This window comes from Streptomyces monashensis (assembly GCF_001866665.1).
GTDB classification, from domain to species: domain Bacteria; phylum Actinomycetota; class Actinomycetes; order Streptomycetales; family Streptomycetaceae; genus Streptomyces; species Streptomyces monashensis.
Window position 1 is genome coordinate 1 of sequence record NZ_MLYO01000036.1, and the last position, 56116, is coordinate 56116.

The 56116-nt window shown below is 71.7% G+C and carries 52 protein-coding genes and 3 pseudogenes (1 of these 55 cut by a window edge); 26 read left to right on the forward strand and 29 right to left on the reverse strand.

What is annotated here, in order from left to right:
- Positions 1-220 precede the first annotated feature (220 nt).
- Positions 221-1333: a LacI family DNA-binding transcriptional regulator gene (locus BIV23_RS22265; RefSeq protein WP_071382694.1), complete on the forward strand. Its 1113-nt coding sequence runs from the start codon at positions 221-223 to the stop codon at positions 1331-1333.
- A complete protein-coding gene (locus tag BIV23_RS22270) occupies positions 1330-2241 on the forward strand; it encodes a carbohydrate kinase family protein (protein WP_071382695.1) in 912 nt (303 codons plus the stop codon). Before BIV23_RS22265 ends, BIV23_RS22270 begins: the two co-directional genes overlap by 4 nt.
- 173 nt (positions 2242-2414) lie before the next feature.
- On the opposite strand, the gene uvrA is transcribed toward BIV23_RS22270, so the two are convergent.
- Complete coding sequence (gene uvrA, locus BIV23_RS22275) at positions 2415-5450, reverse strand: excinuclease ABC subunit UvrA (RefSeq protein ID WP_071382696.1); 3036 nt, start codon at positions 5448-5450, stop codon at positions 2415-2417.
- A gap of 225 nt (positions 5451-5675) precedes the next feature.
- On the opposite strand from uvrA, the gene BIV23_RS22280 reads away from it, so the two are divergent.
- The 5 genes from BIV23_RS22280 (at position 5676) to BIV23_RS22300 (ending at position 10005) form a co-directional block, all read left to right on the forward strand.
- Entirely contained in the window at positions 5676-6362 is a 687-nt protein-coding gene (locus BIV23_RS22280) for a maleylpyruvate isomerase family mycothiol-dependent enzyme (protein ID WP_071382697.1), read from the forward strand.
- A gap of 45 nt (positions 6363-6407) precedes the next feature.
- On the forward strand, positions 6408-7064 hold the full coding sequence (locus tag BIV23_RS22285) for an MBL fold metallo-hydrolase (RefSeq protein ID WP_071382698.1): 657 nt from the start codon (positions 6408-6410) through the stop codon (positions 7062-7064).
- Between the two features lie 396 nt (positions 7065-7460).
- Positions 7461-8345: an ABC transporter substrate-binding protein gene (locus BIV23_RS22290; RefSeq protein ID WP_071382699.1), complete on the forward strand. Its 885-nt coding sequence runs from the start codon at positions 7461-7463 to the stop codon at positions 8343-8345.
- A gap of 50 nt (positions 8346-8395) precedes the next feature.
- A complete protein-coding gene (locus BIV23_RS22295) occupies positions 8396-9256 on the forward strand; it encodes an amino acid ABC transporter permease (protein WP_425443515.1) in 861 nt (286 codons plus the stop codon).
- Positions 9253-10005: an amino acid ABC transporter ATP-binding protein gene (locus BIV23_RS22300; protein WP_071382701.1), complete on the forward strand. Its 753-nt coding sequence runs from the start codon at positions 9253-9255 to the stop codon at positions 10003-10005. The genes BIV23_RS22295 and BIV23_RS22300 overlap by 4 nt, the downstream gene beginning before the upstream one ends.
- Before the next feature lie 47 nt (positions 10006-10052).
- Here BIV23_RS22300 and aroQ read toward each other — a convergent pair whose 3' ends face one another.
- Positions 10053-10526: a type II 3-dehydroquinate dehydratase gene (aroQ, locus tag BIV23_RS22305; protein WP_071382702.1), complete on the reverse strand. Its 474-nt coding sequence runs from the start codon at positions 10524-10526 to the stop codon at positions 10053-10055.
- A gap of 209 nt (positions 10527-10735) precedes the next feature.
- Here aroQ and BIV23_RS22310 point away from each other — a divergent pair, with 209 nt between their 5' ends.
- Positions 10736-12007, forward strand: coding sequence for an MFS transporter (locus BIV23_RS22310; RefSeq protein WP_071382703.1), 1272 nt, complete (start codon positions 10736-10738; stop codon positions 12005-12007).
- On the opposite strand, the gene BIV23_RS22315 is transcribed toward BIV23_RS22310, so the two are convergent.
- The 6 genes from BIV23_RS22315 to BIV23_RS22340 all read right to left on the reverse strand — a co-directional run bounded on the left by BIV23_RS22315 (position 11997) and on the right by BIV23_RS22340 (position 20292).
- A complete protein-coding gene (locus BIV23_RS22315) occupies positions 11997-13097 on the reverse strand; it encodes a calcium:cation antiporter (RefSeq protein ID WP_071382704.1) in 1101 nt (366 codons plus the stop codon). The two genes, BIV23_RS22310 and BIV23_RS22315, sit on opposite strands and share 11 nt — an antisense overlap.
- A 165-nt stretch (positions 13098-13262) precedes the next feature.
- Positions 13263-14264: a TerC/Alx family metal homeostasis membrane protein gene (locus BIV23_RS22320; RefSeq protein ID WP_071382705.1), complete on the reverse strand. Its 1002-nt coding sequence runs from the start codon at positions 14262-14264 to the stop codon at positions 13263-13265.
- A gap of 222 nt (positions 14265-14486) precedes the next feature.
- Positions 14487-16463: a TerD family protein gene (locus BIV23_RS22325; protein ID WP_071382706.1), complete on the reverse strand. Its 1977-nt coding sequence runs from the start codon at positions 16461-16463 to the stop codon at positions 14487-14489.
- 46 nt (positions 16464-16509) lie between these two features.
- Positions 16510-17088 carry a TerD family protein gene (locus tag BIV23_RS22330; protein WP_071370829.1) on the reverse strand — a complete coding sequence of 193 codons (579 nt, stop codon included), beginning with the start codon at positions 17086-17088 and terminating at the stop codon, positions 16510-16512.
- Positions 17089-17246: 158 nt separating this feature from the next.
- Complete coding sequence (gene uvrB / locus BIV23_RS22335) at positions 17247-19385, reverse strand: excinuclease ABC subunit UvrB (protein ID WP_071382707.1); 2139 nt, start codon at positions 19383-19385, stop codon at positions 17247-17249.
- Positions 19386-19434: 49 nt separating this feature from the next.
- Positions 19435-20292, reverse strand: a complete 858-nt coding sequence (locus BIV23_RS22340) for an MHYT domain-containing protein (protein ID WP_071382708.1) — start codon at positions 20290-20292, stop codon at positions 19435-19437.
- A 280-nt stretch (positions 20293-20572) separates the two neighbouring features.
- Here BIV23_RS22340 and BIV23_RS22345 point away from each other — a divergent pair, with 280 nt between their 5' ends.
- Together BIV23_RS22345 and BIV23_RS22350 are read left to right on the forward strand one after the other, a co-directional pair.
- Positions 20573-21448 carry a glycerophosphodiester phosphodiesterase gene (locus BIV23_RS22345; RefSeq protein WP_071382709.1) on the forward strand — a complete coding sequence of 292 codons (876 nt, stop codon included), beginning with the start codon at positions 20573-20575 and terminating at the stop codon, positions 21446-21448.
- Between the two features lie 41 nt (positions 21449-21489).
- Positions 21490-22044 (forward strand): methylated-DNA--[protein]-cysteine S-methyltransferase, encoded by a 555-nt coding sequence (locus BIV23_RS22350; protein WP_071382710.1) that lies wholly within the window; start codon positions 21490-21492, stop codon positions 22042-22044.
- 36 nt (positions 22045-22080) lie between these two features.
- On the opposite strand, the gene BIV23_RS22355 is transcribed toward BIV23_RS22350, so the two are convergent.
- Positions 22081-22512, reverse strand: a complete 432-nt coding sequence (locus BIV23_RS22355) for a VOC family protein (protein WP_071382898.1) — start codon at positions 22510-22512, stop codon at positions 22081-22083.
- A gap of 108 nt (positions 22513-22620) precedes the next feature.
- Between BIV23_RS22355 and BIV23_RS22360 the strand changes: the two genes are divergently transcribed.
- Both BIV23_RS22360 and BIV23_RS22365 read left to right on the forward strand, forming a co-directional pair.
- A complete protein-coding gene (locus BIV23_RS22360) occupies positions 22621-23526 on the forward strand; it encodes a pseudouridine-5'-phosphate glycosidase (protein ID WP_071382899.1) in 906 nt (301 codons plus the stop codon).
- The gene (locus BIV23_RS22365) at positions 23523-24446 is read left to right on the forward strand and encodes a carbohydrate kinase family protein (RefSeq protein ID WP_245790601.1); all 924 of its coding nucleotides are present in this window, start codon (positions 23523-23525) and stop codon (positions 24444-24446) included. Before BIV23_RS22360 ends, BIV23_RS22365 begins: the two co-directional genes overlap by 4 nt.
- Positions 24447-24973: 527 nt before the next feature.
- Here the strand turns inward: BIV23_RS22365 and BIV23_RS22370 are convergent.
- On the reverse strand, positions 24974-25768 hold the full coding sequence (locus BIV23_RS22370) for a methyltransferase domain-containing protein (RefSeq protein ID WP_071382711.1): 795 nt from the start codon (positions 25766-25768) through the stop codon (positions 24974-24976).
- A gap of 204 nt (positions 25769-25972) precedes the next feature.
- Here BIV23_RS22370 and corA point away from each other — a divergent pair, with 204 nt between their 5' ends.
- Positions 25973-27100 carry a magnesium/cobalt transporter CorA gene (corA, locus tag BIV23_RS22375; RefSeq protein WP_071382712.1) on the forward strand — a complete coding sequence of 376 codons (1128 nt, stop codon included), beginning with the start codon at positions 25973-25975 and terminating at the stop codon, positions 27098-27100.
- A gap of 48 nt (positions 27101-27148) precedes the next feature.
- Here the strand turns inward: corA and BIV23_RS22380 are convergent, their stop codons facing one another.
- The gene (locus BIV23_RS22380) at positions 27149-27790 is read right to left on the reverse strand and encodes a nucleoside/nucleotide kinase family protein (RefSeq protein ID WP_177239995.1); all 642 of its coding nucleotides are present in this window, start codon (positions 27788-27790) and stop codon (positions 27149-27151) included.
- Positions 27791-27939: 149 nt separating this feature from the next.
- The gene (locus tag BIV23_RS22385) at positions 27940-28305 is read right to left on the reverse strand and encodes a winged helix-turn-helix transcriptional regulator (RefSeq protein WP_071382902.1); all 366 of its coding nucleotides are present in this window, start codon (positions 28303-28305) and stop codon (positions 27940-27942) included.
- Between the two features lie 320 nt (positions 28306-28625).
- On the opposite strand from BIV23_RS22385, the gene BIV23_RS22390 reads away from it, so the two are divergent.
- The 4 genes and pseudogenes from BIV23_RS22390 (at position 28626) to BIV23_RS22405 (ending at position 32445) form a co-directional block, all read left to right on the forward strand.
- A complete protein-coding gene (locus tag BIV23_RS22390; RefSeq protein ID WP_071382713.1) occupies positions 28626-29354 on the forward strand; it encodes an NAD(P)-dependent oxidoreductase in 729 nt (242 codons plus the stop codon).
- A 57-nt stretch (positions 29355-29411) separates the two neighbouring features.
- Positions 29412-30113 (forward strand): DUF2293 domain-containing protein, encoded by a 702-nt coding sequence (locus tag BIV23_RS22395; RefSeq protein ID WP_079173294.1) that lies wholly within the window; start codon positions 29412-29414, stop codon positions 30111-30113.
- Between the two features lie 160 nt (positions 30114-30273).
- Positions 30274-30753: pseudogene (locus BIV23_RS22400) on the forward strand (anthrone oxygenase family protein).
- Positions 30754-30957: 204 nt separating this feature from the next.
- Positions 30958-32445, forward strand: a complete 1488-nt coding sequence (locus BIV23_RS22405) for a glutamate synthase subunit beta (protein WP_071382904.1) — start codon at positions 30958-30960, stop codon at positions 32443-32445.
- Positions 32446-32559: 114 nt separating this feature from the next.
- Here BIV23_RS22405 and BIV23_RS22410 read toward each other — a convergent pair whose 3' ends face one another.
- Positions 32560-33078, reverse strand: coding sequence for a carboxymuconolactone decarboxylase family protein (locus tag BIV23_RS22410; RefSeq protein ID WP_071382714.1), 519 nt, complete (start codon positions 33076-33078; stop codon positions 32560-32562).
- Between the two features lie 46 nt (positions 33079-33124).
- Here BIV23_RS22410 and pdxR point away from each other — a divergent pair, with 46 nt between their 5' ends.
- Entirely contained in the window at positions 33125-34546 is a 1422-nt protein-coding gene (pdxR, locus tag BIV23_RS22415; RefSeq protein ID WP_071382715.1) for a MocR-like pyridoxine biosynthesis transcription factor PdxR, read from the forward strand.
- 284 nt (positions 34547-34830) lie between these two features.
- Here pdxR and BIV23_RS22420 read toward each other — a convergent pair whose 3' ends face one another.
- Complete coding sequence (locus tag BIV23_RS22420; RefSeq protein ID WP_071382716.1) at positions 34831-35085, reverse strand: DUF397 domain-containing protein; 255 nt, start codon at positions 35083-35085, stop codon at positions 34831-34833.
- Positions 35086-35946 (reverse strand): helix-turn-helix domain-containing protein, encoded by an 861-nt coding sequence (locus tag BIV23_RS22425; protein ID WP_071382717.1) that lies wholly within the window; start codon positions 35944-35946, stop codon positions 35086-35088.
- A 202-nt stretch (positions 35947-36148) separates the two neighbouring features.
- On the opposite strand from BIV23_RS22425, the gene BIV23_RS53970 reads away from it, so the two are divergent.
- Positions 36149-37069 (forward strand): ATP-binding protein, encoded by a 921-nt coding sequence (locus tag BIV23_RS53970; protein ID WP_425443509.1) that lies wholly within the window; start codon positions 36149-36151, stop codon positions 37067-37069.
- Between the two features lie 17 nt (positions 37070-37086).
- On the forward strand, positions 37087-37545 hold the full coding sequence (locus BIV23_RS22435; RefSeq protein ID WP_071382905.1) for a hypothetical protein: 459 nt from the start codon (positions 37087-37089) through the stop codon (positions 37543-37545).
- 27 nt (positions 37546-37572) lie between these two features.
- Here the strand turns inward: BIV23_RS22435 and BIV23_RS50445 are convergent, their stop codons facing one another.
- From BIV23_RS50445 to BIV23_RS46525, 6 genes are all read right to left on the reverse strand, one after another.
- The gene (locus BIV23_RS50445) at positions 37573-37749 is read right to left on the reverse strand and encodes a hypothetical protein (RefSeq protein WP_177239996.1); all 177 of its coding nucleotides are present in this window, start codon (positions 37747-37749) and stop codon (positions 37573-37575) included.
- 175 nt (positions 37750-37924) lie between these two features.
- Positions 37925-38575 (reverse strand): DUF899 domain-containing protein, encoded by a 651-nt coding sequence (locus BIV23_RS22440; RefSeq protein WP_071382718.1) that lies wholly within the window; start codon positions 38573-38575, stop codon positions 37925-37927.
- A 128-nt stretch (positions 38576-38703) separates the two neighbouring features.
- Positions 38704-39870: a cytochrome P450 family protein gene (locus BIV23_RS22445; protein ID WP_071382719.1), complete on the reverse strand. Its 1167-nt coding sequence runs from the start codon at positions 39868-39870 to the stop codon at positions 38704-38706.
- 353 nt (positions 39871-40223) lie between these two features.
- Entirely contained in the window at positions 40224-42176 is a 1953-nt protein-coding gene (locus BIV23_RS22450) for an FUSC family protein (protein WP_177239997.1), read from the reverse strand.
- 249 nt (positions 42177-42425) lie between these two features.
- Complete coding sequence (locus tag BIV23_RS22455) at positions 42426-43247, reverse strand: nucleotidyltransferase domain-containing protein (RefSeq protein WP_071382720.1); 822 nt, start codon at positions 43245-43247, stop codon at positions 42426-42428.
- A 4-nt stretch (positions 43248-43251) separates the two neighbouring features.
- Positions 43252-45201, reverse strand: a complete 1950-nt coding sequence (locus BIV23_RS46525) for a toll/interleukin-1 receptor domain-containing protein (protein WP_079173296.1) — start codon at positions 45199-45201, stop codon at positions 43252-43254.
- 38 nt (positions 45202-45239) lie between these two features.
- On the opposite strand from BIV23_RS46525, the gene BIV23_RS22465 reads away from it, so the two are divergent.
- The 3 genes from BIV23_RS22465 to BIV23_RS22475 all read left to right on the forward strand — a co-directional run bounded on the left by BIV23_RS22465 (position 45240) and on the right by BIV23_RS22475 (position 46961).
- The gene (locus BIV23_RS22465) at positions 45240-45845 is read left to right on the forward strand and encodes a hypothetical protein (RefSeq protein WP_071382721.1); all 606 of its coding nucleotides are present in this window, start codon (positions 45240-45242) and stop codon (positions 45843-45845) included.
- A 241-nt stretch (positions 45846-46086) separates the two neighbouring features.
- Positions 46087-46503: a RidA family protein gene (locus tag BIV23_RS22470; RefSeq protein ID WP_071382722.1), complete on the forward strand. Its 417-nt coding sequence runs from the start codon at positions 46087-46089 to the stop codon at positions 46501-46503.
- Positions 46500-46961 (forward strand): GNAT family N-acetyltransferase, encoded by a 462-nt coding sequence (locus tag BIV23_RS22475; RefSeq protein WP_071382723.1) that lies wholly within the window; start codon positions 46500-46502, stop codon positions 46959-46961. The genes BIV23_RS22470 and BIV23_RS22475 overlap by 4 nt, the downstream gene beginning before the upstream one ends.
- A 3-nt stretch (positions 46962-46964) precedes the next feature.
- On the opposite strand, the gene BIV23_RS22480 is transcribed toward BIV23_RS22475, so the two are convergent.
- Positions 46965-47693 (reverse strand): aspartate/glutamate racemase family protein, encoded by a 729-nt coding sequence (locus BIV23_RS22480; protein ID WP_071382724.1) that lies wholly within the window; start codon positions 47691-47693, stop codon positions 46965-46967.
- Positions 47694-47698: 5 nt separating this feature from the next.
- Entirely contained in the window at positions 47699-49159 is a 1461-nt protein-coding gene (locus BIV23_RS22485; RefSeq protein ID WP_071382725.1) for an NCS1 family nucleobase:cation symporter-1, read from the reverse strand.
- A gap of 145 nt (positions 49160-49304) precedes the next feature.
- Between BIV23_RS22485 and BIV23_RS22490 the strand changes: the two genes are divergently transcribed.
- The gene (locus BIV23_RS22490; RefSeq protein WP_071382726.1) at positions 49305-49982 is read left to right on the forward strand and encodes a GntR family transcriptional regulator; all 678 of its coding nucleotides are present in this window, start codon (positions 49305-49307) and stop codon (positions 49980-49982) included.
- 71 nt (positions 49983-50053) lie between these two features.
- On the opposite strand, the gene BIV23_RS22495 is transcribed toward BIV23_RS22490, so the two are convergent.
- Positions 50054-50749: a uracil-DNA glycosylase gene (locus BIV23_RS22495; RefSeq protein WP_071382908.1), complete on the reverse strand. Its 696-nt coding sequence runs from the start codon at positions 50747-50749 to the stop codon at positions 50054-50056.
- Between the two features lie 681 nt (positions 50750-51430).
- Here BIV23_RS22495 and BIV23_RS46535 point away from each other — a divergent pair.
- A pseudogene (locus BIV23_RS46535) lies at positions 51431-52174 on the forward strand (RNA-binding S4 domain-containing protein); the annotation flags it as partial.
- A 267-nt stretch (positions 52175-52441) separates the two neighbouring features.
- Here BIV23_RS46535 and BIV23_RS22505 read toward each other — a convergent pair.
- The 3 genes from BIV23_RS22505 to BIV23_RS22515 all read right to left on the reverse strand — a co-directional run bounded on the left by BIV23_RS22505 (position 52442) and on the right by BIV23_RS22515 (position 54748).
- A complete protein-coding gene (locus BIV23_RS22505) occupies positions 52442-52891 on the reverse strand; it encodes a DoxX family protein (protein WP_071382728.1) in 450 nt (149 codons plus the stop codon).
- A 149-nt stretch (positions 52892-53040) separates the two neighbouring features.
- Positions 53041-53724, reverse strand: coding sequence for a class I SAM-dependent methyltransferase (locus BIV23_RS22510; protein WP_071382729.1), 684 nt, complete (start codon positions 53722-53724; stop codon positions 53041-53043).
- Positions 53725-53824: 100 nt separating this feature from the next.
- Positions 53825-54748 (reverse strand): acyltransferase domain-containing protein, encoded by a 924-nt coding sequence (locus BIV23_RS22515; protein WP_071382730.1) that lies wholly within the window; start codon positions 54746-54748, stop codon positions 53825-53827.
- Between the two features lie 110 nt (positions 54749-54858).
- On the opposite strand from BIV23_RS22515, the pseudogene BIV23_RS22520 reads away from it, so the two are divergent.
- Positions 54859-55110: pseudogene (locus BIV23_RS22520) on the forward strand (DUF6343 family protein); the annotation flags it as partial.
- Positions 55111-55223: 113 nt separating this feature from the next.
- On the opposite strand, the gene BIV23_RS22525 reads toward BIV23_RS22520, so the two are convergent.
- Positions 55224-55604 (reverse strand): tetratricopeptide repeat protein, encoded by a 381-nt coding sequence (locus BIV23_RS22525; RefSeq protein ID WP_071382731.1) that lies wholly within the window; start codon positions 55602-55604, stop codon positions 55224-55226.
- Between the two features lie 50 nt (positions 55605-55654).
- Positions 55655-56116, reverse strand: the 3' portion of a protein-coding gene (coaE, locus tag BIV23_RS22530; protein ID WP_071382732.1) for a dephospho-CoA kinase. 150 nt of this gene lie beyond the right edge of the window; the window shows 462 of its 612 coding nt (coding positions 151-612); its start codon lies off the right edge, out of view; it ends in the stop codon at positions 55655-55657.

The window sequence follows — 56116 nt, forward strand, 5'->3', positions numbered from 1 at the left end:
GGCAAGGGGCGCGCGGGTGGGCGGCCTGCTGAGTGGGTGGGGACCGGGCGGGCCGGTGGACAGGGGGCCGTGGCGGGCGAGGGGCAGGGGCTGCCCGGGCGGACGTAAACGCTCGCGCAAGCGTTTACGCGGAGCCGGTCGATGGGGTACGTTCCCGGCCGGAGCCCCCGCAGCAGGGGCCGGGAACGACTGGCCGCGTCGGTTCAGGGAGGAAAAGTCGATGGCCACCATGGCGGACGTCGCCCGTAGCGCCGGTGTCTCCGTGGCGACCGTCTCTCACGTCCTCAACGGCACGCGCCCGGTGCTGCCGCACACCCGCCAGGCCGTGCTGGACGCCATCGACAGCCTCGGTTATACGCCCAACACTCTGGCCCGCTCCCTGGTGACCTCCCGTACCCGCTCCATCGGGCTCGCCGTGTCGGCGATCAGCAATCCCTACTTCACGGAGATCCTCCAGGGCGTCGAGGCGGCCGCCCTGGAGGCGGGGTACAGCCTGCTCATCGCCGACCCGCACGACGATCCCGAGCACGAACGCAAGGTCGCCCAGCTGCTCCATGAGCGCCGCGTGGACGGCATGATCGTCGCTCCCTCCGCACGACCCCACGACCTCGTCGGCTACCTCCGCCGCCACGCCGTCCCTACGGTGTTCCTCGACCGGGTGATCGACACGCCGGCCGGCGGTGACGAGGGTGCGACCCCCGACGGGGGCACGTCGTGGTACGACCAGGTCTGTGCCGAGAGCACCGCTCCGACCGCCCGCCTCGTCACCCATCTCGCCGCCCTGGGCCACCGGCGGATCGGCATGGTGGCGGGTATGCCCGGGCTGAGCACCACCGAAGAACGCGTCGCCGGCTATCGGGACGGACTCGTCGCCGCCGCTCTGGCGCACGACGAGCGGCTCCTCGTGTCCGGCGACTCGGAGTCCGCCAGTGCCGAGCAGGCGACGACGGCCCTGCTCGCGCTGCCCGATCCACCCACGGCCCTGGTCACCGGCAACAACGCGATGACCATCGGGGCACTGCGTGCACTACGCCGGCTGGGGCGATCCGTCCCGGACGACCTCGCCCTGTGCTGTTTCGACGACTTCGCCTGGGCCGATCTGTTCTCGCCCCGGCTCACCGCCGTAGCCCAGCCCAGCAGGGAACTGGGCGCCCAAGCCGTACGGGTGCTCCTGGACCGGCTGGGCGAGCCCCGGCGTCCGGCCCGGACGGTGCGGCTGGCGTGCACGTTCGCGCATCGCACGTCCTGCGGCTGCCCGGAACAGCCCGGCGCGGCCGGGAGACCCGAGCACCTCGAACCATCCACGCTGTCCGAGAAGGGAACCGTCTCGTGATCGTCGTCGCCGGTGAGGCACTGATCGACCTGGTACCGCAGGGCCCCGGTGCCCTTGCGGACCTGAAGCCGGCGCTCGGCGGCGGCCCGTACAACACCGCCGTGGCGTTGGGCCGACTCGGCTCTCGCACCGCGTTCTGCTCGCGGACCTCGCACGACGCCTTCGGTGAGGCGCTGCTCGACGGGCTACGGCGGGCGGATGTCGAGGTCTCGGCCGTCCAGCGCGGGCCGGAGCCGACGACTCTCGCGGTGGCCACGCTCGACGCCGCCGGCTCCGCCGCGTACTCCTTCTATGTCGACGGCACCGCGGACCGTCTGTTCACCACGCCCGCCGCACTGCCTGCCGGCACGCGCGCGGTGTCGTTCGGCACCTGCTCGCTCGTCCTGGAACCGGGGGCGAGCGCCTACGAGGAGCTGATGCGCGCGGCGTCCGGGCAGAGGCTGTTCACGGCGCTCGATCCCAACATCCGGGCGGGACTGATCCCGGACGCGGACGCCTACCGGGCGCGTTTCAAGAGCTGGCTGCCCTCGGTGACGCTGCTGAAGCTGTCCGCGGAGGACGCGGCGTGGCTGGGCGGCACGCCGCGCGAGTGGCTGACCTCGGGACCGTCGGCCGTCGTGGTGACCCGGGGCGGGGAGGGTCTGACCGTGTTCACCCGGGACGGCGGGGAGTACTCCGTGCCGGGTGAGAAGGTCGCTGTGGTGGACACCATCGGCGCCGGTGACACGGTGAACGCGGCCTTGTTGCACGGGCTTTCCGCCCAGGACGCGCTGTCCGCGGAAGCGCTCGCCGCCCTGGGGGCGCAGGGCTGGACACGGCTGTTGCGCTTCGCGGCACGGGCGGCGGCGATCACCTGCTCGCGGGCCGGGGCCGAGCCGCCTTGTGCGGCCGAGCTGGGTGAGTGGTGAACGCCTTTTCTTCTCTGTGCTGTTGCCAAGGTGCGGCCGGGACTGTGGTGCACGGGGCCCTTGCTGCACCGCGGAACCGGGCTGGCTGATGGATGAACGAACGGCGCCCCGCGGGGAGTTCCCGCGGGGCGCCGTTTTTTTGATATTACGTCAGCCCATGACGTGATGTGGTGTCAGGCCTTGCGAGCTCGCGTCGTCTTCTTCGCCGGGTTCGCCGCGGTGGTCTTCTTCGTGGCCCCGGCGGCCTTCTTGGTCGCCGTGTTGTTGGCCTTGGCCGTCACCGTCTTCTTGGCCGTCGACTTGGCCGCGGCCGTCTTGCGGGCTGGGGTGCTCCGGGGTGCCTTGACCGGCTCCGCGTCGCTGATGCGGTCGGCACCGAGGATCTCCCGCAGGAACTTGCCGGTGTGGCTGGCCGGTACCCCGGCCACCTCCTCGGGCGTACCCTCGGCGACCACGAGGCCACCGCCGGCGCCGCCCTCCGGGCCCATGTCCACGATCCAGTCGGCGGTCTTGATCACGTCGAGGTTGTGCTCGATGACGATGACCGTGTTGCCCTTGTCGACCAGGCCGCCGAGCACCTTCAGCAGCTTGCTGATGTCCTCGAAGTGCAGACCGGTGGTGGGCTCGTCGAGGACGTAGACCGTGCGTCCGGTGGAGCGCTTCTGCAACTCGCTGGCCAGCTTCACCCGCTGGGCCTCACCGCCGGAGAGGGTCGTGGCGGACTGGCCGAGACGGACATAGCCGAGGCCGACGTCCTTCAGCGTCCTCAGGTGCCGGGAGATCGCCGGGACCGCCTCGAAGAAGTCGGTGGCCTCCTCGATCGGCATGTTCAGCACGTCGGCGATGGACTTGCCCTTGTAGTGGACTTCCAGGGTCTCCCGGTTGTATCGGGCGCCGTGGCAGACCTCGCACGGGACGTAGACGTCCGGGAGGAAGTTCATCTCGATCTTGATCGTGCCGTCGCCCGCGCAGTTCTCGCAGCGGCCGCCCTTGACGTTGAAGGAGAACCGGCCGGGCTGGTAGCCACGGACCTTCGCCTCGGTGGTCTCGGCGAACAGCTTGCGGACGTGGTCGAAGACACCGGTGTACGTCGCCGGGTTGGACCGCGGGGTGCGGCCGATCGGCGACTGGTCGACGTGCACGACCTTGTCGACGAGGTCGTCGCCGTCCACGCGCGTGTGCCGTCCCGGGACGTTCCTGGCGCCGTTCAGCTCGCGGGCCAGGTGCGTGTAGAGGATGTCGTTGACCAGCGTCGACTTGCCAGAGCCGGACACGCCCGTGACAGCCGTGAAGACGCCCAGCGGGAAGGACACGTCGATGTCCTGGAGGTTGTTCTCGCGGGCGCCGTGCACGGTGAGCCGGCGGGACGGGTCGCGGGGACGGCGGATGTCGGGCAGCGGGATCGCCTTGCGACCCGAGAGGTACGCGCCGGTCTGCGACTCGGTGTTGGCGAGCAACTCCTTCAGAGAGCCGCTGTGCACGACCTTGCCGCCGTGCTCACCGGCGCCGGGGCCGATGTCCACGACCCAGTCGGCGACCTTGATGGTGTCCTCGTCGTGCTCCACGACGATGAGCGTGTTGCCCATGTCGCGCAGCCGGACCAGGGTCTCGATCAGCCGGTGGTTGTCCCGCTGGTGCAGACCGATGGACGGTTCGTCGAGGACGTAGAGCACGCCCACGAGGCCGGAGCCGATCTGGGTGGCCAGGCGGATGCGCTGGGCCTCGCCGCCGGAGAGGGTGCCGGAGGCGCGGTTGAGCGAGAGGTAGTCGAGGCCGACGTCGACCAGGAAGCGCAGCCGCTCGTTGACCTCCTTCAGCACCCGCTCGGCGATCTTCTTGTCGCGGGCGTTCAGCGTCAGCCGGCCCAGGAAGTCCGCGCAGTCGCTGATCGACATCGCGGAGACTTCCGCGATCGACTTGTCCATGATCGTGACCGCGAGGACGATCGGCTTCAGGCGCGTGCCCTCGCAGGTGGGGCAGGGCACCTCGCGCATGTAGCCCTCGAAGCGCTCGCGGCTGGCGTCGCTCTCGGCCTCACTGTGCCGGCGCTTGACGAACGGCACCGCGCCCTCGAAGGGAGTGGTGTACACGCGCTCACGGCCGTACCTGTTGCGGTACCGCACCTCGATCTGGGTCTTGTGGCCGTGGAGCAGGGCCTTCTTGGCGCGCTGGGGCAGGCCGGCGAAGGGGATGTCCGTGCGGAAGCCGAGCGCTTCGGCAAGGGCGCCGATCAGCCGGCCGAAATAGTCCTTGGTGTGCCCGTGCGACCAGGGGTGGATGGCGCCCTCGTCCAGGGACTTGTCCGGGTCCGGGACGAGCAGCTCCGGGTCGACCTCCATGCGCGTGCCGATGCCGGTGCACTCGGGGCAGGCGCCGAAGGGCGAGTTGAAGGAGAAGGAGCGGGGCTCCAGCTCCTCGAAGGACAGGTCGTCGTACGGGCAGTACAGGTGCTCCGAGTACATGCGCTCGCGCTCGGGGTCGTCCTCGGGGAGGTCGACGAAGTCGAGCACGATCATGCCGCCGGACAGCCCGAGGGCGGTCTCCACGGAGTCGGTGAGGCGGCGCTTGGCGGAGTCCTTGACCGTGAGGCGGTCGACGACCACCTCGATGGTGTGCTTCTCCTGCTTCTTCAGCGCGGGCGGATCGGAGAGCTGGATCGTCTCGCCGTCCACGCGCGCGCGGGAGTAGCCCTTGGCCTGGAGGTCGGCGAAGAGGTCGACGAACTCGCCCTTGCGCTCGCGCACGAGCGGCGAGAGCACCTGGAAGCGGCTCCCCTCCGGCAGCTCCAGGACCCTGTCCACGATGGCCTGGGGCGACTGCCGCGAGATCGGGCGGCCGCACTCGGGACAGTGCGGCTTGCCGATGCGCGCGAAGAGCAGACGCAGGTAGTCGTAGACCTCGGTGATGGTGCCGACCGTCGAGCGCGGGTTGCGCGAGGTCGACTTCTGGTCGATGGAGACCGCCGGGGACAGGCCCTCGATGAAGTCGACGTCCGGCTTGTCCATCTGGCCGAGGAACTGCCGGGCGTACGAGGAGAGCGACTCCACGTAGCGGCGCTGGCCCTCCGCGAAGATCGTGTCGAAGGCCAGGGAGGACTTGCCCGACCCGGACAGGCCCGTGAAGACGATGAGCGAGTCACGAGGCAGGTCGAGCGAGACATTCTTGAGGTTGTGCTCGCGCGCGCCACGGACGATGAGACGGTCGGCCACGCCGGTCCGCACCTTTCTTGAGAGAAGTGACAGGGGCGGGGCCCCCGTGCTTCTTCAGACTAGGGGGAGCCACTGACAACGTCGGTCGGATTGCCCGGTTGCATAACAACCCCCGGCCATCCAGCATGCCCGACGCCGCTCTCGACGATATAGCACGTGCTTTCGATTTGCGGACGAGCTTCACCACCTTCACCCAAAGGTGTGGCGGGGGCTAGGGTCAGGTTCATGACCGATCACGCTCATGACCTGGCATGTGTACGTGAAGCGACCGAACGGCTCCTCACCGCGGTCGTCGAACTGGACAACGCTTCGCTCGCCGAGCCGTCACGGCTTTCGGGCTGGAGCCGCGGGCACGTCCTCGCCCACCTCGCCCGCAACGCGGACGCGCTCGTGAATGTTCTGGAAGGCCGGCCGATGTACGCGAGTGCCGAGGTACGCGACGCAGACATCGAACGCGACGCCCCGCGCCCCCTCGACGTCCAGCTCGCCGACCTGCGCGAGAGCGCGGCCCGCCTCCAGGCGCTGGGGGACGCGCCGGCGGACTGGTCGCGCACCGTCGAGCTGCGCAACGGGGTCACCGACTCCGCGTCCCGGGTGCCGTTCCGCCGGTGGGCCGAGGTGGACCTGCACCACGTGGACCTCGGGATCGGGTACGAGCTGGAGGATCTCCCGGCCGAGTTCACCGAGCGGGAGATCGACTTTTTGGCGCAGCGCTTCGCCGGGCACAAGGACGTCCCGCCGACCGGCCTGTCCGCCGGGGACGGCCGGAACTGGACCACGGGCGGCGGCGGCGACGGCGCACCGGTCACGGCCGCGGGCACGCCCGCCGACCTGCTGGGCTGGCTCGCCGGGCGGCGCGACGGCTCCGGCCTGACCACGGACGGCACGCTGCCGAAGCTGCCTCCGCTGTAGACCGACGGCGGTCCGCAAGCCCCGCCCCGCTATAGGCTGATCACCATGACGTACACGGGAGAGGTCAAGGTCGGCGGACCGGCGGACGTGCACGAGCTGAAAGACCTGATGATCACGAAGATCGCGGTCGGCCCGATGGACAACAACGCCTATCTGCTGCGCTGCCGCGCCACCGACGAGCAGCTTCTGGTCGACGCCGCCAACGAGGCGGAGGCACTCCTCGGCATGATCGGTGACGACGGCATCGCGTCCGTCGTCACCACCCATCGGCACGGCGATCACTGGCAGGCGCTGGCCGCGGTCGTCGCGGCCACGGGCGCGCGTACGTACGCGGGCCGCGAGGACGCTCCCGGCATTCCGGTGCCCACCGACGTGCTCGTGGACGACGGCGATGTCATCAGGGTGGGCAACGTGGAACTGATCGCGCGGCACCTGGTCGGGCACACCCCGGGTTCGATCGCTCTGGTCTACGACGACCCGCACGGCCACCCGCACGTCTTCACCGGCGACTGCCTCTTCCCTGGCGGCGTCGGCAACACGCACAAGGATCCGGGGGCCTTCGCCAGCCTCATCCACGACGTGGAGACGAAAATCTTCGACGTGCTGCCCGACGAGACCTGGGTGTATCCCGGGCACGGCAAGGACACCACGCTGGGCGCGGAGCGGCCGCAGTTGCCGGAGTGGCACGCGCGCGGGTGGTGAAGCGCGGCATCCTGGAGACCGAGCGCGCCACGGTCCATCGCGCGCTCCATGGCACGGAGTTCGCACGCCGGGCGCGCACATCTCTCGCATGCGCCCGGCGCGCTTTCTCTTGCGCGCGCCCCGTGTGAACGCTTCACACGCGCCGGATCCCTACGCACGCTCCCGGGCGATGCCGCCATGCGGTCAACTGGTGGCAGTACCGCGCAGGCCGACGGCTCCTGTGCGGAAGGGCCGCCGGTCTTCCCACCCCGCCCCTTGACCGGCGGCCCAGGCCTGTGACACTCGCATGGCAAGATGCGCGGGAGATGTTCACACAGCCGCAACACCCGTTCCCACCATGCGGACAGTTACCGCTGTGACCTGGACAAACGCCGGGTTCGCTGCCAATCTCCGGCCATGCATCCTGCCCCTCGCACCCTGCGCCACGCGGTGGTCGCCGCCACCGTAGCCCTGCTCGCCACCGCTGTCGGCTGTGCTCCGCAACCCGACGGGAAGGCGTCGGCCCCTGCGTCCGGATCGGCCGCGAAGAGCTGTGCCCCGGGCAAGTTGGCCACCAGAACGTCCGGAAAGCTCACGATCGCGACGGACGAACCGGCTTACGAGCCCTGGTTCCAGGACGACAAGCCCGCCGACGGCAAGGGCTTCGAGTCGTCGATCGCCTATGCCGTGGCCAAGCAGCTCGGATACGGCAAGAACGCGGTCGTGTGGCAGAGCGTGCCGTTCAACAAGGCGTTCGCGCCCGGCGTGAAGACCTTCGACTTCGACATCAACCAGGTGTCGATCAGCGACGAGCGCAAGAAGGCCGTGGACTTCTCCTCCGGCTACTACGACGTGCGCCAGGCGGTGATCGCCCTGAAGGGCAGCAAGGCGGCCAAGGCGTCGAGCATCGCGGATCTGAAGGGCCTCAAGCTGGGCGCCCAGGTGGGCACCACGAGCCTGGACTACATCACCGACGTGGTGAAGCCGAAGCAGGAGGCCGCCGCGTTCGCCAAGAACGACCAGGCCAAGTCCGCGCTGAAGAACGGCCAGGTGGACGCCATCGTGGTCGATCTGCCCACCGCGTTCTACATCACCTCGGCCGAGGTGACGGACGCGAAGATCGTCGGCCAGTTCGAGAACCGGGGCGGCACACCCGAGCAGTTCGGGCTGGTGCTGGACAAGGGCAGCGCGCTGACCCCGTGCGTGAGCGGCGCCGTCGACGCCCTGCGCAAGGACGGCACACTGGCCCGGCTCGAGAAGCAGTGGCTCTCGGACGCCGTCGACGCCCCAGTGCTCAAGTGACGGTCACCAAGGGCGGGTCGGCCCCGGAAGGAGCCGACGGCAAGGGAGACATGACCGGCGACGACAACTACGTGCTCTCCGAACGGCGTTTGGAGCGCGAACGGCACAAACGCGCGCGTGCGCGGCGCGCCACGGCCGTCGCATCGCTCTCGACGCTCGTCACCGCTGTCGTGCTCTACCTCGTCGTCGTGAACGCACCGGGCTGGCCGCGCACCAAGGAGACGTTCTTCAGCGCGCAGTACGCGCGCGAGGCGCTGCCCAAAGTCCTCGAAGGGCTGTGGCTGAACGTCCGTCTGCTGGTGATCTGCGGCGCCGCCGTCCTGGTCCTCGGCATGGTGATCGCCATCGCGCGCACCCTGCGCGGCCCGGTGTTCTTCCCGCTGCGCGTGCTGGCGGCGGCGTACACCGACTTCTTCCGCGGCCTTCCGCTGATCATCAACCTGATGATCGTGGTCCTGGGCGTACCGGCGCTGCGTCTTCAGGGCGTGACGGTCGATCCGGTGCTGCTCGGCGGTACCGCGCTGACGCTCACGTACTCGGCGTACGTGGCGGAGGTGTTCCGCGCCGGCATCGAGTCCGTGCACCCCTCTCAGCTCGCCGCGGCCCGCTCTCTGGGCCTGACCAACCGGCAGGCGCTGCGCCACGTCGTGCTGCCGCAAGCGGTGCGCCGTCAGGTCCCGCCGCTGCTCAACGACCTGGTGTCGCTCCAGAAGGACACCGGTCTGGTGTCGATCGGCGGCGCGGTGGACGCCGTCCGGGCGGCCGACATCATCGTGGGCCGCAGTCTGAACTACACGCCGTACATCGTCGCCGGGCTGGTGTTCGTGGCGCTGACCATTCCGATGACCCGCTTCACGGACTGGGTGACGGCCCGGATGGACCGGCGGCGGGCCCAGGGAGGATCCCTATGAGCGACGCTCCCGTGCTGCGCATGGAGTCCGTCCGCAAGACCTTCGCCGGCTCCGTCGTCCTGCGCGATGTCGGCCTGGAGGTCGCCCCGCACACGGTGACCGCCCTGATCGGCGCCTCCGGTTCGGGCAAGTCGACGCTGCTGCGCTGCGCCAATCTCCTGGAGGAGATCGACGACGGCGCGATCTGGCTGGACGGCGAGGAGATCACCGATCCGCGCGTCGACCAGGACGCGGTGCGGCGCAGGATCGGCGTCGTCTTCCAGGCGTACAACCTCTTCCCGCACATGACCGTGCTGGACAACGTGACGCTGGCGCCGCGTCGGGTGCACGGCGTCCCCCGCGAGGAGGCCGAGGAACGCGCCAGAGGGCTGCTGGAGCGCCTCGGACTGGGCGACAAGGCAACGGCCTACCCCGACCGGCTCAGCGGCGGTCAGCAACAGCGCGTGGCGATCGTGCGGGCCCTCGCCGTGCGGCCCCGGCTGTTGCTGCTGGACGAGATCACGGCGGCACTCGACCCCGAACTCGTCGGCGAGGTACTCGAGGTGGTCCGCGGCCTCAAGGACGACGGCATGACCATGGTCCTGGCGACGCACGAGATGGGTTTCGCGCGGGACGTCGCCGACCAGGTCTGTTTTCTGGACGGCGGTGTCGTGCTGGAGCGCGGCACCGCCGAAGAGGTCTTCGGCGATCCGCAGCAGGAGCGCACGCGGCGCTTTCTGCGGCGCGTCGTGGAGGCCGGGCGCCTGTGAGGACGTAGCACGACGACCGGCGGGCGGCCACCACGCGCGCGTGGCCGCTACGCCTCGTCCTGCGCGGCCCCCAGCAGGGCCGCGACCCGCTCGACGCCGAAGGCGTAGCCCTGGACGCCGCAGCCCGCGATCACGCCGTCGGCGCGCAGCGAGACGTAGGAGTGATGCCGGAACGACTCGCGCTGGTGGATGTTGGAGATGTGCACCTCCAGGACTGGCAGGCCGTCGCAGGTGTTGAGTGCGTCCAGAATCGCGACCGACGTGTGGGAGTAGGCGGCGGGGTTGATGACAATCCCGCAGTGGTTCAGGCGTGCCTCGTGGATCCAGTCGACCAGTTCGCCCTCGTGGTTGGACTGCCGGAAGTCCACCGTGCCCCCGTGCGCGGCCGCCGCCTTGGCGCACAGCGCCTCCACGTCGGCCAGCGTGTCCTTGCCGTAGATCTCGGGCTGGCGCTGGCCGAGCAGGTTGAGGTTGGGCCCGTTGAGGATCATGATCGGGGCGTTGGCCAGGGTGCGGGGCACGGTTCCTCCGGTCCGTTCGGGGCGGTGCGTCGACGACCGCCGCTCGCACCCGGTCTATCACGGTGGCCACGGCGGACGACGCACCGTGTGCGCCGTCGCCTCGGCGCTCACTCCGGCGACTTGAGCACCCCCATGCGCCCCCGTAACCCCTGATCATCGGGGGTAGTTGACGCAGCATGGAGCCAGTACGCACCGTAAGGACACCGTCGATGCCGCGGCTCGCCGCCGCCTCCCTCGCGGGGACCGCGATCGAGTTCTACGACTTCTTCGTCTACGGCACAGCTGCGGCCCTGGTCCTGGGACCGTTGTTCTTCCCGACGTTCTCACCGCTCACCGGGACGCTGGCGGCGTTCGGGACATTCGGGGTGGGGTTCCTGGCCCGGCCGCTCGGCTCGGTGCTGTTCGGGCACCTCGGTGACCGGCGCGGACGGCGGCCGGTGCTGGTCCTGTCACTGCTGCTCACGGGTGCCTCGACGGTCGCGGTGGGCTGTGTGCCGTCGTACGGGTCGATCGGCGTCGCCGCGCCGGTGATGCTGCTCGTCCTGCGCTTCTTCCAGGGTCTGGGGCTCGGCGGGGAGTGGGGCGGAGCGGTGCTGCTGACCGCCGAGCACGCGCCGCCCGGACGTCGCGCCCTGTGGTCGAGCTTTCCGCAGGTGGGCCCGGCGATCGGGTTCGTGCTCGCCAACGGGGTGGTGCTCGCGCTGTCGGCGACGCTGTCCGACGCGGAGTTCGCCCGCTGGGGCTGGCGGGTGCCGTTCTGGGCAGCCGGGGCGCTGGCACTGGGCGGGCTCTTGTTGCGCTGGTCGATCGTGGAGAGCCCCCGGTTCCTGGAGATCGACGACCACGCGCGCGTGCCGTTCGTCGAGGTCGTACGGCATCACGGGCGGCTGGTGCTGCTGACGGCCGGGGCGCTGTCCGCCGGGTACGCGGTCTTCTACACGGTGACGACCTGGTCGCTCACGTTCGCGACGGAGCGGCTCGGGGTGAGCCGGACGGTGATGCTGACCTGTGTCATGGCCGCGGTGGTGGTGAAGGCGTCCCTCACGCCGTTCATGGCGCTGCTCGCCGACCGCTTCGGGCGTCGGCCGATGTGCCTCACCGGATGCGCGGCCTGCGGTCTGTGGATGCTGCCGATGATCGCGTTGCTGGGCACCGGCCAGCCGCTGCTGATGTTCCTCGGCATCCTGGGCGCGCTGGTCTCCTTCATCACCATGTTCGCGGTGATCGCCGCGTATCTGCCGGAGCTGTACGAGGCACGGGTGCGCTGCACGGGCGCCGCGGTGGGCTACAACCTCGGCGGAGTCCTCGGCGGCGCTCTGACCCCGATCGTGGCCACGGCGCTCGCGGAGCACAGCGGGCGGGTCCCCTGGGGCGTGGGCGCCTATCTGACGGGCGTCGCGCTGCTCAGCCTCGCCTGCTTCGCCCTGCTGCCCGAGACCCGCCCGGTACCGGTGCCGGCGGTGGAGCCGGTCACGGGTTGATCGCCAGCTCCAGATAGGCCGCGAAGAGCACCAGGTGGACACCGCCCTGCAGGGGGGTGGCCCGGCCCGGCACGACCGTCAGGGAGCTGACGACCACGGTCAGGGCAAGCAGCAGCATGTGGGTCGAGCCGAGGCCGAGGACGAGCGGGCCGGACAGCCAGACGGAGGCGAGGGCGACGGCGGGGATGGTCAGGCCGATACTGGCCATGGCCGAGCCGAGCGCGAGGTTGAGGCTGGTCTGGACCCGGTCGCGGCGGGCGGATCGCAGCGCGGCGATCGTCTCGGGGAGCAGTACGAGCAGGGCGATGATCACGCCGACGACCGCGTGGTGCAGACCGGCGGCGGCCACGCCCGACTCGATGGCGGGCGACACGCCCTTGGCCAGACCGACGACACCGACGAGGGCCAGCCCGAGGAGACCGAGGCTGGTCCAGGCAGCACGCAGGGACGGCGGCTGGGCGTGCTCGTCGGCGGTGATGACCTCGCCCTGCCGGGTGATCGGCAGGAAGTAGTCACGGTGGCGCACGGTCTGTGTGGCCACGAACAGGCCGTACAGGATCAGCGAGGACAACGCGGCGAACGTCAGCTGCATCGAGGAGAACTCGGGCCCGGGCTTGCTGGTGGTGAACGTCGGCAGGACCAGGCTGAGCGTGGCCAGCGTCGCCACGGTCGCCAGGGCGGCGCCGGTGCCCTCGGGGTTGAAGACCGCGGTGCCGTGCCGCAGTGAGGCGACGAGCAGGCAGATCCCGACGACGCCGTTGCAGGTGATCATCACGGCGGCGAAGACGGTGTCCCGCGCCAGGGTGGAACTCTTGTCGCCGCCGTCGGCCATGAGGGTGACGATCAACGCCACCTCGATGATCGTGACGGCGATGGCCAGAACGAGGGAGCCGAAGGGTTCGCCGACGCGGTGGGCGACGACCTCGGCATGGTGCACCGCCGCGAGAACGGACCCGGCGAGCACGAGGGTGACCAAGGCGACCACCGCGCCCGGCAGGCCACGGCCCCAGGTGAAGACCAGGAGGACGATCGCGAGCACCGGCACGAGCGTCGTCCATTGCCGGGTGAGCGGCCGCAGCCTACTGATCATGCGGCGATCGTCGCAGAGCCGTACAGGATTCGCATTCTGCTCTTTTCGGATACCTCTCATCCTTCCGTTGTCCTCACCGCACCGACGGGAGCGGGAACCGCATGGCACGGCCCTACTCCTGCCGGCGGGTGCTTCTGCCGGTGGCCGCTTCTGCCGCCGATCGGATCAGGCGTCGACGCTGTCCTTCACGGCGCCTTCGCCGCAGCCGTCTGTCGCCTCGGCGGCCGCCTGCTTCTTGCCGGCCATCAGGCTGGTGATCGTGGTGACGATCAGGACGGCGCAGATCACGCCGAGCGAGACCGGGATGCTGATCTCGGGCACGTGGACACCGGTCTCGTGCAGGGCGTGCAGCACCAGCTTGACGCCGATGAAGCCGAGGATGACCGACAGGCCGTACGAGAGGTGGACCAGCTTCCGCAGCAGGCCGCCGATGAGGAAGTACAGCTGCCGCAGACCCATCAGGGCAAAGGCGTTGGCGGTGAAGACGATGTACGGGTCCTGGGTCAGGCCGAAGATCGCGGGTATGGAGTCCAGGGCGAACAGGACGTCCGTGGTGCCGATGGCGAGCATCACGACCAGCATCGGGGTCATGATCCGCTTGCCGTTCTCCTGGATCCACAGCTTGGTGCCGTGGTAGCGGTCCGCCACACCGAACCTGCGCTCCGCGGCCTTGAGCAGCTTGTTCTCCTTGAACTCCTCGTCCTCCTCGTCCGCGCGGGCCTCCTGGATGAGCTTCCAGGCCGTCCAGATCAGGAAGGCGCCGAAGAGGTAGAACACCCAGGAGAAGCTGGCGAGGATGGCGGCTCCCGCGGCGATGAAGATCGCCCGCAGCACCAGGGCTATGAGCACGCCGACGAGCAGGACACGCTGCTGGTACCGGGTCGGCACCGCGAACTTCGCCATGATCAGGACGAAGACGAAGAGGTTGTCGACACTGAGCGATTTCTCGGTGATGAAGCCGGCGAAGAACTCGCCGGCCGGCTGTCCGCCGCCGAAGAGGAACAGGCCGAGGCCGAAGAGTCCGGCCAGGGCGATCCAGACGACGGTCCAGATACCGGCTTCCTTGATCGACACCTCATGCGGCTTGCGGCCGATGAAGAAGTCGACCGCGATCAGCGCGGCCAGGCCCGCGACGGTCAGGACCCACAGGGTCACGGAAACGTCCACTGCACCTCCGGCATTACGTAACGGCGAACACTTTCAGCGCTGTCGCTGCCGGAGGTCTCTTCCACCCGCTCGGGGCCGACGCCCCGGGACCGGAACCGGTCCGTACTGACGGGTGCGTCGCAGTCAGGGAGTACTCCCCTCCGTACGGAAGACCCTACCCAATCACCAAGGAAAGGTAAAGTGAAAGGCAAAATAAAACCAAGTTGGCTGGTCAGGATGACTTTACCTGTACTTGCCCCTGGCCTCGGCCGCCTCGGCGAGCACGTGCTGCACGATCTGGCTTCCGGCCGGCACCAGCGAGGGCTCGTAGGTCCAGGAGTGCCCGACCCACGGGTCGGCGAGATGGTCGTCGGCCACGGGCGTGAGTCGCATGAGCGAACGCCACAGCGGATCGAGCAACGGGCCGTAGGCGGCGGCGTCCCCACGGTCCGCCACCAGCAACAGGTGCACGCCGACGGCGGGCCCCTCGTCGGCGAGGTAGCGCAGCCGGGTCACCGCACGCTCGTCGAAGCCGTGCGGGAAGTCGTTGACGATCAGCAGTTGCTGCGCGGTGTCGATGTCGGGCGGCAGTGACTCGGGCGTGCCACCGCGCACCGCCATCTGCACCAGGTCCACCCGATGGGTGAGCCTCTCCAGCACCTCCGTGACACCCGCAGCCCCGGTCGCGGGCGGCACGGCCAGCGCCCCGGTCCGGGTCAGCACGCCGAGCGCCGCTGCCCCGGCGCCGGCCGGGTCGATGACCTGGAGGGCGAAGCCCCCCGGCGGATGCACGGCGAGCAGTCGCGCGGCGAGTGCGACCGCCGCCTCCATGGCCAGGTGCCGCAGTTGGACGGAGTCCGGGAAGCCGCCGACGTTCGCCGGACCGCTGTCGAGCCACAGGCCGCGCTCCAGCGGCAGTCTGACCAGCATGGGAATGCGCAGCGGCGCGCTCTCCGGCAGGTGGAGATCGCCCAGCCGCAGGGCCATCGGTGGCTCGTCGGGCACCGTGTACCCGTGCCAGACGGGGTTGTCCCAGCGGGCGTACGCGGGCGGAAGCGCGGGCTCGACCACATCGGACTCGGCGGAGAGCTGGGCGAGGTCGCGGTCGAGGACCGCGCGGGCCTGGTCGATCAGCTGCGTCCGGCGGGCGTGGGCCGCCGCACGCGCGGTGTCGCCCGCCGCGCCCAGCCGACTGCCGGGGTCGGCCAGCACCTGGTCCAGTTCCTTCTCCAGGCGGGAGTCGGCGAACTCGACGGCACTGCGGTAGGCGGCCGTGGTGCGGGCCAGGTCCTCGAACATGCCCCAGACCTGGTTGTACAGCCGCTCCTCCATCGACCAGCCCACGGCGTCTCCAGCGACCGGCTGCGCGGGTCGGTCGTCGGTGGCGGCACTCGCCGGGGACACCGGCGGCTGCGGGGTGCCGGGCGGGCGGCGGCGCAGGTGCGTGTAGTCCACCGGGGTGCCGGGCGCTCGCGGAGCTTCGGGGCCCGCCGGCGCGGCGCCGGGTGCCTGAGCGACGTACTGGTCCTGTGCCTCGTACGAGCTGTGTGCTTGGTACGGGCTCTGTGCGTCGTACGACGGTGCGGGCTCCGGGAGTTGGGGCGCGTACGAACGTGTCGGCGTCCCCTGGCCGGGGGTGGGGGTGGGTGCCGGCAGGGGTGGGACCGGGGCGGGCGGCGCCGTCGTCCGCTGGATGGCGGCCACCAGGTCCGCGGACTCCGGCAGGCCCTGGTCGGCCAGGAGTGCGGGAAGGCCGGCCGCGTAGCCCTGGCCCATCGCGCGGACCTTCCAGGCGCCCTGTCTGCGGTACAGCTCCAGGGCGACCACGGCTGCCTCGGTGTCCAGGCCGGTCAGGGTGTAGCTGACGAGTTCGGTGCCGTCGGGGCCGTAGACCGTGGTGTGCGGGGCGGCGACGGCACCGAACCGGAGCGGGCCGGCGGGCCCGTCGGGCAGCGCGAGGAACACACCGACGCGGTGCACGCCCTCGGGCAGGGCGCCCAGGTCGACGGCCAGCCGGTGTTCGGCGGCAGTCTGCCGGGGCACCTCGACGCCGGGCAGGGCGGGGGCGCCAGGATGGACCACCCACTGGGAGCCGGGCACCGTGCCGTTCTCGTCGCCGAGCGTGGCTCCGGCCAGGACCGGCACCCCGGCCGAGATCCGGACCGTCAGCCGGATCTGGGACAGCGGGTGGTTCTGTCCCCGCACCAGCTCGGCCGTCATCCCCGTGCCCCCTGTGTCGTTGTGTCGTGCGCGTTGCCGGTCGGGCCTACAGGTGCGGCAGGATCGACGGCATCAGGTCCTGGAAGGTGCGGCCGTTGGCCGGGGAACCCAGGGCGGTCATCGTCCAGCCCGGGCCCGCACGGTGCACCTTCGCCATGATCTGAGCGGTGTAGTCGCCGCCGCCGTCCAGCGTGTACCGGGCCAGTTCCTGGCCGTTGGTCTCGTCCACGAGGCGGCAGAACGCGTTCTGCACTTCCTGGAAGGTCTGGCCCGTGAAGGAGTTCACGGTGAAGACGATCTGGTCGATGTGGACCGGAACGCGCTGGAGGTCCACCAGGATCGACTCGTCGTCCCCGCCCTGGCCGGCACCGCCGACCAGGTTGTCGCCGGTGTGGCGGACGGAGCCGTCGTCACTCACCAGGTGACGGAAGAAGACGACGTCGACCGGCTGCTTCTCGGCGAAGAGGACCGCCGAGGCGTCGAGGTCGATCTCCCGGGTACGGGAGCCGAAGAGACCGCGCCGCTTCGCCGCCTGCCAGCCGAGCCCCATGCGGACCGCGGTCAGGGTGGCCCCGTCCTTCTTCTCCAGGCTGATGGCCTGACCCTTGCTCAAGTTGACGGACACCGCTGATTTCCCCTCTCGATGGTCCCCTGTTGCCGCGCAAAGCGCGGTTGACCAAAACCCTACGCAGGCGCACCGACAGTGCCGAACCCCGGCTCGCGCTTTGTGTCGGTGTTGCAACACTTGGCGCGTATGCCGAGGTCCGGCAGGGTGTCGGGGGCTCAGGCGAGCCCGGCCTCCCGCATCTGGCGCAGTTCCTTCTTCATTTCCGAGACCTCGTCGCGCAGCCGGGCCGCGATCTCGAACTGGAGCTCCGCGGCGGCGGCGCGCATCCGCTCGGTCATCTCCTCGATCTGCTCTGCGAGTTCGGCCGCCGGACGGTCCGTGGGCACCGCCTGGCCCTTGGCCGCCTTGCCAGCCTTCGCCCCCTTGGCCGCCTTGTCGCCCAGTGACGGGACGGGTGCCTTGGCGCCCTTGCCGTCCTTGGACTTGCGGTAACCGCTGCCGAGGAGCTGCTCGGTGTCGACCTCCTCGCGGGCGATCTGCGCGACGATGTCGTTGATCTTCTTGCGCAGCGGCTGCGGGTCGATGCCGTTCGCCTTGTTGTAGGCGATCTGCTTGTCCCGGCGGCGGTTGGTCTCCTCGATGGCCTTCTCCATCGCCGGGGTGATCTTGTCGGCGTACATGTGCACCTGGCCGGAGACGTTGCGCGCCGCGCGGCCGATGGTCTGGATCAGCGAGGTACCGGAGCGCAGGAAGCCCTCCTTGTCGGCGTCCAGGATCGCCACCAGGGACACCTCCGGCAGGTCGAGACCCTCGCGCAGCAGGTTGATGCCGACCAGGACGTCGAACTCACCGGCGCGCAGCTCGCGCAGCAGCTCGACGCGGCGCAGCGTGTCGACGTCGCTGTGCAGATAGCGGACCTGGATGCCCAGTTCGAGGAAGTAGTCGGTGAGGTCCTCGGCCATCTTCTTGGTGAGGGTGGTGACGAGGACGCGCTCGTCCTTCTCGGTGCGCTTGCGGATCTCGTGCACCAGGTCGTCGATCTGGCCCTCGGTGGGCTTGACGACGACCTCCGGGTCGACGAGGCCCGTGGGGCGGATGATCTGTTCGACCGCACCGTCGGAACGGGACAGCTCGTACGCGCCCGGGGTGGCCGACAGGTAGACGGTCTGGCCGATGCGCTCCTGGAACTCCTCCCACTTCAGGGGGCGGTTGTCCAGCGCGGAGGGCAGACGGAAGCCGTGGTCCACCAGGGTGCGCTTGCGGGAGGCGTCGCCCTCGTACATGGCGCCGATCTGCGGAACGGTGACGTGCGACTCGTCGATGACGAGGAGGAAGTCGTCCGGGAAGTAGTCGAGCAGGGTGTTCGGCGGGGAGCCCGGCAGGCGGCCGTCGAAGTGCATCGAGTAGTTCTCCACGCCGGAGCAGGTGCCGATCTGGCGGAGCATCTCGATGTCGTACGTCGTACGCATCCGCAGGCGCTGGGCCTCCAGGAGCTTGCCCTGCTTCTCCAGCTCGGCGAGGCGCTCCCCCAGCTCCTTCTCGATGTCGTTGACGGCCCGCTCCATGCGCTCGGGGCCGGCGACGTAGTGGGAGGCGGGGAAGACGTACAGCTGCTGGTCGTCGCTGATGATCTCGCCGGTCAGCGGGTGCAGCGTGGACAGCGCCTCGATCTCGTCGCCGAACATCTCGATCCGGACGGCCAGCTCCTCGTAGACCGGGAAGATCTCGATGGTGTCGCCACGGACCCGGAAGGTGCCGCGGCTGAAGGCCATGTCGTTGCGCGTGTACTGGATGTCGACGAAGCGGCGCAGCAGCTCGTCCCTGTCGATCTCGTCGCCGACCCGGAGGGGGACCATCCGGTCCACGTACTCCTGCGGCGTACCGAGGCCGTAGATGCAGGAGACCGAGGCGACCACGATGACGTCGCGCCGCGTGAGCAGCGAGTTCGTGGCCGAGTGGCGCAGGCGCTCGACCTCCTCGTTGATCGAGGAGTCCTTCTCGATGTAGGTGTCCGACTGCGGGACGTAGGCCTCGGGCTGGTAGTAGTCGTAGTACGAGACGAAGTATTCGACCGCGTTGTTCGGCAGAAGTTCGCGGAACTCGTTGGCCAGCTGGGCGGCCAGGGTCTTGTTCGGCGCCATCACGAGTGTGGGGCGCTGGAGCTTCTCGATCATCCACGCAGTGGTGGCGGACTTGCCGGTGCCGGTCGCGCCCAGCAGGACGACGTCCTTCTCACCTGCCTCGATGCGCTTGGCCAGGTCGGCGATGGCCGTCGGCTGGTCGCCGCTGGGCTGGTAGGGGCTGACGACCTCGAAGGGCGCCACCGTGCGTTCGATGTGGGAAACGGGCCGCATGCCATCCACCGTACGACCCCGCACTGACAACGGGTCCCGATCAGTGGTTCTACCGCGTCCGGGAGCCGTGGTGCTCGGGCCGGCGTCCCTCGTGGAGCGCGGGCCGGCGGTCCAGGTGGGAGGCGACGGCGGCAGCCGGGACGCCCGGTTTGTGCTCGACGGGCATACGGATGGGCCGGCCCATGACCATCATCGGGTCGAAGACCACGACCACGGCCGCGAGGAGCAGGAACGCGAGCGGGCCGATCAGCATGGGTGCGAGCACGGACGGCTCCGGCGCGCCGCCGACGGCGTGGGAGTGGCCGTCGAGGTGGACCCCCAGGGCTGCCATGCCCATGTAGTGCATGCCGCTGACCGCGAGCCCCATGACGAGGCTCGCTCCCACGCTCCACAGGAAGCCACGCACGCGTCCGGCGGCCCACAGGGCGGCGGTGGCGGCCACGACCGCTATGGCGACGGAGGCCGCGACCGTGACGGTGTTGTACGTGAACCGGCCGTGGAAACGGACGCCGGCCATGCCCAGGTAGTGCATGGAGGCGACGCCCAGACCGGTGATCGTGCCGCCGGTGAACAGTGCGGCTCCGGTGGCTCCGCGGTAGCCGACGATGAAGATGCCGACGCCGACCATAACGATGGCGAGGCCGAGGCTCGCGTAGGTCGTCGGCTTGTCGTAGTGGATCGGGGACTCTTTGATGGCGAAGCCCATCATGGCGACGAAGTGCATGGTCCATATGCCGGAGCCGATCGCGGCGGAGCCGAGGGCCAGCCAGGCGGGTCGCCGGGAGTGCGAGACCAGCAGCGCGCGCGTGGTGCAGCGCAGGCCGAGGGCACCGCCCAGGCAGGCCATCAGATAGGCCACCAACGGGGTGACGGCCCCGTAGCTGAATCCGTCGACCGTGCCTTGCATCCGCGGCTGCCCTTCCGCCCTCTTGCGTCCTGGAATACCTGAAACGTTCCCCCGGCCCCAGGACCGCGTGGGCGGCCAGGGTTGTCGCAGAGAGTATGACCCCCACCGGAATGGTCGAACGATTATCCGGCAAAGAAACACGGCGTTGCCGCACTTGTGCGGTACTCGTGAGCGGACTTGGACGTTTGTCCGCGTCGTGCGCTTCTCGTGCGCCCGGTGCCATCGGTCGTCTGCTGTCACTCTTGTGGCAGTCGGTATCAATTCGACGCGAGGAGTCTGTATGCACGCGCGCGTAGTGGCCACCACCACCGCCGCCACGGTCCTGGGGATCGCGACGGTCCTGCTGATCACCACCCCCGATGCCCGGGCCGGCGGTTCCGGCGAGCCGACGGTGATCGGGCACCGGGGCGCCGCCGCCTACGCACCCGAGAACACGCTCCCCTCGATCGACAAGGCCGCGAAGCTGGGCGTCACCTGGGTCGAGAACGACGTCCAGCGCACCAAGGACGGTGAGCTGGTCGTCATCCACGACGACAGCCTGAAGCGCACGACCGACGTCGAGCGGGTCTTCCCCGGGCGGGCGCCATGGAAGGTAAAGGACTTCACCGCGGCCGAGATCGCCCGGCTGGACGCGGGCAGCTGGTACTCCCCCGCCTACGCGGGCACACGCGTGCCGACACTCGCGCAGTACATGCGCCGGATCGAGCACAACCACGAGAAACTCCTCCTGGAGATCAAGAACCCCGAGCTGTACCCGGGCATCGAGCGGCAGACGCTGAAGCTCCTCGGCAAGGAGGGCTGGCTGGACGGGAGCCATCTGAAGCGGCTGATCGTGCAGAGCTTCAGCGCCGACAGCATCCGGACCGTCCACGAGCTGAAGCCCGCGGTCACGACGGCCCTGCTCGGCTCGCCCAAAGTGAGGCAGCTGTACCAGGACGCGTGCTTCGCCGATCTCATCAATCCCTCGTACGGGTCACTCTCGCGCGGCTACGTCGCAGCCGTGCACACGTTCAAGGGGCCGCACGGCAAGAAGCTCGGGGTGTTGGCCTGGACGGTGGACGACGCGGCCGACGCCCGCACGGCCGCGGAGTACGGCGTCGACGGGATCATCACCAACAAGATCGACGTGGTGCGCGCGGCGCTGGGCTCGCACTGAGCCGGGCGGGCGTTGTCAGTGGCGGGCCGTACGGTGGTCGCATGGACAGCGAACGGCAGGATGAGCAGCGCGTCGTATGGGCCGTCGTCGGCAGCGACATCGGCCCGCTGATGCTGGCCGCGACCCGTGACGGCCTGGTCAACGTCGTCTTCCACGCCACGGACGCGGTGCGCGACCGGGCGCTGGAGCGGCTGGCGTCCCGGTTCGGTGCCGCCCCCGTCGAGGACCCGGACGCGCCGCCGCTCACCGAGGCCATACGCCAGTTGCGCGCGTACTTCGCGGGCGAGCGGCACGACTTCGACCTGCCGCTGGACTGGTCGCTGATCTCCGGCTTCAACCGCCAGGTACTGCGCGAGCTGGCCTCCGGGGTGCCGTACGGCACGGTGGTGGGGTACGGCGATCTCGCGGGGCGGGTCGGACAGCCGGGCGGGGCGCAGGCGGTCGGCGCGGCCATGGGCGCCAATCCGCTGCCGGTGGTCGTGCCGTGCCACCGGGTGGTGGAGCGCGACGGCGGTATCGGAGGCTTCGGGGGCGGGCTGGAGACCAAGCGGAAGCTGCTCGCCCTGGAGGGCGTGCTGCCCGAGCCGCTGTTCTGACCGCTCCCGGGACTGCGCACCGTTTGCTCGGCGCCACTATGCGTCGTAATGCCGGGCCTCGAAGACATTGCCGTCGGGGTCCCGGAAGTAGAACGAGCGCGGGGCACTGCCGCGGGCGCCGAAGGAGTCGTGGCCGATGTCGGACAGGGGGACGCCGTAGCGCTCCAGCCGGGCGCGCAGGGCCTCGAAGGCGTCGGCCGGCAGGGACAGGCAGACGTGGTTGACCGGATGGCCCGCGCTGTCGGCCGCGCCGGGCAGCATCCTCATGCGGTCCGCGAAGGTGTGCGGGGCGAGGTCAAAAATGGTCTCCTCGTTGACGCGCACCGAGGGGAACGGCACCTTGCCCTCGACGAACTCGGTGAGTCTGACGGGCTCCAGACCGACGGCCTCGGTGTAGAAGCGGGCCGCGGCCACCGGGTCGGCCACCCACAGGACGACATGGTCCAGACGCATGCTGTTCTTCGTCATGTGCTCCAGGCTGGTGGCGTCTCCCACAGGCCGCAAGCGTTTAGGCGCTCCCGGCGCCCGCCAGAGATCCAGGTACGAACAGCCGACGGACAGGAGGCGATGCGCGTGGTGCTCGTGGTGTCGGAAGAGGTCCGGGAAGCGATCGACGCGCGGCGGCCGGTGGTGGCCCTGGAGTCCACGATCATCGCGCACGGCCTGCCCCGTCCACGCAATCTGCATGTGGCGCGAGAGCTGGAGGACGCGGTGCGGCGAGAGGGTGCCGTACCGGCGACGATCGCCGTCCTGGACGGACGCCCGCGTATCGGGCTGGACAAGGAGCAGTTGGAGCGCGTCGCGAACGAGGACGGCATCCGCAAGCTGGGCCACCGCGACCTGCCACTCGCGGTGGCCTCGCGGGTGAGCGGGGCGACCACGGTGTCGGCCACGGCGCAGCTGGCCGCGCTCGCGGGCATCCGGGTGTTCGCCACGGGCGGGCTGGGCGGTGTGCACCGGGAGTGGACGGTGACACAGGACGAATCGGCCGACCTGGGGCTGCTGGCACGGACGAGGATCACGGTGGTCTGCGCGGGTGTGAAGTCGATCCTGGACGTGCCGGCGACGCTCCAGCGGCTGGAGACCCTCGGCGTGGCCGTGGCGGGTTACGGCACGGACCGCTTCCCCGGCTTCTACCTCTGCGACTCAGGGCATCCCGTCGACTGGACCCTGAGCAGTCCGGACGAGGTCGCCGAGGTCATGCGGGCCCAGGACGCGATGGGTGCCGTGGAGTCGGCGCTGATCGTCGCCAACCCCGTCCCGGAGGCGGAACAGCTCGATCCCGAGCTGCACGCGCGCGTGCTCGCCGACGCGCTGCGGGCCTGCACGGAGCAGGGCGTCAGCGGGCAGGCGGTGACACCGTTCCTGCTGGACTACCTGGTCCGGCACACGGACGGCGCGTCCCTGAGCGCCAATCTGGCGGCCGTGCGTGGCAACGTACGGCTGGCGGCGCGGATCGCCACGGCCTGGACCAGGGAGTGACCACGCGCCGGGACGGGGCCCTGCTGGTCGTCGGGGACGTGATCACGGACGTGGTCGCCCGGCACCGGGGGCCGCTCGCGGCCGGCACCGACACGGTCGCCTCGATCCGCACGCTGCCCGGCGGGGCGGGCGCGAACGTGGCCTGCTGGGCCGCCCACGCGGGCTGTGCGGACGTACGGCTGCTGGGACGGGTGGGCGCGGACACTGCCGCGTGGCACGAGCGGGAGCTGCTCTCGGCCGGTGTACGGCCCCGGCTCGTGGTCGATCCGGAGGCGGCGAGCGGGACGGTGATCTGCCTCGTCGACACAGGGGCGGCGGCCGAGCGCACGTTTCTCACGGACAGCGGGGCTTCCCTGCGGCTCGAACCCGACGACTGGTCCGACGCGCTGCTCGACGGGGTCGCCCGGCTGCACCTGTCGGGCTATCTGCTGTTCACGGAGCCGAGCCGGGCCCTGGCACGTACCGCACTCACGGCCGCACGCGCGCGTGGAGTGCCCGTCAGTCTGGATCCGGCCTCCGCCGGCTTCCTGACACGGCTGGGCGTGGACCGGTTCCTCGCGTTCGCCGAGGGGCTGGACGTGCTGCTGCCCAGCCGTGACGAGGCATGTCTGCTGACCGGCCTGCCGGATCCGGCGGACGCGGCGGCCAAGCTGAGCCGTCTGGTGCCGCTGGTGGTGGCCAAGGCGGGCGCGGACGGGGCCCTGGTGGCCCGTTCCGGCACCGTGCCGACGCGTATCCCTGCGACACCGTCGGTTCCCCGGGACACCACGGGAGCGGGCGACGCCTTCACCGGCGCGTTCCTCGCCGCCCTGCTCGCGGGCGCGGATCCGCAGGAGGCGGCGGCCCAGGGCTGTCGGGCGGGCGCGCAGGCGGTGGGCCGGGTGGGGGCCAGACCGCCGATTCCGGGGAGCGGCGCGTAGACGTCGGACAGTCGGCGGGATACGGCGGGGGTACGGCGGCGGCCCGTCTGCAGGGGCCACCGGCCACAGCGCATGTTCGGTCGGCTGTGCCGGAAGCTGCGCTCTGCGCACTCCCGGGCCACTGCGGCAGGTACGGAGGGCGGGTCCGTAAGGGCGGTGCATGCCGGTCGGCTGGGGCGAGATGCCGGGCGGCGTGCATGACCGCGCGACGCGCACGGCCGGGCGGCGTGGCGGAGCGCCGCGGACAGCTCAGCCGGTGTGCGCCTGGCCGGTGCACGAAGGCTCGGACGGCGACGGGCGCGCTACGCCGGTGTCATGCGCGCTCGGCAGGACCTCGATGCCGCGAACGCCCGGTAAGCGCCGGCGGACGCCGGCTGCGGGGCCTGCGGACGGCTCGGGGCCTGATCGATCGCCCGCCGTGGCCGTTCGGCGGACGGCCGAGGCTCTGCCCGCCCGGCCGCGGTGGTCGTGGCGGCTCGGGCCGTGCGGTCGGCTGCGTAGGCTACGTCTTCCCTCGCCACCGTCCCCTACGCCTTCCTCCCCCACACCGAGATCATCGGTGCGGTGGCCAGGTCCATGCAGCCGGTCTCGACATGGGCCAGGTGCTGGTCGATCTCCTCGTCGGTGGCGAGTCCGGCGGCGACGAGGCGGCCGCGGATCTGACGGACCGTCGCGGCCTCCAGCGCGGTGCAGGCGGGCGAGGTCATCGGGAAGTAGGCGTCGGCCGTCACATCGCTGAGCCCTGCCTCGCGGAGCAGGCGCGGAAGCTTGCGGCCGTACGAGAGGTCGGCGCCCCGTTCGGCGAGAAGCTTGCGGAAGCCCTGGCGCAGCCGGTTGGCGAGCCGCTGTTCGGGGCCGTACTCGTCGGGGCAGATCAGGGGCTGGAGGGCAGGGTCCGCGTCTTCGACCAGCAGCAGGCCGCCGGGGCGCAGGGCCTGGATCATGGATCGCAACGCCCGTTCCCGGTCCGGGACATGCACGAGCACGAGCCGGGCGTGGACCAGGTCGAAGCCTTCGGCCGGCGGTGCCTCGGTGCCCACGTCGTGGACGCGGACCTCGACCGGCGGGTGGGCCGCGGCGGCGATCAGCGAGGTGTCGATGTCGGTGGCGACGACCTTGCCGGTCGGGCCGACCTTCTCGGCGAGCCAGGACACCACGGAGGTGCCGCCGGCCCCGACTTCCCAGCAGCGCCATCCCGGTCCGACACCCAGACGCTCGATGTGCCGGATGGTCGTGGGGTCGAAGAGCGTGGCGAAGGCGTCGAAGCGCTGTCCCGCCTCGTTCTGCCGGTTGTCCAGAAGGTACCCGTCGGATCGCGTCATGTCGGGATCATCCCACCCGGCTTGTCCGGATCCGCCTGCGCTCCGAGCGCGGGAGACCGGCGGAACCGGCCCTTTGTCCACAGGCGGGAACCAAGCGGAACCTTGTGTTCCCACAGGCTTGCCCGCGTTTTGCCCTCGCCTGGCAAACTGCTCGAGCAAGGCGCGAAAAGCGTTACGTGAGGAGATCCGAGCGAGGAGACCCAGATGTCCATGGCAGGGAATCTGCGCAAGGTCACGGGACTGGGCAAAGCCGCCGGCCTGCGCAAGGTGGCGCGGCTGGCCCGGCGGCAGCCGCGCGTGGACCTGAGCCATCCCGCCAGATCACCGCTGGGGTCCTCGGTGGTCAACTGCGTGACGTATCAGGACGGCGTGCGGGTGCCCACCTGTCACGACCTCGTGGACGCCGTGAAGATGGTGCGCAAGACCGGCGAGGGCTTCGTCTGGCTGGGGCTGCACGAGCCGACGGACCGTGAGTTCGCCGGGATCGCGGAGCTGTTCGACCTGCATCCCCTGGCGGTGGAGGACGCGGTCGAGGCCCATCAGCGCCCGAAGCTTGAGCATTACGGCAACACGCTCTTCGCGGTCTTCAAGACCGTCTGCTACGTCGAGCACGAACGGCTGACGGCGACCAGCGAAGTGGTGAACACCGGCGAGATCATGGTGTTCGTCGGCGAGGACTTCGTCATCACGGTGCGGCACGGCCGGCACGGCTCACTGGGTCCGCTGCGCGAGGAGCTGGAGGCTCATCCGCACCAGCTGTCGAAGGGACCGGCGGCGGTGCTGCACGCCATCGCCGACCTTGTCGTGGACGACTATCTGAGCGTCACGGACGCGGTGCAGGCCGATATCGACCAGGTCGAGACGGATGTGTTCTCGGAGAACGGCGCTCGGCTCGACCCCGGCCGCATCTATCAGATGAAGCGCGAACTGCTGGAGCTGAAGCGGGCGGTGGTGCCGCTGAGCCGCCCTGTGGAGGACCTGGCCACCCGGCCCATACGGGTCGTCCCGCCGGAGATACAGGCCTACTTCCGCGATGTGCTCGACCACCTGATCCGGGCCAAGGACCAGATCGCCGCCTTCGACGAGCTGCTCAACTCCATCCTCCAGGCGCACCTCGCGCAGGTGACCGTCGCGCAGAACGAGGACATGCGGAAGATCACCGCCTGGGCCGCGATCATCGCCGTTCCGACGATGGTGTGTGGTGTGTACGGCATGAACTTCGACCACATGCCCGAGTTGCACTGGCAGTTCGGATATCCGCTGGCCATGGCCGTCATGGCGGGGGCGTGCGTGGTGCTGTACCGGGGCTTCCGGCGCAACGGCTGGCTCTGACCGGCACCGGGCAGCGACAAGCGGCGGGGGACAGAACAGCGGGGCGGATCAGCCGCTCCAGGCGGGATGGCGCGGGTCGTCGGCGCGCACCAGGACGTCCGCCGTGCCGGCGGGATCCGTCTCGGACGCGTAGCGCTCGAAGGCGGGCAGCGTCCAGTGGTCGGCTTCCGGGGTACGGCGGCGCAGAGCGGCCGGGGAGAGGAGGAGGTGCACGGTCAGGTCGAAGGGGAACCAGTGGTGCAGCAGGAGGGGGCCGTGGAGCAACAGGATCCCGCCGGGCGGGAGTTGGACGTAGGTGCTGCGGGTGGCCCGGTCGGTGGCCGGATCCCACAGGTCGGGCAGGACGCGCCCGCTGCCTCCGGGGTCGAGCGGGCCGAAGACCTCGCGCCACAGGGCACCGGTGTCGAACCATCCGCCGAAGTACGACTCCGCGTCCCGCCGCCCGTGTTCGAGGCGTAGCGAGGCAGGTCGGAGGAAGCCCTCGGTGCCGATCACGAGCGAGGGCCGGCCGCGCACGCGCAGCGCCTTGCCGACGCGTTCGGCGAGGTCCCCTGGGCGGGCGGCCGGGGCTCCGTCGAAGCCGACGCGCGGCCAGGCACCTCCGTCGGCCAGCTCCAGACCGGCCAGCCGGTCCGCCAGCAGTTCGGCGAGCCGGTCCCAGGTGATCGCTTCGAGTCGCACACGGCCCATGATGCCGGGTGGCCGAGAGCGGGGCGGCAGCGCCTGCCAGGGACGGAGCGCCTGCCGGAGACAGAAGGTGCCGCCGAGGACGGGGCGCCTGCCCGGGACGGGGATGCGCTGTGGCTGTTGGCTGGTCTGCCCTGCGGTGAGCGGGCGGGTCAGTCCTGGTCCGCGGCTGTGGTGTCAGCAGCACCGGCTGCCCGCCGGGCCGCCAGGAGGGACGGGAGATGTGCCTCGCTCCAGGCGCGGGCCGCGTCGAGGAGCGGGATCAGGGTGCGGCCGAGGGAGGTGAGGGCGTATTCGACGCGCGGGGGGTTCTCGTCGTAGGCGGTGCGGGTGATCAGGCCGTCGCGCTCCATGGCCCGCAGGGTCTCGCTGAGGACCTTGGGCGTGACGGCCTTGAGCGGGACCCGGAGTTCGCCGAAGCGGCGCGGGCCGTCCTGGAGGCAGCGGATCACCATGCCGGCCCACTTGTCGCCCACGCGGACCGGCATCGCGGACGACGGACAGAGGGGGTGGAACATGTCGGGATCGAGAGGCGCGGGACGGCCGGCGTCCGGCGCACCGGCGATGTCCGGCCCACCGGCGACGGGCCGCGCCGAGCCCACCGTCCCCCGCGACACGTCCGGCCTCCCGCGGGACACGTCGACTGCCTGTCGCACATCGCGCGTACCGCCGGCCGTCACCCGAGCCATGTCGGCTGTTCGCCGAAGACCATCAGTCGTCCTGAGGGGTGCGTCGGACATGTGCCGAGGGTAGCGCCGATACCGTTGAAGTAACCGGGGGTCCGTTCTCTAGCGTCCTGGTTCGGCACGAACAGCCGGACAGGAAGCGGAGGTCGGGAATGGGCGGGATCGTGGTCTTCGGTGCCGGAGGCCGGGCCGGGCGGGCGGTGACGGCCGAGGCGCGGACCCGGGGTCTGACCGTGACAGCGGTGGTTCGGGAGCCGACACGGTATCCGGATCTGGGTGCGCGGGGTGTGACGGTCGTGCGGGGTGATGTCCTGGACGCCGGGTCGGTCGCCGGGGTCGCTGCCGGGCATGTCGGTGCCGTGCACGCCGTTTCACCGGCGAGCGGACCGGACGACGGGGTCGACGCGGTGGACCCGGGGTTCTTCGTGCAGGCCGCCGACGCGCTGCTCGACGGGCTCGGCACGGCCGGGGTGGCGCGGCTCGTCGCGGTGGGGCTCGGGGCGAACCTGCTCGGCACGGACGGGCGGATGGTGCTGGACGACCCGGTGGCCTTCCCGTCGGCGCTGCGGCCCTTCGCGCTGGCGCACACCGCCGGGCTGGACCGGCTGCGGGAGCGCGGGGACGGGCCCGTCGACTGGGTGATGCTGACACCGGCCGGGTTCCTGGAACACGGCGGGCCGCGGACGGGGCGGTACCGCGTCGGCGGGGAGCGGGTGCCCGGTGGGGCGGGCGAGAGCGGCGAGCGGAGCGACGGTGATGGTGCCGGCCGGCCGTGGCTGTCGTACGCCGATCTCGCGGTGGCGGTGGTGGACGAGATCGAGGCGCCCGTACGGCACCGTGCCCGGGTTTCGGTGTTCAACGTGCGGGACGGGAAGAGATGAGGAGGACGACGGGCAAGGACACGGAGTCAGGCGGCGGTGGCGGGGAAAGTACCGCGTATGGGCCTTCCCACGATGCCAACTCCCCACTCCCCCGGGCGGCTTGTGGTCGTCCAGAGCGCCAAGCGCAAGCGCTGTTCCGTCTGCCGGGGCGGGCCGCTGTCGCTGCTCGTGCTGGAGGACGGGGCACCGCGCTGCCTGGACTGTGCCGACCTCGGGCACCTGGTGTTCCTGCCGCGCGGTGACACGGCGCTGACCCGCAGATCGCGGGAGGAGAGCGCGCTGTCGGCGGTGGTGGTGCGGTTCAACCGGCGCAGGAGTCGCTACGAGCGGCAGGGCGTGCTCGTGGAGGAGGAGGCGCTGTCCCGGGCCGAGGCCCGCTGTCTGGTGGACGCCGAGGCGCGGCGCCGGCGGCGGGCGCGGGACGCGCGGCGCAGGGCGGTGGAGGACGAGCGGTTCGTGGCGGCGTTCGCGGCCGAGATCCTCCGGCTGTTCCCGGACTGCCCGGCCGAGCGGGCCCGGGCCGTCGCGGCGCACGCGTCCGTGCGGGGCAGCGGGCGGGTCGGGCGCAGTGCGGCCGGGCGGGCGTTGACGGAGGGGGCGGTGATCTCGGCGGTCGTGGCGGCCGTGCGACACGTGGACACGCCGTACGACCAGTTGCTGATGAGCGGGATGCCGCGGTACGAGGCGCGGCGCCGGATCGCCCCGGCCGTGGAGGCGGTGCTGCGAGCGTGGCAGGGCGCGGGGGCGGAGGTCGGATGAGCGGGAGGAGAGAGAAGGGAGGGCGTGCGAGGGGAGACTCCCGCTTACGGGGGCGGTCGGTTCGGCCACGGTCGGTGCGCCGACCTGGGCGTCGACTGGAGGTGATGGTGCTGCCGGGCCCGGCCCGGTGGGCGGGACGAGACGGGATGAGGGCGTGGAGATGATCGACGGGCCGTTCTTCGTACTGGTCGTGGCGGGTGTTCTCGGCACCGGGCTGATGGCCGGGGTCTTCTGCGCCTTCTCGGCCTTCGTGATGCGGGGGCTCGGGGCGTTGCCGCCCGCGCAGGGGGTCGCCGCGATGAAGGCGATCAACGTGGCCGCGGTGCGGGCCCCTTTCATGACGGTGTTCGGGGGCGCGGCGGTGCTGAGCGCGATGATCGCGGTGGTGACGTTCGTGGTCTGGCCGGGGGACGGGACGGTCGAGCTGCTGCTGGGCAGCGCGCTGTACCTGTTCGGCTCGTTCGGGCTGACGGCGGTCGCGAACGTGCCCCGCAACGACAGGCTGGCCCGGTTGACCCCGGGTGCGCCGGAGGCCGCGGTGTACTGACCGGTGTATGTGCGCGAGTGGACGTTCTGGAACCACGTGCGCACCGTCGCCTCCGCCGCGTCCGCCCTCGTCTACGTCCTGGCCCTCACCTGACCCGCCCCGCACCCCGGCCGACCCGCCTGACCTGCCCCACCTCCGGCCCCCGCCTGCCTCCCCGCTTCTCTCCCCCCGACCCGTCTCCGGAGGGCGCGCGAGAAAGCGGTTTCCGCCGCTCTGCGCGGTCCACGCCGCCGCTCTGCGCGGTCCACGGTACGGACGTATCGTGGCCGGAAGAGTGCCGGAAGAGTGGCGACGATCATGGCCGATCCCAAGGGTTTCATGACCACGCCGCGCCAGGAGTGGCCGCGGCGGCCCGTCGAGGAACGGGTGCGGGACTGGGACGAGGTCTATGTCCCGGGCGCGCTGCTGCCCATCATCAGCAAGCAGGCCGACCGCTGCATGGACTGCGGCGTCCCGTTCTGTCACGACGCCTGCCCGCTGGGGAATCTGATCCCGGAGTGGAACGACCTGGTCTCGCGGGAGGACTGGCGGGCGGCGAGCGACCGGCTGCACGCGACGAACAACTTCCCCGAGTTCACCGGGCGGTTGTGCCCGGCGCCCTGCGAGGCGGGATGCGTGCTGGCGATCAACCAGCCGGCCGTGACCATCAAGAACGTCGAGTGCGCGATCGGCGACCGGGCCTGGGAGGAGGGTTTCGTCCCGGCACGGCCGCCGGAACGGCTGTCGGGGATGACGGTCGCCGTCATCGGTTCCGGGCCCACCGGGCTCGCGGCCGCGCAGCAGCTGACCCGGGCCGGGCACACGGTCGCGGTGTACGAGAGGGACGACCGGCTCGGCGGGCTGATGCGGTACGGCATCCCCGAGTTCAAGATGGAGAAGCACCATCTTGAGCGGCGGATCGGGCAGATGCGGGCCGAGGGGACGAAGTTCCGCACGTCGACGGCGGTCGGGCGGGACGTCGGGGCGGTGGAGCTGCGCGGGCGGTACGACGCGGTCGTCGTCGCCACGGGGGCCACGGCGTGGCGGGAACTTCCGGTACCGGGCCGGGCGTTGGACGGGATACACCAGGCGATGGAGTATCTGCCGCTGGCCAACCGGGTGTGTGAGGGGGATCTGGAGGTATCACCGCTGTCCGCGGCCGGGCGGCACGTGGTGATCGTCGGCGGCGGGGACACGGGTGCGGACTGTCTGGGCACCGCGGTGCGCGAGGGGGCCGCGTCCGTGACCCAGCTGGACATCTACGCGCAGCCGGATGCCGAGCGGGACGAGGACACCGAGCCGTGGCCGACGTACCCGAAGATCTACCGGCTGTCGGCCGCGCACGAGGAGGCACGGGATCTGCGTACGGCTCCGGCGGCGGACGCGGACGCGCGACTGTTCGCGGCGTCCACGCTCCGCTTCGCCGGGGACGGCAGCGGGCGGGTGCGGTCGCTGCATCTGGTGGAGGTCGACGAGCGGCGGGAGCCGGTGGCGGGCACCGGGCGGACGCTCCCAGCCGATCTCGTGCTGCTCGCCCTCGGGTTCACCGGGCCGGACCAGGAGGACGGGATGATCGCGCAGTTGGGGCTGGCGCTCACTCCGCGCGGCACGATCGCCCGGGACGACGGCTTCGCGACCAACGTCCCCGGGGTCTTCGCCGCCGGGGACGCGGCACGCGGCCAGTCGCTCATCGTCTGGGCGATCGCGGAGGGCCGGGCGGTGGCGGCCGCCGTCGACCACTATCTGACGGGTTCTTCGCGCCTGCCCGCGCCGGTCTCTCCGGGGGATCGGCCGATGAAGGTGTGACCCGCGGAGAGTCCGGCGCGGGCAGGCGCTGTCGGAATGCGCGTCGGCAAGCGCGTCGGAATGCGTCTCGGCATGCGCCGTCGGGGCGGACCCGACGCGACAGCGGGCGGGCGGTCAGCCCTTGCGCTCGTCCGTGCCCGCCACCTTGCCCGTCGACAGGGCAATCCGGTTCCAGGTGTTGATCGTGAGGATCAGGGCGAGGACGTGGGCCAGTTCCTGGTCGTCGAACTGGGCGGCGGCCTCGGCGTAGACCGTGTCGGGGACGCCTCCGTCGGCGACCAGGGTCACGGCCTCCGTCAGGGCGAGGGCGGCCTGTTCCTTCGGGGTGAAGAAGTGCCGGGCCTCGCGCCAGACGGCGACCATGTGGAGCCGGTCCTCGCTCTCGCCGGCCTTGCGGGCGTCGTTGGTGTGCATGTGCAGGCAGTAGGCGCAGTGGTTGAGGTGCGAGGCGCGGATCTGGATCAGCTCGACCAGCGCGGGGTCGAGGCCCTCGCGGGAGGCGGCGTCGAAGCCGACGACGGCGCGGAAGACCTTCGGCGCGGACCTCGCGAGATCGAGTCGGGTGCGGGCGGCGTCGGCGGCGTTGATCGCGCTGGTCACATGGGCGATGTCGGTGATCGTGTGCGTCGTCATGGCTTCAGCCTAGGAGCCGGAAAGACCGGCTGTAGGGTGCATTTTCATGAGGGAATCGTGGGTCAATTCCGCCGAGCGGATCGGCGCCGACCTGCATCTGGAGCTGTCGGGTCCGGGCGGTCGGCGGGCCGCGCTGATCCGGGCGCTGCGGGAGGCCGTGCGCAGCGGGCGGCTGGCTCCGGGCACCCGCCTGCCGCCGTACCGTTCGCTCGCCGCCGATCTGGGCGTGGCCCGCAACACGGTGGCGGACGCGTATGCCGAGTTGGTCGCGGAGGGCTGGCTGACCGCCCGGCAGGGATCGGGCACCCGGGTGGCCGACCGGGCGGAGCCGCTGCGGGGTGCCGTACGGACACCGGTGAGAACGCCCGTACGCGCGCGTGGGCCCCGGCACGACCTGCGGCAGGGCGCGCCGGACGCGTCGTCGTTCCCGCGGGCCGCGTGGGCGGCCGCGTACCGGCGGGCACTGCAGGCGGCGCCGAGCGAGGCGTTCGGGCCCGGGGATCCGGCTGGGCGCCGGGAGGTGCGCGAGGCGCTGGCGGAATATCTGGCACGCGCGCGTGGAGTGCGCACCGAGCCGGACCGGATCGTCGTCTGCTCGGGCTTCGCGCACGCGCTGCGGCTGTTGTTCGGGCAGGGCGCGGGCGGAGTGCTGCGCGGTCCGGTGGGTGTGGAGGCGTACGGGCTGGGCTTCCACCGGGAACTGCTCGCGACGGCCGGGGTGCGCACGGTGCCGCTGCCGTTGGACGAGGACGGCGCGCGCGTGGATCTCCTCGGGCGGGAGCACGCCGTACTGCTCACGCCCGCGCACCAGTTCCCGACCGGAGGGCCGCTGCATCCGGAGCGCCGGGCGGCCGTGATCGACTGGTCACGCGCGCGTGGGTCGATGGTGCTGGAGGACGACTACGACGGCGAGTTCCGCTACGACCGCAGGCCCGTCGGCGCGCTCCAGGGCCTCGATCCGGAGCGTGTGATCCACATCGGCTCGGTCAGCAAGAGTCTGTCGCCGGCGCTGCGGCTGGGCTGGATGGTGCTGCCGGAGCGGTACGTCGGGCCGGTGCTCGCGGCGAAGGGTGAGCGGGAGGCCTGGGCGAGCGTCCTGGACCAGCTGGCGCTCGCGGAGTTCATCGTCTCGGGGGCGTACGACCGTCATGTACGGCGCATGCGGCAGCGCTACCGGCACCGGCGCGACCGGCTCGTCGCCACGCTCGCGGCGCACGCACCGCACGTCGAGGTGACGGGCCTCGCGGCCGGTCTGCACGCCGTGCTGCGGCTGCCGCCGGGCACCGAACGGTCCACGGTGAAGGCCGCCACGTGGCAGGGCGTCGCCCTGGACGGCCTCGCCGCGTTCCGTCATCCGCAGGGCGAGCCGGCGGCGGGTGACGGGCTGGTGGTCGGGTACGCGGCCCCCGCCGAGCACGCCTACGGCGCGGCGCTGGAGGCGCTGTGCGCGGTGCTGCCGCCGGGGTGAGGGACGGCAGCGCGGGGCGAGAGTGACGCCGGTCGGACGGGGCTTCTCGACGGTGACCGCCGACTCCCACGGGGAGGGTGGCGCCGAATCCTGCGGGGTCATGCCGGCTTCTCCGCGGCGGAGCCGGCCTCGCGCGGGTCGTCACCGGGGGGCCGCCGGAGGACGGTTCGGACGGCAGGCGGGCCGGGCGGGGCGACCGGTGTTCGGGCGGGGATGGTCAAGGTCGCCGTCACGTCATTGCCAGGGGAGGGAGGTCGGCTGAACAACAAGGAGCACGAGGAGGGTCAGGACAGCAGGAAGTCGGCCTCCCCCGCCTTGGCTCCCTCGATGAAGGCGGTCATCTCGTCCGTGGTGTAGATCAGCGCCGGCCCGTCCGGGTCGGTGGACTGGCGCACGGCGATCCGGCCGTCGGCCAGCTTCATCGCCTCCAGGCAGTTTCCGCCGTTGCCGCCGCTCCAGGGCTTGTGCCACCCCTCGCTGCCCAACTCCCGCGCGGGCATGCCGTTGTAGACGTGTCCGCGCGGCTTGATGCGATCCATTCACAGCTCCTTGCGAAGATCCTGGAGGATCTCCTTCGTGCGTTGTGCCGTAGCGGCCTGCGCCGCCATGCGGTCCATGACCTCGAGGTGGGTCGCCACCTCGGTGCGCGCGTCCAGGTAGACCGCGCCGGTCAGGTACTCGCTGTAGACCATGTCCGGCAGTTCTGACATGGCAAATCGGAACAGCACGAAGGGCCCGTACGTCCCCGGGTGCGGCCCGTGGGCGAACGGGGCCACCTGGAGCGTCACATGGGGCAGCTTCGTGGCCTCCAGCAACTTGTCGATCTGCGCGCGCATCACCTCCGGGCCGCCGACCTGCCGGCGCAGGGCGGTCTCGTCCATCACCGCCCAGAAGCGGGGCGCGTCGGAACGGCTGAGCAGGTTCTGGCGTTGCATGCGCAGCGCGACGTGCCGTTCGATGTCGTCCGGGCTGGTCTGGCCGATGGCACCGGACTTCAGCACACCGCGCGCGTAGTCCTCGGTCTGGAGCAGGCCGGGGACGAAGTGCGGCTCGTACGAGCGGATCAGGGCGGCCGCACCCTCCAGGCTGACGTACATCGAGAACCAGCCCGGCAGGATGTCGTGGAACCGCTGCCACCAGCCGGGCTTGTTGGCCTCTTCGGCGAGCTGGACGAACACGTCGGCCTCGTCGTCCGGTACGCCGTACGCCTTGAGCAGCAGTTGCAGGTACGGGATCTTGAGGGCGACCTCGGCCGTCTCCATACGGCGGACGGTGGCGGGGGCGACACGCAGCACGCGGGCGGCTTCCTCGCGCTTCAGCCCGGCGCGTTCCCGCAGGTCCAGCAGGCGCCGTCCGAGGACCACCTGGCCCACCGTCGGCGCGGACCGCGGCTCGCTCACGCTGTCACCTCCACGGAATCCACCGAAAGCCCCACTCCACGACTCGTTCGAAGACCGGGGCGGATCTCCGATGACTCCAATTGGCGCCGCTCGACGTGCTGTTGCGAGCAGTGTGCCACGGCCTCTGACCGAGTCATACAGCACTCTGCAATTTTCAGAGTGACACTTGCCAAGTGTTCATGGCAGGGAGATAGTGGCAAGCGTGATTCCGTCCGCGCCCTTAGGAACAGATGCCGCCGCAGACCGTTCCGGTCTCGGTGCCGCGTCGGGAGCGGCCCCCCGGTGGGGCGCTGCCGAGCGCCGGTTCCGCTTCGAGCTGGCCGCACATCCGGGTTCCGTCGCCCAGGCGAGACGCCTGGCGCATGCCCGGCTGACGGGCTGGTCCGTCTGCGCGGACACCTGCGACAGCGCGGTCCTGGTCATCTCCGAGCTGGTCACGAACGCGATCGTGCACACCGCGAGCAGCCATGTCGTGTGCGAACTGCACGATCACGAGGACATCGTGCGCATGGCCGTCCTCGACGAGGGCTGCGCCCCCGGCGAACCGCACCCGGCTGCGCAGCGCCCGGACGACGAGCACGGGAGGGGACTGTTCCTCGTCGACGCGCTGTGCCGGGCCTGGGGCGCGCAGGAGCACGGCTCCGGCCTGCTGGTCTGGGCCGACCTGCCGCGCCGGAGCGACGCGGCCCAGGTCACCGCCGAGCCGTGCAACGACCTCGGCTGGGGTGCTCGCCCGAAGCCGGACCGGCCCGCCGACACCCGCCAGGACGGCCCGGCCGGGGCCGGCCACGAGGGCGCGGGGCAGGCCGCCGACGCGGTCCACGCGAAGCGCAGGATCCCCGAGCAGCCCGGCCGCGACGACGACCGTACGCGTGCGGAGACACCCGGCCACGGAAGCGGCGGGGCTCCGGAACAGTCGCTGCCTGGGGCGCCCGAGCGGCGGCACCGGCCCGCGACGGCCGAGTACCGGGTGCAGCAGGCGTCCGAGCAGCACTGCCACGGGATGTCCGAGCAACTCCGGCACGGCATTCCGGAGCCCCGCCGGCACGGGTCCCCGGACCGCCCGTGGCACCAGCCGCTGCACCGGGCCCCCGAACAGCGCCGCACCGGGGAACTGCCGTGACCGGCGGCGGACCCGACATCACGGGCGCGGAGCACAACGGCCCGGCTTCCGGCTCCGGTTCCGGCCCCGAGCGTGCGCTCGGTCTCGACACCCTCGTACGGCTGCGACGCCGGCGGCCCGTCCCGGAGGCACCCCGTCGGCTGCTGCTGCCCGAGGGTATGACGGCCCCGCTGGGCTGTGACGCCGTGGCCGTGCCGGACCGCCTCGGCCCGCTGGTCGTACCGCGGCTGCCCCGGCTGGGCTGTGTGTACACCGACGGCGCGCAGTGGTGGTGGATCGTTCCGTCGGACTCCGACTACGCCCTGCCCTGGCCGACTCCGTCCCAGTACGCCCCCGGCGCCCTGGTCACCGGTCCCGCGCGGCTCGTCCACCGCCCCGAGGGCACGGTGCCGTACACCCCGCCGATCCCGCTGTACCTGGCCCTGTGCCGGGTGCTCGGCACGGCTCCGGACTGGTCGCGGGCGGTCTCGGCGTAAGCCCCCCGCGTCCGAGCCTCCGGACGGTCACTCCGAGCCGTCGCCGCCGCGCACGATCACCAGGAACGTGTCCGTCGCGAGGTCCATGACGACCTCTGCGGGCAGGCCTTCCTGACGCCGCGCGTGCGCGAACTCCTCCGCGGGCCAGGACCCCCGCGGACCGCCGGCGGGAAAGCGCTCGAGCACCGTTCGCCCGTTCACCATCGCGCACCTCCAGAAAGCGTCGCTCTTGGAGGAGTTAACGCCCTGGAGGCGGCGAACGCTTCGCTCGGTGAAGGCACTGAGACATTACCTACACCCGTTCGCCGCGGATCAGAAGAATGCGTTCACTTTTTGACATCAGGTGCACACGCTGCGTCAGCGAATTGCATGGTACGTGTCAGTAGTCGTACTCGTCGTGCAGCCGGAGCCGGTCGCTGCCTGCGGGGCTGCGGCCCAGCGCGGTGAGGTCGAGCAGGCCGGTGATGGTGCAGGCGCCGTCCAGCCCGTCGTCGAAGGCCGAGTAGGTGTGGAAGACCCGGTCGTGGTCGCGCAGAAAACAGCTGATGCCCGCGCGCTCGACCGGGCCGCGGTCGGAGTCCACGGTGGCCTCGAAGTCGCGGTTGAAGTCGCCGTTGGACGCCGCGTACGAGTACCAGGGCACCGCCCAGCCCATCCGCGCCTTGAACGGCAGGATGCGGGTGAACGGGGCCCGGGAGACGGACGCGAACGCGGTGTTCCGGGCGCGCAGATGTGCGAGGTGGCCGAGCTGGTCCAGGAAGGCCGAGCAGCACGGGCAGCCGGTCCGCCACTCCGGGGCGAACATGAAGTGGTGCACGATGAGCTGGGACCGGCCCTCGAAGAGGTCGAGGAGCGTGGCCTTGCCGTCGCCGCCCTCGAAGACGTACTCCGTGTCGACCTCGACCATGGGCAGCCGCCGTCGCTGCGCGACCAGTGCCTCGCGCGCCCGTGCGACCGCCTCCTCCCTGCGCAGCAACTCCTCGCGCGCCGCGCGCCACTGCTCGCGCGAGACGATCTCCGGAAGCGACATGGGCCCTCCTGTCCGACGGTCGGTTCGGGGTGGTGACCGATGCCGGGAGCGGAACTCATCGCTGTCCGCGAAGAATTCTCCGGCGCCTTCGATGACGACGCCGTCGACGACCGACGCCTCGGGGGCCGTCAGTAGGTCACGGGCAAGGCTGTCAGCCCCCGGGCGCGCATCGACCGGCGCCAGGTCGGATCACCCTCCGCCAGGGCGAGTTCGGGGAAGCGTTCCAGCAGGGCGGCGAGGGCGATCTCCACCTCCGCGCGGGCCAGGGGCGCGCCGAGGCAGTAGTGGATGCCGTACCCGAGAGCGAGATGCCCGGTGGCGTCGCGGGAGAGGTCGAGGCGGTCGGGGTCGGGGAAGCGCTCGGGGTCGCGGTTGGCGGCGGCCGGCGAGACCCAGACCGTCTCGCCCGCCGGGATGGTCACCCCGGCGATCGTCACGTCCTCGACCGGGAAGCGGCGGATGCCGAGCAGCGCGGGCCCCTCGAAGCGCACCAACTCCTCCACGGCGGCCGGGATCCGCGCCGGATCCTCACGCAGGGCGGCGAGTTGGTCCGGATGCTGCAGGAGGGCGAGCACGGCGTTGCCGATGAGCTGGACCGTGTTCTCGTACCCGGCGAAGAGGATGAGGAAGGCCAGCGACATCAGCTCGTCCTCGCTGAGCCGGTCGCCCTCGTCGCGTACGGCGATCAGGTCGGACAGGAGGTCGTCGGCGGGCTGGGCACGCTTGGCGGCGAGGAGGCCGGTGAAGAAGCCGAGCATGGCGACCACCGCCTCCTTGGCGGCCTCGGGGCGTGCCGGGTCCGGGGCGACCAGGGCATCGGTCCAGATCCGGAAGTCCGGGCGATGGCCGGCCGGCACGCCGAGCAGGTCGCAGATGACGGTGACGGGCAGCGGGGCGGCGTAGGAGGCGACCAGGTCCGTGCTGCCGTGCGGGCCGAGGGAGTCGAGGAGTTCGTCGGCGGTACGGCGGACAGGTCCGCGCAGCTGCTGGACGCGGCGCGGGGTGAAGGCGCGGCCGACCAGGCGCCGGATGCGGGTGTGGTCCGGCGGGTCCATGTTGAGGAGGTTGGCGTCGAGGGCGGGCGGCAGCGAGAACCCCTTGTAGGCGCCGGCCGACGCGTGCCGCTTGTCCAGTGACAGCCGGGGGTCGGCGAGCGCGGCCCGGACGTCCTCGTACCGGGTCACGAGCCAGGCGGCGGTGCCGTCGGGGCCGGTGATGCGGTGCACGGGTGCGGTGGCGCGCAGCCGCCGGTAGACGTCGTAGGGGTGGGAGACGAGGTCGTCCGCGAGTTCCATGATCCTCAGCCTACGGGGCGTCAGGTGTCGTCCTCCTGGCTGCGCCGCCCGTGTCCACGGTCGGTGAGCGCGGACACGGGACGCTCCAACTCCCGCGCGGCGGAAGGAAGATCGAGGGCGAGGCTGTGGCGGGCGGGGCCGGTGCCGGGCCGGGCACGGTTCCCGGAGGGGGCGCAGGGCCGCCGTCGGCGCGATCGCGCGGCAGTCGACCGGTCTCGGCATCGGCCCCCGGCATCGCCACCTGCCCGCGCGCGTCGATCCGCCCGATGGGCGGTGGTTCGCGCACGGCGGCGGCCGGTGATGACGTGATCGGCGGGAGCGGCGCGCGGGGCCGCTGTGCGGCCACCGGCCGGCTACGCGGCGGCGGGCAGGGGCACCTTGATCCCCTGGATTCCCAACTCGCCCAGCACGTCCTGTAGTTGCTCGACGTGCCGGGGCGTGAGGCGGCCGGTGTCGTCGAGGTGTACGGCGCAGGCGGTGGTCGTGTCGACAAGTCGCTCCAGAACTTCCGCGACGGCCTCGGTGCCCGCGGTGTGCCGGGCCAGGGCGGGCAGTTCGGCGGCGGCGAGCGCGATGGCGGTGCGGGCCTCGGCGAGGGTGCGGTAGGCCTCCCGGCGCAGCGCCCAGCGCTCGGCGCGGGTGTCGAAGGACTCGCGCGCGGCGTGGTGGGCGGGCTCGTGCGCGGCGCGGGCACCGACGGACTCGCGCGCGACGCGGGTGGCGGGCTCGCCGAGGTCGCCGGAGTCGCCGCGGCCGCCGGACTCGCCGAGGACGTGCACGAGGTAGGCGTGCGCGGCGCGGCCGGCCGTCGCGAGCCGGGCCCGCACCCCGGCGCCCCGCTCCCCCGGCATCGGCAGATGCCCGACGACGAGCACGAGCGCGCAGGCGAGCAGCGTCTCGCCGATCCGGCCGGCGCAGGCCTGCGGTTCGCCGCCGACCATGACGAGGGCGAGGACGAGGACGGTGACGACGGCGGTCAGCGCGGCGAAGTGCCGGGCGGCGACCGGGACGAGCGCCCCGCAGACCGCGACGAGCGCGATCAGCCCCGCCGGGCGCGGCAGCAGCGCGGCGAACCCGGCGAACACCAGGGCGCCCAGCACCGTCCCCGCGGCCCGGCACAGCACCCGGGAGGCGAGCGGCCCGAGGTCGGGCTTGACGAGGAAGACGGCGGTGGCGGGCAGCCAGTACCAGTGCTGGTGCTGGCCGTACCAGCGGGTGTGGTGCAGCGCCTGGGCGATGGCGGCGCTGGCCCCGAAGCAGAGGGCGACGCGCAGCCCGTACTCGCGTCCGCCGGTGCCGAACGCGGCGCGCAGGGCGTCCCGGAGGCCGCGCCGCCGGGTGGGCAGCCGCTGGTGCGGGCCCTCGGCCCGGTCGAAGGCCTCGGCGGCGCGCAGCAGGGCGTCGTCCAGGGCGCGCAGGGCGGGTACGGACCGGCTGGGGGCGGGCAGCGGACCGGTGCCGGTGTTGCCGCGGACCGCGGCGGCGAGCCTGCGGGGCCCGTCCGCAGCCCGCGCGGAGAGCGGCTCCCCCGCCCAGAACAGCGCGGTGGCGGCCTCGGCGAGGGGCAGCGCGGCCATGTACTGGGCGTGCAGCCGGCGCTCGGCGGCGGAGCTCGCGTACCGGCGCAACCGGGGTCCGGCGAGGGCGTCCTGCGCATGGTCGAGCGCGGCCGTCAGCGCGGCCCGCCGTGCGGGGGCGAGGTCACCGCCCACGGCGTCGAGCAGATCGGCGACGGCGCCGTACACGTCGGCGACCGCCTCCCGTTCCCCGTCGAACCGGAAGTCCCCGGCGAGCGAACCGGGCGTGGGCAGCGCGAGCCGCAGCAGGATCAGCCAGCCGGCCCCGGCGAGGAAGGCGAGCGCCCGCTGCCAGCCGCTCGCGGCCGCGGGCATCCCGGCGCCGAGCGCGGCTCCCACGAGCAGCTGCGTCCCGGCGGCGGAGGCGACGGGCCCGACGGCACTGACGCCGCCGGCCACCAGCCCCAGCAGGGTGAGCACCAGGGTGAGCGGTACGGCGGCCAGTCCCAGCCCGGCGTACGTCCCCGCGAGCAGCCCGAGCGCACCGGCCAGCGCGGGCATCCCGAGCCGCCTGACGCAGGCGCGCCGGCTACCGGGGCGGTCGTTGATGCCGGCGAGCATCGCGGCGATGGCGGCGAGGACACCGCTGGGCAGCCGGTCGGCCAGCAGCCCGGCGAGCAGCAGCGGCCCGGCCGCGAGCGCACCCCGGATCACCGCGCTCCAGGGCACGGGGCCGCGCTGGGCGCGCAGGGCGTGGGCGAGCCAGAGGGGTGCGGCGGGCCGGGACACGGGTCTCCTGTCGTCAGGGCGAGGGCGGGACGGGCCTTCGGACGACGGTGGCCGGGCGGCTGTGATTCCACGCTAGGGCGCGTTCGCTGTGCGAACCGGGCGATCAGGTTTCACACGTGTGAAAGGTGCCGCGTGGGCGGGTTTCTTTATGAACGCAATTGACTGCTGGAGACCGGCGGAATTCGGGATCGGCCCTTGCCGGTCTCCTCTGCTCCGGCGGCCCCTTCGGCGTACGTCGATCGACGACGATCAGGCGTAGGCTGCGCCGCCACCCGGTTCGGTCCGCGGCGGGTTCCCGGCTTCCCGCCTCGCCCTCTCGAAGAGGGCCTGGGCCCGGTCGATCGCGCGGCCCAGGGTGTCCGGGCCCGTTCCCGCGGAAAGTGACGCGAGGACGCTGTCCACGGTGCGCAGCCCGGCCCGCTCCAGCAGGCGCTTCTCGTTGGTCACCCACTCTCCTCGTGCGGCGAGGACCCCGTGCGCGGCCTGGGCGGCGGCCGTGGCGATGGCCCCGGCAGTCTCGGTGAGGCGGCTGTGCGGGGCGTGGTTGGTCCTGGCGTAGTCGAGGGTGGCGCGGGCGGTGCCCTGCCAGCGCTCGGCTGCGGTGACGCGAAGCTTGCCCGGGTAGGCCGCAGGGCGGGGCAGGCTGCCGTACAGAACCTGGTTGACGGCCAGTTCGGCCACCAGCAGATAGGTGGGGATGCCGGCCAGGTGGAAGAGCAGCGGCTCCACCCGGAACCGTCCCTCCTCCGCCTCGGCCAGCTCGTACTCGACCACCTCGAGATCCCGGTAGTGCACGTCGACCCGCCGCCCGTCGATCGTCAGCCAGGCCCCGCCGTTGAACACCCCGCCGCCCCAGCCGCCGACCTCCGACACCTCGCCCTCCCAGCCGACGGCCCGCAGGTCGTTCGGGTCGAAGGGGCCGCGGTAGTAGACGGCCAGGTCCCAGTCACTGTCGTCCCGGTGGGTGCCCTGCGCCCGAGAACCGCCGAGGGCTACGGCCCGCACGCCGGGGAGGGAGGCGAGGCGGTCGGCGGTGGCGGCGAGGAACTCGGGGCCGGAAGACTGCTGCATGCCGTCAGCGTGCCGCGGCCGTGCCGAAGTCCGCTCCTGAGATTTCCGCGAGGCCCTCCGCGATGCGCCGCAGCGGCTCGCGCAGTGCCGCGAGGTCCGCCCGCATGTCCGAGGCCTGCGGCCAGCCGAGTTCGTGGTCGAGCGGCGCGACGTCGGCGGGGCGGCGGGCCTCGTACGCGGCGAGCCGGGGGTGCCAGGTGGCGGTGAAAGGGCGGATGGTGTCGTTGACCAGGACGTAGGCCAGGTTCTGCACCGTGTCGGTGCTTCCGGCCCTGCCCTGTTCCAGACGGATGCTGTAGGTGTGCAGCGTGCTGCGGGTGAAGTCGATGAGCGACTTCAGCGACGACAGAGCCTCGCGCAGGCTTCCCGTGCCAGGCGCCAGTTCCTGCACACCGATCCGGGTGACCAGCTCGACCTGGATGTCGAAGGCCGCCATCCGCTCCGACTCGCTGGGGGCTGCTGACACGAGGGCCTCCCTACGGCTTCCGGGTAGGGCCAGCGTAACCGGCTCGCGGTGGCCGCAGAGGGTCCGCAGGGCCGCGCGCCGCAGGGCTTCGGTGCGGGCGGGCGCGGGATCGTGCTGGTGCCAGGCGTGCAGCGTCACGGGGTGGAGGGACCAGCGGTCGCCGCCCGCACAGCCCCGGGCCGCTTCGGCGGCCGGGGTGAGCAGGCTGCGCGTGCGCAGTTCCGCGATGCCGTTGCCCGCGCGCCGGCCCGCCACGACCCGCGGCACCTGGTCGACGGCGGCCAGTACCCGGCCCACGTCCTCGGTGGTCACCGGCAGCGGGTGCAGAGCCGCCGCGCAGCGCAGTACGTCCTTCGCGTCGGCGGTGTCCACGTCATGGACGACGGCCGCCGTGACGTCGTCGCCGGCGAGCGTGTCGAGGAGGGATCCGCCCCGGGCGTGCAGCCGGTCGTACAGATCCTGGGCGCGATGGCCCGCCTGCAGCGCGCGGCCCAGCAGCGCCAGGGCGAGCGGATGACCGTCGACGGCCTCGGCCAACGCGCCGTCGCCGCCGACGAGTTGGCGGGCATGTCGGTCGTCCAGCGGCCCCAGGTCGACCGGCGCGCCGAGGGCGGGGTACGCGCGGCTGCGCAGGGTGAACACGGTGTGCCCGAGCGGATGCGATGCCGCCATCGCCGCGATGGTCCGCAGGGGCGCTCCCTCCGGGGTGCCGTCGACGATCCACAGGAACGGTTCGCCGACGGCGTCGAAGTACGGGGAGAGGGACGGGGCCCGGCCGCTCAGACCGCATGCGCGCAGGGACGCGTCGTAGTCCCGTCCGTCCAGCCGGAACACACCGCCGGGGTACGCCGCCTCGAAACGGAACGCGTACTCCTCGGCGAGGAGCGTCTTGCCGATCCCCGCCATGCCCCGGATCTGCACCGTGCGGGTGGCTGACCGGCCGACGGTGAGGGGCGCCGCGTGGGCGTGCAGCGCGGAGTGCACGCGCCAGAGTTCGGAGAGCCGCCCGACGAACCCGGGGTGCGGCTCCGGCGCCCGGAACCGGCCCTGCCCGCTGCCGCGCTCCCGGAGGGTCATGGGCCGGGCCAGCCGTGCGACATGCTCGCGTACGTCGGCCACGAGGCCGGCGGGATCGTCGGCGGAGGCGTGCCGGGCGTCGCGGAGTTCGACGGGGTGGATGTGCCCGGTGGTGGGCTCCGGGTTGACGACCATGACCCGGCGCCGCGGATCGCCCTCCTCGAGGCCCGCGAGATAGGCGGTCGTCAGCTCCCACTGGCAGGCCTCCCGTTCCGGGTAGGCGGCCGAGTAGTACGCCAGCAACGCCTTGGAACGGCCCAGTTCGCGCCGGATGGTGTCGCTGATGCCGGCGAAGGACGCGACGCCGGTCTCGTCGGTGAACACCGTCAGCCCGCCGTCGCGCAGCGCACGGACGAGCAGGCGTACCCGCTCCACATCACCGCGGCTGTAGCTGAGGAAGACATCCCACACGACGGCTTACCCTACTGTGGGTACAGGGGAGGGCGATCATGGCACACAGGCAGCGCAGGCGGCGACCGAGTGGTCCCTCGCAGATCACGGCCAAGCTGACGATCCCGTTCGTCGGCGAGATCTCCGGCACCTGGGAGCCCGCCGACGCGGAGCGCAGTGCGGCCTGGGAGCTGTATCTGGAGTTGGTGACCCGGGTCTCGGTGGAGGAGCTGGGCCGCGACGAGGGGTTTCTGCGTGAGGCCCTCTCCTCCTTCTACACGTTCTTCCGTACGACCCGCGAGATCCTGCGCCGCTACGGCCCCGACGTGGCCCCACGCCTCTCACCCGGCCACGTCAGCTTCGGAGTCCTCGCGGTCACCGTCCTCAACCGCGTCCTGCGCCCGCTCCTGTCGTCGTGGCATCCCCGGCTCACCGCGTACGAGTCCCGCCGGCCGGAGGGCCGGGATCCGGTGGCGTGGGAGCGGGAGTGGGAGCACGCGGACGCACTGCGCGACGAGATCGCGGAGGTACGGCGCACGCTGGCGTCCCTGGCGCGGACGCTGCAGGAGGTGGCGGGGGTCGGTGACCTCATCGACCTTCCGGTACCCCGCTCGGCCGGGGCGGACGTGGGGCACCCCCCCCCCCGCGGGTCAGCGGGGCAGTGAAGGCTGATCACATCGTCCTTCGCGTTTGCGCCACCACACGTCATCGCCTTCCCTCGCCCGGACGACCGCTGGGCCTTGCACACGCTGGTGCTCCACGTCGGTCCCGGCGCGGCGTGCCCGCTCGCGCGTGACTCCCCTCCGCCCCGCTCGATCGCCCGTCGCCACCGGGAAATCAGGATGCGTCGACGCCGACGGGCGCGGATGATCGGGAGGTTGTCGAGCCACTGTCCGAGGAGTCGCCATGATCCGCCGAGTGAACGCGCCCGGCCTCTTCCCACCGCCCGCCTACGCACATGCCTCGGTGGTGGAGGCGGGCACCAGGCTCGCCTTTCTCGCAGGCTCCGTGCCGCTCGACGCGCACGGGGGGATCGTCGGCCCCGGTGACCCCGTGCGGCAGGCCGAGCAGGTGATCGGGAACCTGCGGGAGCAACTCGACGCCGTGGGAAGCGACTTGGCGCATGTGGTCGTGACCGAGGTGTACGTGGTGAGCACGGAGCCCGCCGTGCTGTCGGCGGTGTGGGACGTGGTCGAGGCCTCGGGGCTGAGCGCGGGGCCGCACTCGTCCACGTTGGTCGGGGTCGCTTGTCTCGGGTACCCCGGACAGTTGGTGGAGATCACAGCCACGGCCGTGGTGCCGGAGAGGCAGAAGCAGCGGTGACGGAGGAGGTCGTACTGCGCCGGGCCGTGGCGGCGGATGCCCGGGCCGCCGCCGAGGTGTGGCTGCGGTCCTTCCGTGTCGCGCTGCCCACCGTCGTCCGGCCGCGCAGCGACGACGAGGTGCGGGAGTACATCCGGGACGTCGTCGTGCCGTCGCGGGAGACCTGGGTGGCGGAGGCGGCCGAGCGCGGGATCGTCGGACTGATGGTGCTGCACGGGGAGTTGCTGTCCCAGCTGTACCTGGACCCGGACTGGCGAGGGCGCGGAATCGGCGACCGGTTCGTCGCGCTGGCCAAGGAGCGCAGCCCGGGCGGGCTGGCCCTGTGGACCTTCCAGGTCAACGAGCCCGCCCACCGTTTCTACGAGCGGCACGGCTTCACGGCCGTCGAGTTCACCGACGGCAGCGGAAACGAGGAGCGGGAGCCCGATGTGCGGTACGTCTGGCGCCCCCAGGGCTGACCCCTACTGATCGGTGCGGGGCCGCCCCCACCTCCGCTCCTTCGGCAGCGGCTTCTCGTAGCCGCCCGCCCGGCTGGTCGTCAGGCCCAGGGCGACCAGGGACTCGGCGAGCCGGACCGCCGCGGCCACGCCGTCGACCACCGGCAGCCCGAGCTTCTCGCCCACCGTCCGCTGCAGACCCGTCATCCCGGCGCAGCCCAGCACCAGGACTTCGGCGCCGGCGTCCCGGGCCCGCTCGGCCGCGGACAGGAACGCGGACTCGGTGCGGCCGGGGTCCTCGGCGAGGTCGAGGACCCCGAGGCCGGTGCCGACGACGGCGGCGCAGTTGCGGGCCACGCCGGCGGTCTCCAGGCTGTCCTCGATCTGGCCGCGGGAGCGGTCGAGGGTGGTGACGACGCCGTAGCGGCGGCCGAGCAGACAGGCCAGGTGGGCGGCGGCCTCCGTGATGTCCACGACGGGGACGTCGACCAGTTCGCGCACGCCCTCCCTGCCGTGCTCGCCGAAGCCGGCCAGCACGACGGCGTCGTACGCGGGACCGTCGTAGGTGCGCAGGGTGTCGAGGACGGCCGCCGCCGAGAGGTAGCTGTCGAGCCAGCCCTCGGCGGACGCGGGGCCCCAGTCGGGGGTCAGACCGGTGACGGTGGTGCCCGGGCCGACGGCGGCCCGGGCACCTCGCACGATCTCCTCGGTCATCTCCTGCGTGGTGTTGCAGTTGGTGACGATGATCCGCACGCTCGTCAGGCCTCCCGCGTCGTGCGGTCCGCGCGGTCACGCCGGTTGAGCAGCGCGTAGAGACCGGCGCCGAGCGCGGTGCCGATGAACCAGGAGTACGGCGCCGCGTCGCTGAAGCTCTTCACCAGCGCCAGCACGGCCGCGACCGCCGCGGAGGGCAGGAACGCCCACAGCGCCCGGGGGTTGACGCCCCTGCGGTAGTGATACGGGCTGCCCGGCCGGGCGTCGAACAGCGCGTCGACATCGATCTTCCCGCGCTTGACCCAGTAGTAGTCGATCATGATCACGCCGAACAGCGGGCCCAGGAAGGCGCCGAGGCCGCCGAGGAAGTAGTTGACGACGGTCGGGTTGGAGAAGAGGTTCCAGGGGGTGACGACCAGCGCGGCCACCGTGCTGATCATGCCGCCGACCTTGAAGCTGATCTTCTGCGGCCAGACGTTGGCGAGGTCGTACGCCGGGGAGACGAAGTTGGCGACGATGTTGACGCCCATGGTCGCCACCGCGAAGGCGAACGCGGCCACGACCAGCACCCAGGTGTTGCCCACCTTCGCGACGAGTTCCGCCGGGTCGGTGATGGCCTGCCCGAACGCCTTCAGCGAGCCGGCCGTGACGATCACCGAGACGACGACGAAGGCGGTGGAGTTGACGGGCAGGCCCCAGAAGTTGCCGCGCCGGACGGTCCGGTAGTCGGGCGCGAAGCGGGAGAAGTCGCAGAAGTTGAGCATCAGCGTGCCGTAAGTGGCGAGGATCAGGCCGATCGCGCCGAACCACTGCCGCCACTGCTCGCCCGTGGACACCGGGTGCGGGGTGGAGGTGAGCGAGATGCTCCAGCCGGCCTTCGCCAGGACCCAGACCGCGAGCGCGATCATCACCAGCCAGATCACCGGGCCGCAGAAGTCCTGGAACCTGCGCACCGCTTCCATGCCCTGGCTGATGATCACCCACTGGAGCAGCCAGAGCGACACGAAGGAGATCCAGCCGAGCGCGTCCAGGCCGAGGAAGGAGTGGTGGGTCAGGGAGGCCAGGCCCGGCCAGGCGGCGAGCAGCATCACGTTGACGGCGACGGAGGCCAGATAGGTCTGGATGCCGTACCACATGATGGCGATCACGGCTCTGATCAGCGCCGGGATGTTGGCGCCCCAGATGCCGAAGCTGATGCGGCTGACCACGGGGAACGGCACACCGTGGCGCTGGCCGATCTTCCCCATGCGGTTCATGCCGACGTAGATGAGCACGAAGCCGGCGAGCAGAGCCGTGAAGACCTGCCAGACGTTCATGCCGAGGACCAGCAGGCCGGCGGCGAAGGTGTAGTTGCCGAGGTTGTGGACGTCCGACATCCACATGGCGAACAGGTCGAAGACCTTCCAGTTCCGCTGCTTCGCGGGGGCGAGGTCCTCGTTGACGAGGCGTGGGTCGGGAACGAACGCGGTGGCGCCGGTGGCTTCGGCGCGGTCGGCGAGGGACACGGGGCCTCCAGGAGCAGGGGGGACGGAGGACGGCAGCCGTTTGGTATACCAAACTCCCGTCATGGTCTCGCCGTCAACCGTTCGGACCGATGTCGTTGCCGTTACAGCCCCGTAAAAGCACCGACGGGTCGGCGAAGATGGGCTCATGACCCCCACGACGGCCTCTACGACGACGAAGACCGAACCCCTCGGCGCAGTGCGCGAACGCGTCCTGGCGAGCCTGCGGGAGGACATCATCGGCGGGCGCCTGGCACCCGGTGACCGCCTCGTCGAACGGGAGCTGGCCGAGCGGTTCGGCGTCTCACGGGTGCCGGTGCGCGAGGCGATCCGCGCACTGGTCGCCGAGGGTTTCGTGCTGTTCGAGTCGGCCCGGCGCACGGTCGTACGACGGCTGACCCCGACCGACGTCCGGGAACTCTTCGAGCTGCGCGAGGCGTTGGAGGTGTACGCGGCGGGGCTGGCGGCGAGCCGGGTGACGCCGCAGGCCCTGGCGGAGCTGCGCGCGCTGCTGGAGCAGGCGGCGCGGGCGACGAAGGAGGGGGACGCCGAGGCGATCACGGACATCAACACCCGCTTCCACGACCGCATCCGCGCCCTGGCCGGCAACAGCCTGCTCATCTCGGTCATGGAACCGGTCGACGGCCGCCTGCGCTGGCTCACCCGGCAGAACGAGGAGTGGCCCCAACTGCTCGGCGAACACCGCGAGTTGTACGACGCCATCGCCTCCGGCGACCCGGACCGCGCCCGCGCCCACGCGCTGGAGCACGTCCGCGCCAACTACCGCTCCACGGTCCGGCACCTGTTCGGGGACGACGCCGTCTGACGGAGGCGACCGAGCGGCCGACGTGACGAGCCGGCCGAGGTGGCCGAGGCGGCCGAGGCGGCCGAGATGCGTTACGGCAGTCGCGCCGCCCGCGCCGCCGCGCGCAGCACCTCGCGCAGCATCTCGGCGGTGAGCCTGCCGGTGAAGGTGTTGCGCTGGCTGACGTGGAAGCAGCCGAACAGGTCGAGGCCGTCGAGCGCGACCCGGGTGCCGTGGGCGAAGGCCGGGCGCGGCCGGGGTATGGCCCAGCCCGCCTCGGCGAACGCGGGCAGCGCGGCCTGCCAGCCGAAGACACCGAGGACGACGGCGGCCCTGAGCGTCGGGCGCAGCAGCTTCAGCTCCTGGACCAGCCAGGGGCGGCAGGTGTCACGCTCACCGGGGGTCGGCTTGTTGGCGGGCGGGGCGCAGTGCACGGGCGCGGTGACGCGGACGCCGTACAGCTCCAGTCCGTCGTCGGCGCTGACCGAGGTGGGCTGCGAGGCGAGCCCCACGTCGTACAGCGCCTGGTAGAGCACGTCCCCGGAGCGGTCGCCGGTGAACATGCGGCCGGTGCGGTTGCCGCCGTGCGCGGCGGGGGCTAGCCCGATGATCACCAGCCGGGCGTCGGCCGGGCCGAAGCCGGGCACCGGCCGCCCCCAGTACGTCCAGTCGGCGAACGCGGCCCGCTTCGTCCGGGCCACCTCCTCGCGCCACTCCACCAGCCGGGGGCAGGCCCGGCAGTCCGCGACGCGCCGGTCGAGCCGGGCGAGGGCAGCGCTGTCGTCCATACCGCCACCGTATGCCCCGACGACTCCCCGGCGTCCGTGGCCACCGACACCGACGCCCACGCCGACACCGGCACCGTCGACGTCATCCGTCCCCCTGGCCCGGTCCTCGGCCGCGCGGCTCGCATAGTTCTCCACGAACGCACACATCGCCACGACCGTGTCGCGCAGCTCCGACAGCAGCACGCGCTCGTTCGGGGCGTTCAGATTGCACAGGTTGTCCTGGGCACCGAAGAACAGCGCCTCCGCGTCCGGCGCGGCCCTGGCGAGCCCGTTGACCAGCGGGATCGCCCCCCGGTGGCGATGTGCGCCGGCTCGGCGCCCCACGCACGCGCCAGCGCGTCGAGCGCCGCCCGATAGGCCGGACCACGGGTGACGGCCTCGAATCCGGGGCCGGTGTCGCCGGGCGTGACGGTGAACGGCACGCCGTACGGTCCGAGCAGTCGCAGATGCTCGACCAGCGCCGACAGTGCCTCGCGCGGATCCTGCACTCGGGTCCGGTCAACGACATCAGCCTCTGGGGTACGCCGGGACGACGCATCCGGGGTGAGCCAGGGGGTGCGGCCGACGAGACAGCGAGGGCAGCCCTTCGCGGCCGTCGCGGTCGCCGCGCCCCTCGCGCTGCGGAGCGCGCCCCGGAAAAACACCACCGGCTCGGTCCGCCCGGGGAGCTAAGGTCGGGACATGGCTTCCGAGGATGCGGACGACGACGTGAACCGTGAGAACGGCGGACCGGACGGAACGAGCCCCGCCCAGGACGTATCAGGCTCCGGAACACCGACCGCCCGACCCCTCGATCCCGAGATCGCCGCCGCGGTGGCCGCCGCCGAGGCAGCGGGACCGGCGACCGGCGAAACGGTCCGGATCGACAGCTGGATCTGGGCCGTACGCCTGATCAAGACGCGTTCCCTCGGCGCCACCGCCTGCCGGGGCGGCCACGTGCATGTGAACGGCGAGCGGGTGAAGCCCGCCTACTCCCTGCGCGTCGGCGACGAGGTGCGTCTGCGGCACGAGGGCCGGGAACGGGTGGTGATCGTCAAACGCCTGATCCGCAAGCGGGTCGGCGCCCCCGTGGCCGTCCAGTGCTACATCGACAACTCCCCGCCGCCCCCGCCCCGCGAGGCCATGGCCCCGGCCGGCCTCCGCGACCGTGGCACCGGCCGCCCCACCAAGCGGGACCGCCGCGAGATGGAACGCCTCCGCGGCCTCAACACCCTGCCCGGCGCCCCGAGCGGCTTCACGGGACCAAGAGGCTTCGGCGGTCCCGGAGGCTTCTCGGGGCCTGAAGGCTTCGCCGGACCTGGCGGCCCCGGTGGCGCCGGTGAGCGCGCTGGACGTGGTGGTCGTGAGGGTCATGGTGGCTCCGGTGGTGCGGGCGGGCGTGGCACGTCCAGGGGAGCCGGTGGCCGTGCGGGCGCCGGTGGGACTGGGGGCCGCGTAGACGCCGGAGGCGCTGGCGGCCGTGCGGGCCGACACGGCGGAGCGGGCAGGGCTGGTGGATCGGGCGGGCCCGATGGAAGCGGTGCGCCGGATCAGGCCGGTGGGCCTGGCGGGCGTGACGGATCCGGTGGGCGCGATCAGGCTGGCTGACGTGATGGATCAGCTGGGCGCTCTCGGGGTCGGTGATCCGCCGCCCTTCTCCCCTCCTGGCTCTCCTCTCGGTTCTCCTCTCAGTATCTCCGCGCGGTTCGCTGCTCACCCCCGCCGAACGAGCCCCAGCAGTTCACGGTTGGATCCGCGGCGCGCCCAGGCGATCACGATGAGCGGCACCATCAGGATCAGCGGGGTCGCCGCGTTCTGGCCGTGGAAGGCGGTGAGCTGGACGATGAAGGCGCCCACCATCAGCGCGCTGAGGGCGATCGCCGCCACGGACTGGAGCAGCGGTATCAACAGGGCGACTGCTCCGGCGAGTTCGAGCGCACCGATGGTGTACATGGCCCCGCTGCCCCAGCCGATCCTGTCGAAGGACTCGACGGCGGAGGGGTGTGCGATGAGCTTGGGCAGGGCGCTCGCGATGCCGTAGAACAGGGCGAGCAGCACCTGCACCGCGCGCAGTGCGGCCCTGGCCCACCGTGCCCGGCCGGTGTGCGTGCCGGCGGAGGACGCGGACGTCGTGGCGCTGACGGAAGCGGTGGTCTGGGACATGAGGGACTCCTGGGGGAAGCGGTGCCGTGTGCTTTCACCGAGGTAGACCCGACGAGTCCCGGAAACTCATCGCTCTCCGCCTCCGTTCCCCCGGCCTCCCTGCCCTTCCGCCTCGCAGCCCACCGTCCGTGGCGGCACCGAAACGCCCGCTACGCCTTCGGTACGGCACGCACCCACGTCCGGTCCGGTGTCAGGTATGTGTCCACCTCCAGTCCCGCCTCCGCCAGTGCCGACTCGAACTGTTCCTTCGTCAGGGGCCGGGTCAGGAAGGTCTGGGTCCAGACCGCGTCCGGGAACGTGTACTCCGCGCGGACCGAGTTCACCCCGTCTCCGGCGGGCTCCACCGAGGCGATCCGTATCGTGAAGCCGCTCGGGTCGACCCGCTCCCTCGGCACGTTCGTGTGGTAATCCTCGCCCTCACGCTGGATGAGCACCCAGCCGCCCTCCGCCACATACCGGGCACAGGTGCGCAGCAGGCCTCGGCGTACCTCCTCGTCACCGGCGTGTACGAGGAACGACGCCAGCATCACCACGTCGAACTTCTCGCCGCCCAGGTCCAGTTCCTCGATCGGACCACACACCGTGCGTGCCCCGCGGACGCGGGCCAGCATGTCGGCGGACTCGTCCACCGCCGTGACCGTGAAGCCCCGCTCGAGCAGGGGGTGGGTCATCCGGCCCACTCCGCTGCCCAGTTCCAGGATGTGTGCCCCCGCCGGTACCGCCGCGGCGATGATGTCCGGCGCGTCGCCCGCCGGCAGCCGCTCGTACAACTCGACCGCACAGCCGTCGGGGGTGATGGCTCCGGGCCCCGTGCCCTCGTGTCCCTCGCGCATTTCGACCGTCATGCCCGAACAACGGCCGGTCCCCGCACGCCCGTTCCCCTCCCGCGCCAGTTCACCCGTTCGAGTTACCCAGCGCCCGCCCCCGCGCTCTTCAGCGGGGAAGCTCTTCAGCGGGGAACGGGAACCATCCGTGCCCGATGTACCAGTGGCCGCCCGCCCGCAGATGGTCCCCCACCGCACGCTCCACCGACGTGCGCCGCGGCAGCTCCGCCACCGGCAGCCCGGGGTCCCCGAAGACGAACTGCACGGGCTCGGTGTCGGCCGGCTCGGTGTCCTCGCGGGCGGTGCGGAACCGGTCCTGGAACCGGATGATGTTGGAGTCGGCCGGCAGATAGCGCCTCAACTGCCGGTCCAGGAGCCAGGAGTGGCACAGCGCCGCCACCGGCCGCTCCTCGGGGAAGTGCCGGGCGAAGAACTCACGGGCCCACGCGAGCGAACGGTCGCAGGCGGCCGGGGTCAGCGGGCCGTGGAAGTCGGGGATGTGCAGGTTCAGACAGGGCGTGCCGGGCACCGCGGCCGGTCCGGCCGCCGCGATCACCGGTGCCGAGCGCTGCCCGAGCCGCGCCCGCTCGAACTGCAACCGGCCCAGCTGGTACAGCTCGCCGCGGAAGTGCCGGACCAGCCAGCCTCGCGCCTGCACGCCGGTCGTCCCGTGCCGTCTGCGGTGCGCCGCCATGTGTCGGCCCAGGTCGCCCAGGGTGCGGCGGGAGATCTCGGGCGGGATGCCGCGGTCCCGGTGCCGGGCGAGGGTGCGCGGGACCGCGGCGAGGAAGACGTAGACGGGGAACGTGCGGCTCAGCTCCTGCGGCGCCGCGTCGAAGAGTTCCGCGAGGTCGGGCGGGTGGCCGGTCCCCTCCGGACCGTGGAACAGTGCCTCGACGCCCTCCTCGACCAGCCGCAGCAGGCCCGGATCGGCGGCGATCCCGCGCCGCCGGGCCACCAGGTCGTTGATGTCCTCGTGCGGCACGGCGAGGTCGAGGAGCAGTTCGGGCAGGTCGTCGGCGTCCGGCAGCACGGGATCCCCCTTCGACGGACGACGTGCCGTCGGCATGTGAGGGCCGGGTGCGCGCCGTTGGTGAACGTCGTCCCCGAAGAGTACGTTGCTGGGAGGAGTGGTGGTGTCCCATGCGTACGGGCAGTGAACCGTCGACCGCGCGCAGTGCGCTGCGAGCGCGGTTCTGGCTGAGCATGTGGGGGCTGGTCTGGTCGATCTTCGGCACGGCCGCGTTCGTGCTGGCCGGGCGCCCCGGCTGGGCGGCGGCCTGCGGGGTGCTGTGGCTGGTCGTCACCGTCGACATGACCATGATCCTGCGGCACATGCGGCAGGGCCCGCACTACCAGCCGGGCCGTGACGTACCGCCGTACCCACCGCCGGACGACGTGTCGCCGCCCGACCGGTCGCCGCGGAACCGGCCGCCGTACCCGCGCCTGCACAGGCACCGGCATCCGTGACCGCCCCGGCACCGCGCCGCCGCTCGCGGGGCCGCCGGTCAGTCGTCGAAGCGGGCCGCCTTCAGGTACTCCGGATTCGGGTCGAGCGCGGCCGCCAGCCGGAAATGGCGTTTGGCCTGGTCGGTGCGGCCCTGGCGTTCGTAGGTGCGGGCCAGGGCGAAGTGCGCGAACGCGTTGTCCGGCTCGCGCTCCAGCACGATGGTGAACTCCAGCTCGGCGGGCCGCAGTTGCGCCGCCGCGAAGAAGGCACGCGCGCGGAGCAGTCGGGCTGCGGTGTTCTCCGGGTGTACGGCGATGACTCCGTCGAGAAGTTTCACCGCGCCCCGCGGGTCCCGTGAGTTGAGCAGCTGCTCGGCTGCACGGAAGTCGATGACATGCGTTTCGGGAGTACGTCCGGTGGAACCGCTGGTCTCGGGCACGGCAGAGTCCTTCCCTTACTCGGAGCGTTCAACGCCCGGTCAGGGGCCCGCTATTCCGCAGACGCCTCGCGAGCGCGTCGTACGAGGTCGTCCCACACGTCGGCGACACGCTTGTGCAGCGTGTCCAGGGGGACGTCGTTGTCGATCAGGATGTCCGCTGTCTCCCGGCGCTGTGCGCGCGTGGCCTGCGCGGCCATGCGCGCGCGTGCGTCCTCCTCGGTCATTCCGCGCAGCCGTACCAGCCGGTCGAGCTGGGTCTCGGGGCTCGCGTCCACGACGATCACGAGGTCGTACAGCGGCGCCAGACCGTTCTCGGTGAGGAGGGGTACGTCATGGATCACGACGGCGTCGGGGGCCGCCGCCTCCTCCAGTTCGCGGGAGCGGAGGCCGACCAGGGGATGCACGATCGAGTTCAGCACGGCGAGCTTCTCGGGGTCGGCGAAGACGATGGACCCGAGCCGGGGCCGGTCCAGGCTGCCGTCGGCGGCGAGGACGTCCGTGCCGAAGGCCTC

Excerpts from the sequence above, each read along its gene's own strand:
- BIV23_RS22405 (WP_071382904.1), top strand. The coding sequence starts at position 30,958 with ATGGCCGATCCCAAGGGTTTCATGACCACGCCGCGCCAGGAGTGGCCG.
- BIV23_RS22505 (WP_071382728.1), bottom strand. The coding sequence starts at position 52,891 with ATGTCCCAGACCACCGCTTCCGTCAGCGCCACGACGTCCGCGTCCTCC.
- corA (WP_071382712.1), top strand. The coding sequence starts at position 25,973 with ATGTCCATGGCAGGGAATCTGCGCAAGGTCACGGGACTGGGCAAAGCC.
- BIV23_RS22280 (WP_071382697.1), top strand. The coding sequence starts at position 5,676 with ATGACCGATCACGCTCATGACCTGGCATGTGTACGTGAAGCGACCGAA.
- BIV23_RS22410 (WP_071382714.1), bottom strand. The coding sequence starts at position 33,078 with ATGACGACGCACACGATCACCGACATCGCCCATGTGACCAGCGCGATC.
- BIV23_RS22350 (WP_071382710.1), top strand. The coding sequence starts at position 21,490 with ATGGACAGCGAACGGCAGGATGAGCAGCGCGTCGTATGGGCCGTCGTC.
- BIV23_RS22355 (WP_071382898.1), bottom strand. The coding sequence starts at position 22,512 with ATGACGAAGAACAGCATGCGTCTGGACCATGTCGTCCTGTGGGTGGCC.
- BIV23_RS22295 (WP_425443515.1), top strand. The coding sequence starts at position 8,396 with ATGACCGGCGACGACAACTACGTGCTCTCCGAACGGCGTTTGGAGCGC.
- BIV23_RS22495 (WP_071382908.1), bottom strand. The coding sequence starts at position 50,749 with ATGGACGACAGCGCTGCCCTCGCCCGGCTCGACCGGCGCGTCGCGGAC.
- BIV23_RS22285 (WP_071382698.1), top strand. The coding sequence starts at position 6,408 with ATGACGTACACGGGAGAGGTCAAGGTCGGCGGACCGGCGGACGTGCAC.
- BIV23_RS22345 (WP_071382709.1), top strand. The coding sequence starts at position 20,573 with ATGCACGCGCGCGTAGTGGCCACCACCACCGCCGCCACGGTCCTGGGG.
- BIV23_RS22300 (WP_071382701.1), top strand. The coding sequence starts at position 9,253 with ATGAGCGACGCTCCCGTGCTGCGCATGGAGTCCGTCCGCAAGACCTTC.
- uvrB (WP_071382707.1), bottom strand. The coding sequence starts at position 19,385 with ATGCGGCCCGTTTCCCACATCGAACGCACGGTGGCGCCCTTCGAGGTC.
- BIV23_RS22420 (WP_071382716.1), bottom strand. The coding sequence starts at position 35,085 with ATGGATCGCATCAAGCCGCGCGGACACGTCTACAACGGCATGCCCGCG.
- BIV23_RS22395 (WP_079173294.1), top strand. The coding sequence starts at position 29,412 with ATGGGCCTTCCCACGATGCCAACTCCCCACTCCCCCGGGCGGCTTGTG.
- BIV23_RS22390 (WP_071382713.1), top strand. The coding sequence starts at position 28,626 with ATGGGCGGGATCGTGGTCTTCGGTGCCGGAGGCCGGGCCGGGCGGGCG.
- BIV23_RS22370 (WP_071382711.1), bottom strand. The coding sequence starts at position 25,768 with ATGACGCGATCCGACGGGTACCTTCTGGACAACCGGCAGAACGAGGCG.
- BIV23_RS22325 (WP_071382706.1), bottom strand. The coding sequence starts at position 16,463 with ATGACGGCCGAGCTGGTGCGGGGACAGAACCACCCGCTGTCCCAGATC.
- pdxR (WP_071382715.1), top strand. The coding sequence starts at position 33,125 with ATGAGGGAATCGTGGGTCAATTCCGCCGAGCGGATCGGCGCCGACCTG.
- BIV23_RS22340 (WP_071382708.1), bottom strand. The coding sequence starts at position 20,292 with ATGCAAGGCACGGTCGACGGATTCAGCTACGGGGCCGTCACCCCGTTG.
- BIV23_RS22465 (WP_071382721.1), top strand. The coding sequence starts at position 45,240 with ATGGCACACAGGCAGCGCAGGCGGCGACCGAGTGGTCCCTCGCAGATC.
- BIV23_RS22455 (WP_071382720.1), bottom strand. The coding sequence starts at position 43,247 with ATGCAGCAGTCTTCCGGCCCCGAGTTCCTCGCCGCCACCGCCGACCGC.
- BIV23_RS22445 (WP_071382719.1), bottom strand. The coding sequence starts at position 39,870 with ATGGAACTCGCGGACGACCTCGTCTCCCACCCCTACGACGTCTACCGG.
- BIV23_RS22470 (WP_071382722.1), top strand. The coding sequence starts at position 46,087 with ATGATCCGCCGAGTGAACGCGCCCGGCCTCTTCCCACCGCCCGCCTAC.
- BIV23_RS22440 (WP_071382718.1), bottom strand. The coding sequence starts at position 38,575 with ATGTCGCTTCCGGAGATCGTCTCGCGCGAGCAGTGGCGCGCGGCGCGC.
- BIV23_RS22315 (WP_071382704.1), bottom strand. The coding sequence starts at position 13,097 with ATGATCAGTAGGCTGCGGCCGCTCACCCGGCAATGGACGACGCTCGTG.
- BIV23_RS22385 (WP_071382902.1), bottom strand. The coding sequence starts at position 28,305 with ATGTTCCACCCCCTCTGTCCGTCGTCCGCGATGCCGGTCCGCGTGGGC.
- BIV23_RS22290 (WP_071382699.1), top strand. The coding sequence starts at position 7,461 with ATGCATCCTGCCCCTCGCACCCTGCGCCACGCGGTGGTCGCCGCCACC.
- BIV23_RS22310 (WP_071382703.1), top strand. The coding sequence starts at position 10,736 with ATGCCGCGGCTCGCCGCCGCCTCCCTCGCGGGGACCGCGATCGAGTTC.
- BIV23_RS22265 (WP_071382694.1), top strand. The coding sequence starts at position 221 with ATGGCCACCATGGCGGACGTCGCCCGTAGCGCCGGTGTCTCCGTGGCG.
- BIV23_RS22490 (WP_071382726.1), top strand. The coding sequence starts at position 49,305 with ATGACCCCCACGACGGCCTCTACGACGACGAAGACCGAACCCCTCGGC.
- BIV23_RS22380 (WP_177239995.1), bottom strand. The coding sequence starts at position 27,790 with ATGGGCCGTGTGCGACTCGAAGCGATCACCTGGGACCGGCTCGCCGAA.
- BIV23_RS22510 (WP_071382729.1), bottom strand. The coding sequence starts at position 53,724 with ATGCGCGAGGGACACGAGGGCACGGGGCCCGGAGCCATCACCCCCGAC.
- BIV23_RS50445 (WP_177239996.1), bottom strand. The coding sequence starts at position 37,749 with ATGGTGAACGGGCGAACGGTGCTCGAGCGCTTTCCCGCCGGCGGTCCG.